The following is a 45,803-nucleotide window of genomic DNA, read 5'->3' as shown; positions in this document are numbered from 1 at the left end:
AGCTGATAGAAACAGAAGCCACTGGAGCACCTCAAAAACACCATCATACACTAAATCAGTAAGTTGGCAGCATCACCAGCTTTACTAATATATTGCAGCTGGACCGCTTACCCTGAATATTCAGGGTAAGCGTGAGAGTTAAAAAAGAATTACAGCGGTTGGGTTTGCGCTTCAACCACGGCCAGCGCCACCATGTTGACGATACGACGTACCGATGCGATCGGCGTTAACACGTGAACCGGTTTCGCCACGCCCATCAGCACCGGACCGACAGTCACACCTTCCGAGCTGGAAACGCGCAGTAAGTTGTAACTAATGCGGGCAGCTTCCATGTTTGGCATTACCAGAATATTGGCAGAACCTTTCAAAGGGCTGTCCGGCATACGGTCGTTGCGAATCGCTTCCACCAGCGCTGCATCGCCGTGCATTTCACCATCAATCATCAGTTCTGGCGCACGTTCCCTGACCAGTTCCAGCGCCTGACGCATTTTGCTCGACGACGGACAGTCAGAAGAACCAAAGTTGGAGTGCGACAACAGAGCAACGCGCGGCTCAATACCAAAACGACGGACAGTTTCTGCCGCCATCAAGGTGATCTCCGCCAGCTCTTCTGCGTCTGGTTCGTCATTGACGTAGGTATCGGCAATAAAGGTGTTACCACTCGGCAGCAGCAGCGCGTTCATTGCACCTGCGGTGTGAACGCCATCGCGATAACCAAAGACATTTTTCACCACGCTAAAATGTTCATGATAATCACCCACCGTACCGCAAATCATTGCATCGGCTTCGCCACGCTGAACCATGATCGCGCCGATCACTGTCGGGTTACTGATCAACGCCCGCTGCGCCTGTTCCTGAGTGACGCCGCGACGCTTCATGATCTGGAAGTATTCGGTCCAGTACTCTTTAAAGCGCGGATCGGATTCGTTATTGACGATCTCAAAATCAACGCCCGCTTTGATCTGCAAGCCCAGTTTCTGAATGCGCATTTCGATCACGTTCGGACGACCGATAAGGATCGGTTTCGCCAGTCCCAGCGTTACCAGTTCCTGAGTGGCATGTAGAACGCGCGCCTCTTCCCCTTCCGGCAGAACTACGCGCTTCGGCGCTTTGCGAGCCTGGGAGAAAATCGGCTTCATAAACAGGTTGGTTTTGTAAACGAACTCAGTCAGCTTGTCGATGTAGACGTCGAAATCAGCAATCGGACGCGTCGCCACGCCCGACTCCATCGCCGCTTTCGCGACCGCAGGAGCGATCTTAACGATCAAGCGCGGATCAAACGGTTTTGGAATGATGTATTCCGGACCAAAGCTCAGATCCTGATCGCCATACGCTGAAGCCACCACTTCGCTCTGTTCCGCATGGGCCAGTTCTGCAATCGCGCGTACCGCCGCCAGTTTCATCTCTTCGTTGATGGCGGTTGCGCCAACGTCCAGCGCGCCACGGAAGATGAACGGGAAGCAAAGGACGTTGTTGACCTGGTTTGGATAGTCAGAACGACCGGTGCAGATGATGGCATCCGGACGCACTTCTTTCGCCAGCGGCGGCAGAATTTCCGGTTCCGGGTTCGCCAGCGCCAGGATCATTGGCGCTCGAGCCATTTTCTTCACCATTTCCTGGGTCAGCACTTTCGGGCCGGAACAGCCGAGGAAAATATCCGCGCCTTCAATCACATCATCGAGGGTACGTTTGCCGTCATCCACTACCGCATATGCGGCTTTGGTTTCCGCCATGTTTGGCTCACGGCCCTGATAGATAACGCCTTTTGAATCGCAAACCACGATGTTATGTTTTTGCAGACCCAGCGCGACCAGCAGGTTCATACAGGCGATTGCTGCAGCACCCGCGCCGGAAACCACCATACGCACGTCAGAGATGTTTTTCTCCACCACGCGCAAGCCGTTGAGGATGGCGGCAGTGCTGATGATTGCCGTGCCGTGCTGATCGTCGTGGAATACCGGAATATTCATCCGCTCGCGCAGTTTCTGTTCAATATAGAAACATTCTGGCGCTTTAATGTCTTCGAGGTTGATTCCGCCGAAGGTCGGTTCGAGCGCAGCGACGACTTCAATAAATTTGTCCGGGTCGAGTTCATCAACTTCAATGTCAAATACATCAATCCCGGCGAATTTCTTAAACAGAACGCCCTTGCCTTCCATCACCGGTTTGCCTGCCAGCGCGCCAATGTTGCCTAACCCCAGCACCGCCGTACCGTTAGAGATCACCGCCACCAGGTTACCGCGCGCGGTATATTTGTAGGCTTTTAACGGGTCTTTTTCGATTTCAAGACAAGGTGCGGCAACGCCTGGTGAGTAGGCCAGCGCCAGATCGCGCTGCGTTGCCAGAGGCTTGGTTGGAGAAACCTGGATTTTCCCTGGAACTGGAAATTCATGGAAATCAAGTGCACTTTGTTTTAACTGGTCATCCATTTGGTTGTTCCTTTCACGTAACGTTCACAAATAAAGTGTGTGGGCAACAGCCCCTGCCCACAACGTGGCGCACATTATTACCTTGCCGGAGTCTACAGACTTTGAGCAAGTCCAAACTCTCACCATTAATATAATGTTTTGGTAATAATCCTATAACACTGATGTTACCTGCTTAATCCAGCAATACCATGCCTGTCTGCTATGCTTTTTTGATGCGTTTAGCGAAATTTCTCAGAAGTGTGAATTAACGCACTCATCTAACACTTTACTTTTCAAGGAGTATTTCCTATGAACGAGTTAGACGGCATCAAACAGTTCACCACTGTCGTGGCAGACAGCGGCGATATTGAGTCCATTCGCCATTATCATCCTCAGGATGCCACCACCAATCCTTCGCTGTTGCTCAAGGCTGCCGGATTATCACAATATGAGCATTTAATAGACGATGCTATCGCCTGGGGTAAAAAAAATGGCAAGACCCAGGAACAACAGGTGGTCGCAGCGTGTGACAAACTGGCGGTCAATTTCGGTGCTGAAATCCTCAAAATCGTACCCGGTCGCGTGTCAACAGAAGTTGATGCACGCCTCTCTTTTGATAAAGAAAAGAGTATTGAGAAGGCGCGCCATCTGGTGGACTTGTATCAGCAACAAGGCGTTGAGAAATCACGCATTCTGATCAAGCTGGCTTCGACCTGGGAAGGAATTCGCGCGGCAGAAGAGTTGGAAAAAGAAGGTATTAACTGCAACCTGACGCTGCTGTTTTCTTTTGCACAGGCCCGGGCCTGTGCGGAAGCAGGCGTTTTTCTGATTTCGCCGTTTGTCGGGCGTATTTATGACTGGTATCAGGCACGCAAGCCGATGGACCCGTATGTGGTGGAAGAAGATCCAGGCGTTAAATCGGTGCGCAATATCTACGACTACTATAAGCAACACCACTATGAAACCATTGTGATGGGCGCGAGCTTCCGTCGCACCGAACAAATCCTCGCCTTAACCGGCTGCGATCGACTAACTATCGCACCGAATTTGCTGAAGGAGCTGCAGGAAAAAGTTTCGCCAGTGGTACGTAAATTAATCCCACCTTCTCAGACGTTCCCACGCCCAGCTCCCATGAGCGAAGCGGAGTTCCGTTGGGAGCACAATCAGGATGCGATGGCGGTAGAAAAACTGTCTGAAGGCATTCGTCTGTTCGCCGTTGATCAACGCAAACTGGAAGATCTTCTTGCCGCCAAACTATAAACCAGCCACGGAGTGTTATATGTCCCGAAAAGACCTTGCCAATGCGATTCGCGCACTCAGTATGGATGCGGTACAAAAAGCCAATTCTGGTCATCCCGGCGCGCCGATGGGCATGGCTGATATTGCCGAAGTGCTGTGGAACGATTTTCTTAAACATAACCCTACCGACCCAACCTGGTATGATCGCGACCGCTTTATTCTTTCCAACGGTCACGCGTCGATGCTGCTCTACAGTTTGCTACATCTGACCGGTTACGACCTGCCGCTGGAAGAGCTGAAGAACTTTCGTCAACTGCATTCGAAAACCCCTGGCCACCCGGAAATCGGCTATACGCCCGGAGTTGAAACCACCACCGGTCCTCTTGGACAAGGTTTGGCGAACGCCGTCGGGCTGGCGATAGCGGAACGTACACTGGCGGCGCAGTTTAACCAGCCGGATCATGAAATTGTCGATCACTTCACCTATGTGTTTATGGGCGACGGCTGCCTGATGGAAGGTATTTCCCACGAAGTCTGTTCGCTGGCGGGCACGCTGGGACTGGGCAAGCTGATTGGTTTTTACGATCACAACGGTATTTCGATTGATGGAGAAACCGAAGGCTGGTTTACCGACGATACGGCAAAACGTTTTGAAGCCTATCACTGGCATGTGATCCATGAAATCGACGGTCACGATCCGCAGGCGGTGAAGGAAGCGATCCTTGAAGCGCAAAGCGTGAAAGATAAGCCGTCGCTGATTATCTGTCGTACGGTGATTGGCTTTGGATCGCCGAATAAAGCAGGTAAGGAAGAGGCGCACGGCGCACCGCTGGGGGAAGAAGAAGTGGCGCTGGCACGGCAAAAACTGGGCTGGCACCATCCGCCATTTGAGATCCCTAAAGAGATTTATCACGCCTGGGATGCCCGCGAAAAAGGCGAAAAAGCGCAGCAGAGCTGGAATGAGAAGTTTGCCGCCTATAAAAAGGCTCATCCGCAACTGGCAGAAGAGTTTATCCGTCGGATGAGCGGTGGTTTACCGAAGGACTGGGAGAAAACGACTCAGAAATATATCAATGAGTTACAGGCAAATCCGGCGAAAATCGCTACCCGTAAGGCTTCGCAAAATACGCTTAACGCTTACGGGCCGATACTACCGGAGCTGCTCGGCGGTTCGGCGGATCTGGCGCCCAGCAACCTGACCATCTGGAAAGGTTCTGTTTCGCTGAAGGAAGATCCGGCGGGCAACTACATTCACTACGGGGTGCGTGAATTTGGCATGACCGCTATCGCCAATGGCATTGCGCACCACGGTGGCTTTGTGCCGTATACCGCGACGTTCCTGATGTTTGTTGAATACGCCCGTAACGCCGCGCGGATGGCGGCACTGATGAAAGCGCGGCAGATTATGGTTTATACCCACGACTCAATTGGCCTAGGCGAAGATGGTCCGACGCACCAGGCTGTTGAGCAACTGGCCAGCCTGCGCTTAACGCCAAATTTCAGCACCTGGCGACCGTGCGATCAGGTGGAAGCGGCGGTAGGCTGGAAGCTGGCGGTTGAGCGCCACAACGGACCGACGGCACTGATTCTCTCCAGGCAGAATCTGGCCCAGGTGGAACGTACGCCGGATCAGGTTAAAGAGATTGCTCGTGGCGGTTATGTGCTGAAAGACAGCGGCGGTAAGCCAGATATTATTTTGATTGCCACCGGTTCAGAGATGGAAATCACCCTGCAAGCGGCAGAGAAATTAGCGGGAGAAGGTCGCAATGTTCGCGTAGTTTCCCTGCCCTCGACCGATATTTTCGACGCCCAGGATGAGGAATATCGGGAGTCGGTGTTGCCTTCTAACGTTGCGGCTCGCGTGGCGGTGGAAGCAGGTATTGCCGATTACTGGTACAAGTATGTTGGTCTGAAAGGGGCAATTGTCGGGATGACGGGTTATGGGGAATCTGCTCCGGCGGATAAGCTGTTCCCGTTCTTTGGCTTTACCGCCGAGAATATTGTGGCAAAAGCGCATAAGGTGCTGGGAGTAAAAGGTGCCTGATGGTGATCGCCGGATGCTGATTGCCGGATGCGACGCTGACGCGTCTTATCCGGCCTACAGCGTCTTATCCGGCCTACATGTCCCGCCATTTTGTTTAACGGGTGATCCACAACGTGGGCCAGGCGTCTGGCCCATGCCAGTTATCGCAGGTGGGCTCTGCGGCGTAACGCACCAGGCGAAAACGCTGACCGTCAAAGCGCCAGCGCGCCTGAATGCCACAATCGCTTAATCCGCGCCCTTTCGCTAAGGTCACCAGTTCACGCGATTTCTCATCAAATGTTGCGTTCATCAGTTCCAGTTCATTCGTCTCCTGCCCGTTGTTGAACGGCAAACGCAACCGAACCGGACGCGAGGCCAGTGGCTTTTTACGCGACACAATCCATGCCAAATCAATGGTGTTATAGGCCCCTGCCTCACAGCTAATCATCATCAGCGCTTTATCATCAGTCAGCGCAGTGACATTCACCTCACGACGTAACGGATCAAGCGAGCAGCGCAGACCATTCATCCGCCAGTTTCCATAATCCAGCAAATCGTTGCGTTCTTCGAGTGAGAGTGGCGTCGGCGTTGGGTTAACCACCGCGACCTCTTTCAGCGCAGGCGCGGGCGGTACGCTGAGCGGCGGTTCGTCCCCTTTCTTTATCCACGCGGTTTCACTGCCAACGCGCTTTTGCTGAGCATCAATAAACAACAACGCCGCTTTTAAGCCACTCAGAGAAATGGTCTGATTGCCGTCGCGTAAGGTGATCGCCTTCCCTTCCTGAATCATCTGCAAAAACGCGGTGATGGTTGCCGTATCATCGGTTACTAGTAACCATGGTGAAATCCGCCACTTGTCACCACTTAACGCCAACGGCTCACCATCTAACAGCAGCCGTGGCGCAATTTCCCCTTCAGACGCATCCGGCGACTTCAACCCGCCGCGCTCAATACGTAAAACGGCATCGGTATGCGCCCCGGCGCTGCGGCTCAGGGTCATCACCAGTCCATTATGATCGCCCGTATTACGCGCCACGCAGAAGTTTTGGTTATTACAGGTGACCTGCCAGTCGGAAAACGCCCGTTGCGCTGGTGCCGCCCACACCAAAGACGTCGGCAACAAAGCGAAAAAAAAGAGAAGGAAAATGCGATAGCGCATGGACGGTACGACCCCAGAAGTTCAAACAAACAGCACAAGTCGTATCTTCGTTGCGCAGGTAGCGCGGCTCAATCGGATTTGTCGGATTGAGCCAACAATAAACAACGAAATATTATTGTTATTTTTCAGTCCATTAAATGTGACGTTTGCAAATAGTTAAGCAATAACACCGTCTTACCGTCACGTATCTCGCCGGTTTTGATCATCTCCAGCGCCTGGCTGAACGACAGCTCGAGCACTTCAATATCTTCATCTTCGACACCGCCACCGGCGTTAGCGCGCTGATTGTCACTGTATTCGGCGATAAAAAAGTGGATTAGCTCAGTCACACCGCCTGGCGACATATACAGTTCAAATAATTTGCGCACTTCACCCACTTCATAGCCCGTCTCTTCAATCGCTTCTTTGCGAATGCACACTTCCGGTTCGTCGTTATCCAGCAGCCCGGCGTAGGTTTCAATCAGCTGCCCGCTTTCATTGCCATTAACCCAAGTAGCGACACGGAACTGACGAATCAGAACCACGGTCTTTTTCTTCGCGTTGTACAGGAGGATCGTCGCACCATTACCGCGATCGTAAACTTCACGTTTATGGCGGATAACTTCGCCATCTTTGCGCGTGAGATCGTAAGTAATGTTGTGCAGGGTGAAATAGTTATCGGAGAGAATTTTGTCTTTAATGAGGGTGATTTGTTGCGTCATACCGACTCCACAGCGCGAAATGAACAATTATCTTACGCTGTGAAGTCGGGTTTGTCTGCGCAGGCTATCAGTGAGATTTGACTGATTTTACCCCCAGCCAGTCAATAATCCCCTGTGCCGCATGACGTCCTTCTGCCATTGCGGTAACCACCAGATCCGCACCACGCACGGCGTCGCCACCGGCGAAGATTTTCGGATTGGTGGTCTGGTAACGGTACTGGCTTTCCACATCCGCGATGATGCGGCCCCATTTGTCTACCGTTACACCGTGCGACTCCAGCCACGGCATCCCGTGCGGATTGAAGCCAAACGCCATAATCACCGCGTCGGCTGGCATGACAAATTCACTGCCTTCCACCGGTACTGGACGCCGACGCCCCTGGGCATCCGGCTCGCCAAGACGCGTACGCAGGAAACGAATCCCGCAAACGTGACCTTGTTCATTCAGCTCAAGCGCCACCGGCTGGACGTTAAATTCGAAGTTGGCCCCCTCTTCGCGGGCGTTCTTCACCTCTTTCTTCGAGCCTGGCATGTTAGCTTCATCACGACGATAAGCGCAGGTGACGTTACTCGCGCCGTGGCGCAGCGCAGTACGCACACAGTCCATCGCGGTGTCGCCGCCGCCCAGTACCACGACGTTAAGTCCGGCGGTATTGATAAACGGCTCTTCCGGTAGCTCTTCGAGCCCCATCACCTGTTTAGTGTTGGCGATGAGGAACGGCAGCGCGTCATAAACGCCCGGCGCATCTTCATTGGGTAAACCCGCTTTCATGGAACGGTAAGTGCCTACGCCAACGAAGACCGCGTCGTATTGTTCCAAAAGCGAATCCAAAGAGACATCTTTACCCACTTCACAATTGAGTTCGAAGTGAATCCCCATCGCGCTGAAGATTTCCCGACGGCGTGCCAGCAGGGATTTATCCAGTTTGAAAGAAGGAATGCCGAAAGTGAGCAAGCCACCGATTTCTGGATGGCGATCATACACCGTCACCGCCACGCCATTGCGGGTCAGAACATCCGCACAGGCCAGCCCTGCCGGACCTGCACCGATAATCGCCACCCGCTTGTCCACTTTGGTGACATGGCTTAAGTCAGGGCGCCAACCTTTCGCCAACGCCTGATCTGAAATGTAGCGTTCAATGTTGCCGATAGTTACCGCACCGTGCTCATCGCGAATAGTACAGGCACCTTCACACAAACGGTCTTGCGGACAAACGCGTCCGGTAATTTCCGGCAGGGTGTTGGTCAGGTGAGAAAGCTCGACGGCGGCGTCGATGTTTCCGGCTTTCACCAGTTCAATCCACTGCGGTATATGGTTATGCAGCGGGCAGGTCCATTCACAAACGCTGTGCTCGCCGCATTTAAGGCAGCGCGAGGCTTCCCGTTGTGCCTGATCGGCACGGAATGGCAGATAAATTTCATCAAAACTGGTTTTGCGCGCTTCAATCGCCAGTTTATCCGGCTCGCCACGCGCGGGCGTTGCCTGCATTTGTTCGACTTTACTCATTACCGGCATTTCTTGTGCAGCGGTACTGGCATGCCACGGTTGATGTTCCTGACGTGCGGTACGCAAGCGGCGGGATTTCGCCATGCCTGAGAGTGCGGCGTCAGTGACCAGCTGCAGCGCGTCCGCCGGGCAATTCTCGACACAGGCAGGACCGTTTTCGCGCCCTGCACAAAGGTCGCATTTATGCGCCGTGGCTTTAACCTTGCCCGCTGCGACGGGTGTCAGGACGATTTGCATCGTACCAAACGGACAGGCCACCACGCAGGATTTACAGCCAATACACTTTTGCTGATTGACCTGAATGCTGTCATCAACGTGGCTGATTGCGCCATTAGGGCAGCTACGGGCGCAGGGCGCATCTTCACAATGGTGACAGGTCACTGCACTACGTTGCTGCTGATGTTTGATAACCGTAATTCGGGGATGAAAATGATGTTGGCTCAGGACATGTTGCTCATCATTGTGAGCCATGACACAAGCGATTTCACAAGCATGACAACCCAGACATTGCTGACTGTTGGCCATAATAAAACGATTCATAACGACCTTCTTTTTTGGTTGTAAAAACCTTATTCTTTATATGAGTGTTGTTATTACCCGACTTACAGGGGAATCGGCAATGTTCATGTGCCCAGAATAAGTAACTATTTCGCTATAAACTGTGGCAGATCAAATAATCCCATCATTGACTAAATTGCGTTTCAGCGAACTGGAACATTAATGATTTTTTGTGGAGAAGACGCGTGTGATTGTTAAACGACCCGTCTCGGCCAGTCTGGCCCGGGCCTTTTTTTACATTGTGCTGCTGTCGATTCTTTCCACGGGTATCGCTCTGCTAACTCTGGCGAGCAGTTTGCGCGACGCTGAGGCTATCAATATTGCCGGATCGCTGCGTATGCAGAGTTACCGCCTGGGCTACGACTTGCAAAGTGGCAGTCCACAACTCAATGCACATCGCCAGTTATTTCAGCAGGCACTGCATTCACCGGTATTAACCAACCTCAACGTCTGGTATGTGCCAGAGGCAGTAAAAACTCGCTATGCGCATCTGAATGCTAACTGGCTGGAGATGAATAATCGTCTCAGCAAGGGCGACTTGCCGTGGTATCAGGCCAATATTAATAACTATGTTAATCAGATAGACCTGTTCGTGCTGGCTTTACAGCACTACGCTGAACGCAAAATGCTGCTGGTGGTGGCGATTTCCCTGGCTGGCGGCATCGGTATTTTCACGCTGGTCTTTTTTACTTTGCGCCGCATACGCCATCAGGTGGTTGCCCCGCTGAATCAGCTGGTTACCGCCAGTCAGCGTATTGAACACGGACAGTTCGACTCGCCACCGCTGGATACCAGCCTGCCGAATGAGCTTGGCCTGCTTGCAAAAACCTTTAACCAGATGTCGAGCGAGCTGCATAAATTGTACCGTTCGCTGGAGGCGTCAGTAGAAGAAAAGACCCGCGATCTCCACGAGGCCAAGCGTCGTCTGGAGGTGTTGTATCAATGTTCGCAGGCGCTGAACACCAGCCAGATTGATGTGCATTGTTTCCGCCATATTTTGCAGATTGTTCGCGACAATGAAGCGGCTGAATATCTGGAGTTAAATGTCGGTGAAAACTGGCGGATTAGCGAAGGGCAACCAAACCCGGAATTGCCGATGCAGATTTTACCGGTGACAATGCAAGAGACGGTTTACGGCGAACTGCACTGGCAAAATAGTCACGTTTCATCATCAGAACCGCTGCTTAACAGCGTTTCGTCGATGCTGGGACGCGGTTTGTACTTTAATCAGGCGCAGAAGCATTTTCAGCAGTTATTGTTGATGGAAGAACGTGCAACCATCGCCCGCGAATTGCACGACTCGCTGGCTCAGGTACTTTCTTACTTACGTATCCAGTTGACGTTACTTAAGCGTTCGATACCGGAAGATAACGCCACCGCACAAAGTATCATGGCCGATTTTTCCCAGGCGTTGAATGATGCTTATCGGCAGTTACGCGAGCTGTTGACTACTTTTCGCCTGACGCTGCAGCAGGCGGATCTCCCCTCCGCGTTGAGGGAAATGCTGGATACGTTACAAAATCAAACCAGCGCCAAACTGACCCTCGACTGCCGTCTGCCAACCCTGGCACTGGATGCGCAAATGCAGGTGCATTTGTTGCAAATTATTCGCGAAGCGGTGCTGAATGCGATGAAGCACGCCAACGCCAGCGAAATCGCCGTCAGTTGCGTCACCGCGCCGGACGGCAATCACACGGTTTATATCCGTGATAACGGGATTGGTATCGGTGAACCGAAAGAACCCGAAGGTCATTATGGTCTGAATATCATGCGCGAACGCGCGGAACGGCTAGGTGGGACGCTGACTTTTTCACAACCTTCCGGCGGCGGTACGTTAGTGAGTATTAGCTTTCGCTCTGCGGAGGGTGAGGAAAGTCAGTTAATGTAATGCCTCCTACTGACCAAAGAATGCTTGCACTTAAGGTTCAGTATAAAAGGGCATGATAATTTACATTAACTCCTTTTTTTCTCCACGATTGGCTCGTACCTTGCCGCTACAGTGAAGCAAGTCAAGCCTACAACGATACGCAGAAACACGAGGTCCTCTTTTAATGGCGAATTTCTTTATTGATCGCCCCATTTTTGCCTGGGTGCTGGCAATCCTGTTGTGTCTGACAGGTACCCTGGCGATTTTTTCATTGCCCGTTGAACAATACCCCGATCTCGCGCCACCGAATGTGCGAGTGACCGCTAACTATCCCGGCGCATCGGCCCAGACGCTGGAAAACACCGTGACCCAGGTTATCGAGCAAAATATGACTGGCCTCGATAATCTCATGTATATGTCATCTCAGAGCAGTGGCACCGGTCAGGCATCTGTCACTTTAAGTTTTAAAGCAGGCACCGATCCGGACGAAGCCGTGCAGCAAGTACAAAACCAGCTGCAATCAGCCATGCGAAAGTTACCGCAGGCGGTGCAAAATCAGGGCGTGACGGTGCGTAAAACCGGCGATACCAACATTCTGACCATTGCCTTCGTCTCTACCGATGGTTCGATGGATAAACAGGATATTGCTGATTATGTTGCCAGTAATATTCAGGACCCGTTAAGCCGCGTGAATGGCGTCGGGGATATCGATGCCTATGGTTCGCAATATTCCATGCGTATCTGGCTGGACCCGGCGAAACTCAACAGTTTCCAGATGACGGCTAAAGATGTCACTGATGCCATTGAGTCACAGAACGCGCAGATTGCGGTTGGGCAACTTGGGGGTACACCTTCCGTCGATAAGCAGGCGCTCAACGCCACCATTAACGCCCAGTCACTGCTGCAAACACCAGAACAGTTCCGCGATATCACCTTGCGGGTGAATCAGGACGGCTCAGAGGTAAGGCTGGGCGATGTCGCCACCGTCGAAATGGGGGCGGAGAAATACGATTATCTTAGCCGCTTCAATGGTAAGCCAGCCTCCGGGCTGGGGGTAAAACTGGCCTCCGGCGCTAACGAAATGGCGACAGCGGAGCTGGTGCTCAATCGTCTCGACGAGCTGGCGCAGTATTTCCCGCATGGACTGGAATACAAGGTGGCGTATGAAACCACCTCGTTTGTTAAAGCCTCCATTGAAGACGTGGTGAAAACGCTGCTGGAAGCTATCGCTCTGGTTTTCCTCGTTATGTATCTGTTCCTGCAAAACTTCCGCGCCACGCTGATACCCACTATCGCCGTGCCGGTGGTGTTGATGGGAACCTTCTCCGTACTTTACGCCTTCGGTTACAGCGTCAACACCTTAACCATGTTCGCGATGGTGCTGGCGATCGGTCTGCTGGTGGATGACGCCATCGTGGTGGTGGAAAACGTCGAACGTATTATGAGTGAGGAAGGACTCACTCCTCGCGAAGCCACACGTAAATCGATGGGGCAGATCCAGGGGGCACTGGTCGGGATTGCGATGGTGCTTTCGGCGGTATTTGTACCAATGGCCTTCTTCGGCGGCACCACCGGTGCCATCTATCGCCAGTTCTCTATTACCATTGTTGCGGCGATGGTGCTGTCAGTACTGGTAGCGATGATCCTCACTCCGGCTCTGTGTGCCACACTACTTAAGCCACTGAAAAAAGGTGAGCATCACGGGCAAAAAGGCTTTTTTGCCTGGTTTAACCAGATGTTTAACCGCAACGCCGAACGCTACGAAAAAGGGGTGGCGAAAATTCTCCACCGCAGCCTGCGCTGGATTGTGATTTATGTCCTGCTGCTTGGCGGCATGGTGTTCCTGTTCCTGCGTTTGCCGACGTCGTTCTTACCGCTGGAAGACCGTGGCATGTTTACTACCTCGGTACAATTGCCCAGCGGTTCAACCCAACAACAGACCCTGAAAGTCGTTGAGCAAATCGAGAAATATTACTTCACCCATGAAAAAGACAACATCATGTCGGTGTTTGCCACTGTTGGTTCTGGCCCTGGGGGTAACGGGCAAAACGTGGCGCGAATGTTTATCCGCCTGAAAGACTGGAGCGAACGCGACAGTAAGACCGGCACCTCATTTGCCATTATCGAGCGTGCAACGAAGGCGTTTAACAAGATTAAAGAAGCTCGCGTTATCGCCAGCAGCCCGCCAGCAATTAGCGGTCTTGGTAGTTCTGCGGGTTTTGATATGGAGTTGCAGGACCACGCTGGAGCAGGTCACGATGCGCTGATGGCAGCACGTAACCAGTTGCTGGCGCTGGCGGCGGAAAACCCGGAGCTAACCCGTGTGCGCCATAACGGCCTCGACGACAGTCCGCAGTTGCAGATTGATATCGACCAGCGTAAAGCTCAGGCGCTGGGCGTTGCTATCGACGATATTAACGACACACTGCAAACCGCCTGGGGTTCGAGCTATGTGAATGACTTTATGGATCGCGGTCGCGTGAAGAAAGTCTATGTGCAGGCAGCTGCGCCGTATCGCATGCTGCCAGATGACATCAATCTCTGGTATGTCCGAAATAAAGATGGCGGCATGGTGCCCTTCTCTGCTTTCGCGACCTCACGCTGGGAGACAGGCTCGCCGCGTCTGGAACGCTATAACGGTTATTCTGCGGTTGAAATTGTTGGGGAAGCCGCACCGGGGGTCAGTACCGGTACGGCGATGGATATTATGGAATCGTTAGTGAAGCAGCTGCCAAACGGCTTTGGTCTGGAGTGGACGGCGATGTCGTATCAGGAGCGGCTTTCCGGCGCGCAGGCTCCGGCGCTGTACGCCATTTCCTTGCTGGTGGTATTCCTGTGTCTGACTGCATTGTATGAAAGCTGGTCGGTACCGTTCTCGGTAATGCTGGTCGTGCCGCTGGGGGTAATCGGCGCGCTGCTGGCAACCTGGATGCGCGGGCTGGAAAACGACGTTTACTTCCAGGTGGGCCTGTTAACGGTCATTGGTTTATCGGCGAAAAACGCCATCCTGATCGTCGAGTTTGCTAACGAGATGAACCAAAAAGGCCACGACCTGTTTGAAGCAACGCTCCACGCCTGCCGTCAGCGTTTACGCCCGATTCTGATGACCTCGCTGGCATTTATCTTCGGCGTATTGCCAATGGCAACCAGCACGGGTGCCGGTTCCGGTGGTCAGCATGCGGTGGGTACTGGCGTAATGGGCGGGATGATTTCAGCTACTATTCTGGCTATTTACTTCGTGCCGCTGTTCTTTGTGCTGGTGCGCCGCCGCTTCCCGCTGAAGCCGCGCCCGGAATAAGCAATAAAAAAGGCGACATGCTAATGTGTCGCCTTTTTCAACTTTTTTCAACTTTCCGATTAAGAACCTGCTCAGCGGGTTCTTGCTGTTTGTACTTTGTCTCAGGAATTACTTACGAAGCATAACTTCGATAAAGTCTTTCCAGTTCCCCAGTTCACGTTCAATCATAACAACCTCTCTTATAATTATGGGTATTCTACGGAAACAATATACCGTGGTGAAGCTAATTTACTCGATTGCTGCGATGACTACCTCCGGGGGACAAACCTTATGTAAATACTATGGTCCTGCGGTGATGATTTGTATGTGATACACAGCAACATTTCGAGATATTCATACGGCATCTAATACTGATTTAATTCTGGTTAAAATACAGACAGATAACAAGATGAATATTCTTAATGTTTACGTTAAAAATGTTTAATATTATTTAATAGTTGTTAATTTGAATACTTCGATAATGTTATATTTCCTGATAATCATTTGCAGGCAAAATGTTTTCACTCTTAAATGAGTATTTATTCTCATAAATCGAAAAAGGATTCATTATGGTTACACTTTACGGTATCAAAAATTGTGACACCATTAAAAAGGCTCGCCGTTGGCTGGAAGCCAATAACATCGACTATCGTTTTCATGATTACCGCGTCGATGGGCTGGACAGCGAATTATTGAACGGTTTTATCAACGAATTAGGCTGGGAAGCGTTACTCAACACCCGTGGTACAACCTGGCGTAAACTGGACGAAACCACCCGCAATAAAATCACCGATGCGGCCTCTGCGGCGGCATTAATGACTGAAATGCCTGCAATTATCAAACGTCCATTGCTCTGCGCGCCCGGTAAGCCTATGCTGCTGGGTTTCAGTGATTCCAGTTATCAGCAATTTTTCCATGAGGTGTAGTCTATGTCGTGCCCGGTTATTGAGCTGACACAACAGCTTATTCGCCGCCCTTCCCTGAGTCCTGATGACGCAGGATGCCAGGCTTTGTTGATTGAACGTTTGCAGGCGATCGGTTTTACCGTTGAACGCATGGATTTTGCCGATACGCAGAATTTTTGGGCATGGCGTGGGCAAGGTGAAACATTGGCCTTTGCCGGGCATACCGACGTGGTGCCGCCTGGCGACGCCGATCGTTGGATCAATCCGCCGTTTGAACCAACCATTCGTGACGGCATGTTATTCGGGCGCGGTGCGGCAGATATGAAAGGCTCGCTGGCGGCGATGGTGGTAGCTGCAGAACGTTTTGTCGCACAACATCCCAACCATACGGGGCGACTGGCATTTCTGATCACCTCTGATGAAGAAGCCAGTGCCCACAACGGTACGGTAAAAGTCGTCGAAGCGTTAATGGCACGTAATGAGCGTCTCGATTACTGCCTGGTCGGCGAACCGTCGAGTATCGAAGTGGTAGGTGATGTGGTGAAAAATGGTCGTCGTGGATCGTTAACCTGCAACCTAACCATTCATGGCGTTCAGGGGCATGTTGCCTACCCACATCTGGCTGACAATCCGGTACATCGCGCAGCACCTTTCCTTAATGAATTAGTGGCTATTGAGTGGGATCAAGGCAATGAATTCTTCCCGGCGACCAGTATGCAGATTGCCAATATTCAGGCGGGAACGGGCAGTAACAACGTTATTCCGGGTGAACTGTTTGTGCAGTTTAACTTCCGCTTCAGCACCGAACTGACTGATGAGATGATCAAAGCGCAGGTGCTTGCCCTGCTTGAAAAACATCAACTGCGCTATACGGTGGATTGGTGGCTTTCCGGGCAGCCATTTTTGACCGCGCGCGGTAAACTGGTGGATGCGGTCGTTAACGCGGTTGAGCACTATAATGAAATTAAACCGCAGCTACTGACCACAGGCGGAACGTCCGACGGGCGCTTTATTGCTCGCATGGGGGCGCAGGTGGTGGAACTCGGGCCGGTCAATGCCACTATTCATAAAATTAATGAATGTGTGAACGCTGCCGACCTGCAGCTACTTGCCCGTATGTATCAACGTATCATGGAACAGCTCGTCGCGTGATGAGTGGTTCTGCAAGAGGAAATAAGCATGGACTGGCTGGCTAAATATTGGTGGATTCTGGTGATTGTCTTTTTGGTAGGCGTCCTGCTGAACGTGATTAAAGATCTCAAGCGCGTCGACCATAAGAAATTTCTCGCCAACAAGCCGGAGCTTCCCCCGCATCGTGATTTCAACGATAAGTGGGACGATGACGACGACTGGCCGAAAAAGGATCAACCGAAGAAGTAAGCTGAGTGGCCGGATAAGGCGTTCACGCCGCATCCGGCCATGATGTCTGATACGGTCTTATCAGCCCTACCCGGCTATTATTACATCATTTCAATCACATCATCATCGCCAGGCTTACCGCCACTTAGCGCTTCGTCGAAATAATGTTTCGGAATGGTATAACGCAAGTGATCCAGGGCAAATTGCATACTGCGATTGTCGATCGCATGGCCTAAATCCTCCACGATATCCAGCGTCACGTCACCACCAGCACTGATTAATGCTTCCTGCGCCGCAACCGCATGCGCCAGATCGATAACCGGATCTTCACCACCATGAATCAAGTGAATTGTCGTGGCTGTAGACGCGGTTTCCGGCAGGCTCGCATAGCGTCCGTTAAAGGCAATGACGCGCGAAGCAAGGCCCGGTTCGGCTTTAATGCTCTCCAGCGCCATAATCGCGCCTTGTGAGAAACCAATTAGCGCCGTGGCGTTAGCCCCTACTCCACTCTGTTTCTGCCAGTAGCGTACCGTTTCAATAAACGTCGGCATGATCGCATCCACACGCGCCTGGCGATTATCTTCCGTAATACCCTGCACCGAAAACCACTGACGCCCCGCCGGATTACCGCTCGGCTCCGCGCCTCCGACACTCACCACCAGCGCATCCGGGAACAACGGTGCAAACCAACTGCCAATCTCCCCCATCGCTACCGGGTTATCACCGACGCCGTGAAAAAGCAGCAATAACTGTTGCGCAGGTTTATCCGGGCTTTGAACAACAAAATGGTCATGTTTCATGGCGAACTCCTTAACTGATGTCATTAATTTTACGCCGCTGACTCACAATGACCATGGGAGAAAATTGAAGGAGTCAGTGAAAAAATTGCCATTGCGTTATGCGATCGCGCAGACGCTCAGTGCGAACATCATTAAGTGCGAACAGCGCCTGCGCGGCCTCTTCCCGCTGACGGACCAGTAACATCTTGCGGCCTGAAAGTTTAAGTGTGGTACATAACTGCGCGTCGCTGACGTTTTTCTGTAAACGCCCACGCAGCGCCGGTAATGCCAGTTCACTGGTTTGTAGCAGACGCAATAAGCAACCTAACGATGTTAATAGCGGACGATGAGCGAAAGCAAAACCGGCCAGCTCAAGCCAGTCGTCGTCAGAAAGCACGATATCGTTTAGTGGATCAACAGGAAGCATTTCGCCATTCCACTGCGCGAGAGCTTGCGCATCGCGACGTAAACGGAAATGCTCACGTTCAGCCAGCTGTTTACCCGCATCACTCATCGGTAACAGCGCCATCGCCGTATAGCAACCGCTGCTGGCTTCACGATGATTACCCATTCGCACCAGCACAAAACCGCAGCGTTGCCAGAAACGCCATAACTCCCCGGTGTAACCAAAACTCACCGAAAGATAGTCGAGGCCAGGCCTATATTGCAAAGCGCTGGCAATGAGCTGTTGCCCAACGCCTTCGCGCTGACGCGCCGGATGAACTGCTATCCGGCTGACCCGCCGTCCACGCAATGTCGCCGCCAGTGGATTGCTGCCGTGCGCCGCCAGCGACTGGGCCACCAGATTACCCCGCGGGCGACGAAAACCTGCCCATACCGCCTGACTGAGTTCTTGAGATAATCCACCCTCATCCACCAGCCACAGCGCTCCGGCAATCTCGTTTTCGCCAGCCGCCTGTAAAAAATGTTGCCCTGGTGCATCCATCATGCGGCGTAAATCCAGTGGCGAAGTCCGGTAGTGCGCACCAGACAATAACTGATAAACCTTTAACGGCGTTTCTGGCTCGATTCGCCATAACGTCTGTTCAAATGCGGAAATGACAATATTGCCTTGTGGTGTATGGGTGAAGTTTTCATCGTCAAAAACCAGTGCATTACTAACCATTTTTTCCAGCGGGCATCCCTGTGCCCAGCGGATCGGCTGTTGCAGTTCAAAACGGTGTAAATGCGGAAAGCGAGCGCAAAATTTCAGCAAAAAACCACGTCCGGTGCCTTCGTAGCCCTGCACCGTAGTGGTTAACAACGTTCGAGGAAAACGCGATACCAGTTGATGCAACAACGGCGCAGGTATGGCTGCGGCTTCGTCGACCACCAGCCAGTCGGCTTGCTCATCGCTGGCTAACAAGGCATCCGGCGCAATAAAGCGAAACTTCTCGCCCGCAAATTGTGCCAGTACATCCGTTGCCGCTTTTGCGGGCGCAGTGACAATCGCACTACCCGCAATACGAGAAATGAGTTGCCCTGCCAGCGCCGATTTACCGCGCCCACGCGCAGCAGTTACCGCTGCCACGCCCGACGGCATGGTCAGTAGCTGCTGTAAGATTTGCTGTTGTTCTGGTTGTGGTGCGCCGGTCGCGGGGTGCCAGTCAGTACGGGGAGTAAAATGCGCCAACGAGAACGGCTGGTTTTGCCGCCAGAGGATAGCGTCGTTATCCGCCGTAAGTACGCGTTTGAAATGCTGGACAAAATGCGGCGTCGCAATAGGGTCAGGGCAATCACTCCAGCGCAGCGAGTCGGCATCAGGTTGGTTTTCCCACTCTTCCCATACAGGGAGTAACAAAACCAGCCAGCTTCCCGCTTTCAACGTTCCGCTAAGTGCGGCAAAGGCAGCGGCATCAAAGCCGTGGCGGGCGTCGAATACCGCATGCCGGAACTCGCGCCCAAGTAAAGTTTGTAGTGCCGAGGGAGAACAGTGGTTTTCAGCATCTGGCTGCGGCGAAATCCACAGCCAGTCGCCAGGTAAGGCATCACGTAACTTAAGCGCATGATCAAAACACCAACCCTCTTCCCCGCTCAACACCAGCAAGCGGCGGATCCCTTCACGTTTCATTTGCGCTGTTAATGTGTGAAGCGCAGTCAGTTCAGCCATCCCTGCCCCGGAAGTTAAATGCTTTTACCAAAAGTATTGCATTGTGCCGGATCGCCGCTGTCGAAACCACGTTTAAACCAGCTGTAGCGTTGCTGAGAAGTGCCATGAGTGAAACTGTCTGGTACTACTCGCCCCTGACTTTGCTGTTGTAAACGGTCATCGCCGATGGCCTGCGCCGCGTTCAGCGCCTCTTCCAGATCGCCGGTTTCCAGAACGCCTTGCTGCTGCATACTATGCCCCCAGACACCGGCAAAACAGTCGGCCTGGAGTTCCATACGCACAGATAAGCGGTTCACTTCCGCCTGCGTCGCGTTTTGTTGCAGTTGACGAACTTTCGGCTCGATGCCTAACAGTTTCTGCACATGATGACCGACTTCATGGGCGATAACGTACCCCTGGGCAAAATCGCCATCCGCGCCAAGTTTGTCTTTCATGTCATCATAGAAGGAGAGATCGATATAAACCGTGCCATCCGCCGGGCAATAGAACGGCCCCATTATGGACTGGCCCGCCCCGCATCCGGTACGCGTCATTCCACGGTACATGACCAGCTTCGGTTGCTGATAGGTCTTACCCATCTTCTCGAACTGTTGTCCCCAGGTGTCTTCCGTGGTTGCCAGAATCACCGAGGTGAATTTTGCGGCTTCGTCTTCATTTGGGCTAATTGACCGCGTTGATTGCAGTTGAGAAACCGGCTGCCCGGTCATCAACCCGGTTAAATCAACGCCATAGTAGCCTGCAACCAGCACGACTATCAGTAAAATCAGCCCGCCTTTACCGCTCGGCAGACGGAAACCGGGACCGCCCATTGACGGACCGCCGGAGCTATTGCGCCTGTCTTCAACATTGTCACTTTCACGTCGCCCTTGCCAACGCATAGATACCTCAACAATATATTCATTATAGAAATGATCGTAGGTGGTTCAGAGGAAGATTACCACAGGAAAACGGGATGAAATGGCGGAGGAATGAGCGTTCAATGCACATCTTACGAGAATGGTTGTCTTGCCGTGCTAGCAGCACGGCAAGATGATGAACAGAAAAATCAGTCCAGCTGTACACCCAGGCGGCGGGCGACGGCTTCATAGGCCTCGATCAGGCCACCGAGGCTCTGGCGGAAACGGTCTTTGTCCATTTTCTCCAGCGTTTCTTTGTCCCACAGGCGGCTACCGTCCGGGGAGAACTCATCACCCAGTACCACTTCGCCTTTGTACAGACCAAATTCCAGCTTGAAGTCGACCAGAATCAGACCAGCATCATCGAACAGTTTTTTCAGCACGTCGTTCGCTTTGTAGGTCAGCTCTTTCATACGCGCCAGGTTCTCTTTGCTCACCCAGCCAAAGGTTTCGCAGTAAGATTCGTTGACCATCGGATCGTGCATGGCGTCGTTTTTCAGGAACAGATCGAACAGCGGCGGGTTCAGCTCAATACCTTCTTCGATTCCAAGACGTTTCACCAGAGAGCCCGCAGCACGGTTACGCACGACACACTCAACCGGTACCATATCCAGCTTTTTCACCAGACATTCGGTATCAGAGAGCAGACGCTCCATTTGAGTCGGGATACCCGCTTCAGCCAGTTTGCTCATAATGAAGTAGTTGAACTTGTTGTTCACCATACCTTTGCGATCAAACTGCTCAATGCGCGCGCCATCCCCTGCTGACGTATCATTGCGGAATTCGAGCACCAACAGGTCCGGGTTTTCCGTGCTGTATACGGTTTTCGCTTTACCACGATACAACTCAGCTTGCTTTTGCATCTTTATCACTCCTGGGTGTGAATTAACGTTTTAAAATCTTTTGCTGTCTGGTGTGCCGGATGTTTTGTCGGATGCGGCGTGAACGCCTTATCCGAACTACGTCCGACAAACAAATTTCGTGCGAATTACCGCTAAAATCGCGTTTTCCTGCCGACGCACACGTTTGCGTATCATATCAGAAAAAAGGGCCGGATGATTCCAGCCCTGTATTTTTACTTGCTAAACGCAGCCTGGAAGACAGCTACCAGCGCGTCGTTCTGACTCTGAGTCAGAGTATGACCTTTCGGATCGATGAACTGTAGGCTGCTGCGGTTATCTAAATCACCAACCTGCAGTTTATAGTCACCGGATGCCAGGCCTGGATCGCTCGCGCCCAGTTCCTGCCAGTCGCTGTCAGACAGCGGCTTATAAGTTACGGCCATGTTGCCCTGCGAACGGGTGCTGTCGGTCACTTTCATGCCCACTTTTTCCAGCGCCGCTGGCAGACGTTGCCAAACCACATTGAACGGCCCGCGTACGACCAGCATTGGTAAACCGGTGTCATCAGCTGCACTTTGTACGTCCATAGTGGTGGAGGCACGATTTTGCGCAGCGTTCGCGGCGTCAGTGGCAGATTTATCCAGACCAGCGGAAATAACGTTCATCATCTCCGTGCTGTAACGCTGCATGGAAGCCGCGTCTGCAACCGGTTTGCCCGCCTGTTCCAGGTTCAGCAGTTTAACCGTAACCGCCTGCTGATAACCCTGCGGCTTAACAGAGATTTGATAACGACCACGATACTGCTCGTCTTCGTCCAGACGGTTCCATTGTACCCAATCGGTGGTCAGTGTCTGACCAGCATCATCACGTTGGGTAATGGTGTAGTTTTTCGCCTGCAGCACGCTAACCACCTGCGGCCACAGAGTATTGCCACGACCATTTTCCACCAGCAATGAAGCGGTATCGCCCGTGAACTGGGTACGCGCGCCAGAAACCAGTGCCAGCGGCTGGGCTGGTGGACGAATGTCCAGCGCCTTACCGACAGCACCACTACCGTTGGTCACCGGGATTGCATAATCACCGGAGGTCACCGGCAAAATCATTCCAGCCGGGGCATGAAGCTCCGCAAGCGGTGCCGCTTCCAGGTAGGCTTCATCACCACTGACCTGACGCTTATAGCGTGAGTCAGAACTACAGGCAGCGAGTAATAAAACAAGCGAAACACCCGCAACCTTTGCCAGGCGCGACTTTTGAACAGAGTAAGCCATCAAATCTCCCTAAACTTTACAGCAAACCGGCATGCTTAAGCGCCGCTCTGACCGTCTCACGACCACTGTCGGTGATTGGTGTCATTGGCAGGCGCAGCGTATCGGTCGCCACAAGACCCAGTTCCTTACATGCCCATTTCACCGGGATTGGATTGGGTTCGACAAATAGTTTGTTGTGTAATGGCATCAGACGCTGATTAATAACGCGTGCCTCGGCAAAATGCCCTTCTGCTGCCAGTTTGCACATCTGGGCCATATCACGCGCTGCGACGTTAGCCGTAACGGAAATAACCCCATGACCGCCTAATTGCATGAAGTCCAGCGCGCTCGCATCATCGCCGCTCAGCAGAACAAAATCATCTGAAACCAGCTCTTTGATCTGGTTTACACGCGTTAAGTTCCCTGTTGCCTCTTTGATTCCGATAATATTTTTTACTTTCGCCAGACGGCCCACCGTTTCCGGGAGCAGATCGCAGCCAGTACGGGACGGCACATTATACAGAATTTGCGGCAGGTCAGTATGCTCAGCGATGGCTTTGAAATGCTGATACAAACCTTCTTGCGACGGACGATTGTAGTAAGGGGTTACCGTCAGGCAGCCGACGATACCACTGTCATTGAAGCGCTGCGTCAGGCTAATGGCTTCCGCAGTAGCGTTAGCACCGGTCCCGGCAATCACCGGAATGCGCCCGTCAGCCAGCTCCAGCGTCATCATCACCACATCAGCATGTTCGTCATGATTTAAGGTAGCGGACTCGCCAGTGGTGCCAACAGAAACGATCGCCGAAGTACCGCTGGCGACATGATAATCAATCAGTTTTTTCAAGCTAGCCCGACAGACATTACCTTTTTCATCCATCGGAGTAACAATCGCGACAATACTTCCCGTGAACATGGGCCATCCTCTGTGCAAACAAGTGTCTCAATGGTACGTTTGGTATGGCATTAAAAGCAAGCAGACAGAACCGTTCTGATTGTTGTATGCATGTTTTTTTTATGCTTTCCTTAAGAACAACTCACCCCTTAAAGGAATAACCAGTTTGACACTGTCATCGCAACATTATCTGGTGATCACTGCGTTGGGTGCCGATCGCCCTGGAATTGTGAACACCATCACCCGTCATGTCAGTAGTTGCGGCTGTAATATTGAAGACAGTCGCCTGGCGATGCTGGGAGAAGAGTTCACGTTTATCATGCTGCTTTCCGGTTCATGGAATGCCATTACTCTGATTGAATCAACGTTACCGTTGAAAGGTGCCGAACTGGATCTTTTAATCGTGATGAAGCGCACGACGGCGCGTCCGCGTCCGCCAATGCCAGCATCTGTCTGGGTTCAGGTCGATGTTGCAGACTCCCCGCATTTAATTGAACGCTTCACAGCACTTTTCGACGCGCATCATATGAACATTGCGGAGCTGGTGTCGCGCACACAACCTGCTGAAAATGAACGGGCTGCGCAGTTGCATATTCAGATTACTGCCCACAGCCCCGCATCTGCGGACGCAGCAAATATTGAGCAAGCGTTCAAAGCCCTATGTACAGAACTCAATGCACAAGGCAGTATTAACGTCGTCAATTATTCCCAACATGATGAACAGGATGGAGTTAAGTAATGAATCCACTGAAAGCCGGTGATATCGCACCGAAATTTAGCTTGCCGGATCAAGACGGAGAACAAGTTAATTTGACCGACTTCCAGGGACAGCGTGTTCTGGTTTATTTCTACCCGAAAGCCATGACCCCCGGCTGTACCGTACAGGCCTGCGGCTTACGCGATAACATGGATGAGTTGAAAAAAGCGGGCGTTGATGTGCTGGGTATCAGCACCGATAAACCCGAAAAACTCTCCCGTTTTGCGGAAAAAGAGCTGCTTAACTTTACGCTCCTGTCTGATGAGGACCACCAGGTGTGCGAGCAATTCGGCGTCTGGGGGGAAAAGTCCTTCATGGGCAAAACCTACGATGGTATTCATCGCATCAGCTTCCTGATTGACGCTGATGGCAAAATCGAACATGTCTTTGACGATTTCAAAACCAGCAATCACCACGACGTTGTGCTGAACTGGCTGAAAGAACACGCCTGATTACTTTGCTCCATTCCGTGCTGGCTGCGCTTGCGGTCAGCACACCTCACTTATCGTGATCAAGATCACATTCTCGCTTTCCCCTGCGACACGGGTGTCGAATCCATTTTTTGCTGAACGTTAATGACCATCATTTTTGTACCGTTCAGAATCCAGTTAATTCATAAATTATTGAATATATTAAATTAATCAGACTGGCATCCTTTATGCAATATGAAATGCAATGTTTCATATCATTTTCAAGGAGCCGACATGAACCGCTTTGTGGTGGCCGAACCACTGTGGTGTACAGGATGTAATACCTGTCTCGCTGCCTGTTCGGACGTGCATAAAACGCAAGGTTTACAGCAACACCCGCGCCTGGCCCTGGCGAAGACGTCAACACTCACTGCCCCTGTCGTGTGTCATCACTGTGAGGAAGCCCCTTGCCTGCAGGTCTGCCCGGTCAATGCCATCTCCCAGAGGGATGATGCGATCCAACTCAACGAAAGCCTCTGTATTGGCTGCAAGCTTTGCGCCGTGGTCTGCCCATTTGGCGCAATCAGCGCTTCAGGAAGCCGTCCGGTGAATGCCCCTGCGCAATATGTTTTTCAGGCTGAAGGCTCACTCAAAGACGGCGAAGAAAACGCGCCAACCCAACATGCTTTGCTGCGCTGGGAACCGGGTGTCCAGACCGTCGCGGTGAAATGCGACCTGTGTGATTTCTTGCCACAAGGTCCGGCCTGCGTTCGCGCTTGCCCGAATCAGGCGTTACGGCTGATCACCGACGATAGCCTGCAACGTCAGATGAAAGAAAAACAGCGCCTTGCCGCAAGCTGGTTTGCCAATGGCGGGGAGGATCCCCTTTCCCTCACTCAGGAGCAACGCTAATGGATGCCCTGCAATTATTAACCTGGTCGCTGATCCTCTATCTGTTTGCCAGTCTGGCTTCGCTGTTTTTACTCGGTCTGGACAGACTGGCTATTAAGCTTTCCGGCATCACATCGCTGGTGGGCGGCGTGATTGGCATTATCAGCGGAATTACGCAATTACATGCAGGCGTAACTTTAGTCGCCCGTTTTGCCACCCCTTTTGACTTTGCCGATTTAACCCTGCGAATGGATAGCCTCTCGGCATTTATGGTGCTGGTTATCTCCTTGCTGGTGGTGGTTTGTTCGCTCTATTCATTGACTTATATGCGCGAATACGAGGGCAAAGGCGCGGCGGCGATGGGCTTCTTTATGAATATTTTCATCGCATCGATGGTTGCCCTGCTGGTGATGGACAACGCTTTTTGGTTCATCGTGCTGTTTGAAATGATGTCACTGTCTTCCTGGTTTCTGGTCATTGCCAGGCAGGATAAAAGGTCGATCAACGCTGGCATGCTCTACTTTTTTATCGCCCACGCCGGATCGGTGCTGATAATGATCGCCTTCTTGCTGATGGGGCGCGAAAGCGGCAGCCTCGATTTTGCCAGTTTCCGCACGCTTTCACTTTCTCCGGGGCTGGCGTCGGCGGTGTTCCTGCTGGCCTTTTTCGGTTTTGGCGCGAAAGCCGGGATGATGCCGTTGCACAGCTGGTTGCCGCGCGCTCACCCTGCCGCACCATCGCACGCTTCGGCGTTGATGTCTGGCGTAATGGTCAAAATCGGTATTTTCGGCATCCTGAAAGTGGCGATGGATCTGCTGGCGCAAACGGGTTTGCCGCTGTGGTGGGGCATTCTGGTGATGGCGATCGGCGCAATCTCCGCGCTCCTGGGCGTGCTGTATGCGCTGGCGGAACAGGATATCAAACGGCTGCTGGCCTGGAGTACCGTCGAAAACGTCGGCATTATTTTGCTGGCAGTCGGTGTGGCGATGGTCGGTCTGTCACTGCACGACCCGCTGCTCACCGTGGTTGGACTGCTCGGCGCACTGTTTCATCTGCTCAACCATGCGCTGTTCAAAGGGCTGCTATTTCTCGGCGCGGGCGCGATTATTTCGCGTTTGCATACCCACGACATGGAAAAAATGGGGGCACTGGCGAAACGGATGCCGTGGACAGCCGCAGCATGCCTGATTGGTTGCCTCGCGATATCAGCCATTCCTCCGCTGAATGGTTTTATCAGCGAATGGTACACCTGGCAGTCGCTGTTCTCACTAAGTCGTGTGGAAGCCGTAGCGCTACAACTTGCGGGTCCTATTGCTATGGTAATGCTGGCAGTCACTGGTGGGCTGGCAGTAATGTGCTTCGTCAAAATGTACGGTATTACTTTCTGTGGTGCGCCGCGCAGTACACACGCTGAAGAGGCACAGGAAGTGCCAAATACGATGATCGTCGCCATGCTACTGCTCGCGGCACTCTGCGTATTAATTGCGCTTAGTGCCAGTTGGCTGGCACCGAAGATAATGCATATTGCCCATGCGTTTACCAATACCCCTCCCGTCACTGTCGCCAGCGGAATAGCACTTGTACCCGGCACGTTTCATACACAGGTCACCCCCTCATTACTGTTGCTGTTACTACTGGCGATGCCTTTGCTGCCTGGCCTTTACTGGCTGTGGTGTCGTTCGCGCCGCGCAGCGTTTCGTCGCACAGGAGATGCCTGGGCATGCGGCTACGGCTGGGAAAATGCGATGGCCCCGTCAGGCAATGGCGTGATGCAGCCGCTGCGTGTGGTCTTTTCTGCGCTATTTCGTCTACGACAACAGCTCGACCCTACGCTGAGGCTAAATAAAGGCCTTGCGCACGTCACCGCCAGGGCTCAGAGCACAGAACCCTTCTGGGATGAGCGGGTGATCCGCCCCATCGTGAGCGCCACCCAACGGCTGGCCAAAGAAATACAGCATCTGCAAAGCGGCGACTTTCGTCTCTATTGCCTGTATGTGGTTGCCGCACTGGTTGTGCTGCTAATCGCTATTGCCGTCTAAGGAAATCACCATGAGACAAACTCTTTGCGACGGATATCTGGTCATTCTTGCGTTAGCACAGGCCGTGATTCTGCTGATGCTAACCCCACTTTTTACGGGTATTTCCCGGCAGATACGCGCGCGAATGCACTCCCGCCGCGGACCGGGGATCTGGCAGGATTATCGCGATATCCACAAACTGTTTAAACGCCAGGAAGTTGCGCCGACATCTTCAGGTCTGATGTTCCGCCTGATGCCGTGGGTATTAATCAGCAGCATGCTGGTGCTGGCGATGGCCCTACCACTATTTATTACCGTTTCCCCTTTTGCGGGCGGCGGCGATCTGATCACCCTTATCTATCTTCTTGCCCTGTTTCGTTTTTTCTTTGCTCTTTCAGGGCTGGATACCGGAAGCCCGTTTGCGGGAGTCGGTGCCAGTCGCGAGTTGACGCTCGGCATTCTGGTCGAACCCATGCTCATTCTCTCACTGCTGGTATTGGCGCTGATAGCGGATTCCACGCATATCGAGATGATCAGCAATACGCTGGCGATGGGCTGGAACTCGCCGCTAACCACCGTACTGGCGTTACTGGCCTGTGGTTTTGCCTGCTTCATTGAGATGGGAAAAATTCCCTTTGATGTTGCTGAAGCAGAACAGGAATTACAGGAAGGCCCGCTGACAGAATATTCCGGTGCCGGGCTGGCGCTGGCGAAATGGGGGCTGGGGCTGAAACAGGTCGTGATGGCAGCACTGTTTGTGGCCCTGTTTCTGCCCTTTGAGCGCGCGCAAGAACTTTCTCTCGCCTGCCTGCTGACTTCACTTGTCGTTACGCTGCTCAAGGTTTTGCTGATTTTTGTACTGGCCTCAATCGCAGAAAACACGCTGGCACGCGGGCGTTTTTTACTCATTCACCATGTGACCTGGCTTGGCTTCAGCCTTGCTGCGCTTGCATGGGTCTTCTGGTTAACCGGTCTGTAAGGAGCACTGACGGAATATGGAAAATCTTGCTCTGACGACGTTAATGCTGCCTTTTATCGGCGCACTGGTCGTTTCGTTTTCGCCACAACGTCGGGCCGCCGAATGGGGGGTTTTGTTCGCCGCGCTGACCACGCTGTGCATGTTGTCGCTGATCTCCGCGTTTTATCAGGCCGATAAAGTTGCCGTCACGTTGACGTTGGTCAACGTGGGGGATGTGGCATTGTTTGGCCTGGTCATTGATCGCGTGAGTACGCTGATTCTGTTTGTGGTGGTGTTTCTCGGTTTGCTGGTCACGATCTACTCCACGGGTTATCTGACGGATAAAAATCGCGAACACCCGCATAACGGCACGAATCGTTATTACGCATTTTTGCTGTTGTTTATCGGCGCGATGGCGGGACTGGTACTCTCCTCGACGCTGCTCGGTCAGTTGTTGTTTTTTGAAATTACGGGCGGCTGCTCCTGGGCGTTGATCAGTTATTACCAGAGCGATAAAGCACAGCGTTCAGCACTAAAAGCGTTACTTATCACTCATATCGGCTCGTTGGGGTTGTATCTTGCCGCCGCCACGCTGTTTTTGCAGACCGAAACGTTTGCGCTTAGCGCGATGAGCGAGTTACACGGCGACGCACGTTATCTGGTTTATGGCGGCATCCTGTTTTCCGCGTGGGGGAAATCGGCCCAGCTACCGATGCAAGCGTGGCTACCGGACGCAATGGAAGCGCCAACACCGATCAGCGCCTATCTCCACGCCGCATCGATGGTGAAAGTGGGCGTTTACATTTTTGCCCGCGCCATTATCGACGGCGGCAATATCCCGCATGTGATTGGCGGCGTTGGCATGGTCATGGCGCTGGTCACCATTCTTTATGGCTTCCTGATGTATTTGCCACAGCAGGATATGAAGCGGTTGCTGGCCTGGTCGACCATCACTCAACTTGGCTGGATGTTCTTCGGCTTGTCGCTCTCCATCTTCGGCTCGCGGCTGGCGCTGGAGGGCAGCATCGCCTACATCGTCAACCACGCGTTCGCTAAAAGCCTGTTTTTCCTTGTAGCAGGTGCGCTGAGTTACAGCTGCGGCACGCGCTTGTTGCCGCGTCTGCGTGGCGTATTGCACACCCTGCCGTTGCCAGGCGTGGGTTTCTGCGTGGCAGCGCTGGCGATTACCGGCGTACCGCCGTTCAACGGCTTCTTCAGTAAATTCCCGCTGTTTGCTGCCGGTTTTGCGTTGTCAGTGGAGTACTGGATCCTGCTGCCCGCCATGATTCTGCTGATGATTGAATCGGTCGCCAGTTTCGCCTGGTTTATTCGCTGGTTTGGTCGCGTCGTCCCCGGCAAACCGAGCGAGGCCGTCGCCGATGCCGCACCGCTGCCAGGGTCAATGCGCCTGGTGCTGATTGTACTGATTGTGATGTCGCTGATTTCCAGCGTAATCGCCGCGACCTGGTTGCAGTAAGGAGATGATGAATGACCGGTTCTATGATCGTAAATAATCTGGCGGGACTGATGATGCTGACATCGCTGTTTGTGATTAGCGTCAAAAGCTATCGCCTGTCATGCGGATTTTACGCCTGCCAGTCGCTGGTGCTGGTGTCTATTTTCGCCACTCTCTCGTGCCTGTTCACCGCAGAGCAACTGCTGATCTGGTCCGCCAGCGCCTTTATCACCAAAGTGCTGCTGGTACCGTTAATCATGACTTACGCTGCACGAAATATTCCCCAGAACATCCCGGAAAAAGCGTTATTCGGTCCGGCAATGATGGCACTGCTCGCGGCGTTAATTGTCCTGCTTTGCGCATTTGTCGTTCAGCCCGTGAAGCTACCGATGGCTACCGGACTGAAACCGGCGCTGGCGGTGGCGTTAGGTCATTTTCTGCTTGGCCTGCTGTGCATTGTTAGCCAGCGCAATATCCTGCGGCAAATTTTTGGTTACTGCCTGATGGAAAACGGCTCCCATCTGGTGCTGGCGCTTCTAGCCTGGCGTGCACCGGAACTGGTGGAAATTGGTATCGCTACCGACGCCATCTTCGCCGTCATTGTGATGGTGTTACTGGCAAGAAAAATATGGCGTACCCACGGCACGCTGGACGTGAACAACTTGACCGCGCTGAAGGGATAATGAGATGAGTTATTCTGTGATGTTCGCTTTACTCCTGCTCACGCCGCTGCTTTTTTCGCTGCTCTGTTTTGCCTGCCGGAAACGGGGGCACTCTGCGACTCGCACGGTGACAGTATTACATTGCTTAGGGATCACACTGCTGCTGATTCTGGCACTCTGGGTGGTCCAAACTGCCGCTGATGCAGGAGAAATATTCGCTGCGGGACTGTGGCTTCATATTGATGGTCTGGGCGGTTTGTTCCTCGCCATTCTTGGTGTGATTGGCTTTCTCACCGGTGTTTACTCGATTGGCTACATGCGTCATGAAGTGGCACACGGCGAGCTTTCACCCGTTACGCTGTGCGATTACTACGGTTTCTTCCATCTGTTTTTGTTCACCATGCTGCTGGTTGTTACCAGCAATAACCTGATTGTGATGTGGGCGGCGATCGAAGCCACCACCTTAAGCTCGGCGTTTCTGGTAGGCATTTACGGTCAGCGTTCATCGCTGGAAGCAGCATGGAAGTACATCATTATTTGTACTGTTGGTGTCGCTTTTGGTCTGTTCGGTACCGTGCTGGTATACGCCAACGCCGCCAGCGTTATGCCGCAGGCAGAAATGGCGATATTCTGGAGCGAGGTTCTTAAGCAATCGTCCTTGCTTGACCCAACATTAATGCTGTTGGCCTTTGTGTTTGTGCTAATTGGCTTTGGCACTAAAACCGGGCTATTCCCCATGCACGCCTGGCTGCCAGATGCTCACAGTGAAGCGCCGAGTCCGGTCAGCGCCCTGCTCTCCGCCGTATTGCTGAACTGCGCGCTGTTGGTGCTTATTCGCTATTACATCATTATTTGCCAGGCCATCGGCAGCGATTTCCCCAACCGGTTATTGCTCATCTTCGGCATGTTGTCGGTTGCCGTGGCGGCATTTTTCATTCTGGTACAGCGGGACATTAAGCGTCTGCTGGCGTACTCCAGCGTGGAGAACATGGGACTGGTCGCGGTGGCGTTAGGCATTGGCGGGCCGCTGGGAATTTTTGCCGCGCTGCTGCACACCTTAAACCACAGTCTGGCAAAAACGCTGCTGTTCTGCGGTTCCGGCAATGTACTGCTCAAGTACGGCACACGCGATCTCAACGTCGTCTGTGGGATGCTCAAAATCATGCCATTTACCGCCGTGCTGTTTGGCGGCGGTGCGCTGGCGCTGGCAGGGATGCCGCCCTTCAACATTTTTCTTAGCGAATTTATGACCGTTACCGCCGGACTGGCACGTAATCATCTGCTGATTATCGTCCTGCTGTTATTGCTGTTAACGCTGGTGCTGGCGGGCCTGGTACGGATGGCTGCGCGGGTGTTAATGGCGAAACCGCCGCAGGCCGTTAACCGGGGTGATCTCGGCTGGTTGACCACCTCGCCAATGGTGATTCTGCTGGTCATGATGCTGGCGATGGGAACGCATATTCCACAACCTGTCATCAGGATCCTGGCGGGCGCTTCCACTATAGTCCTCTCAGGGACGCACGACCTGCCTGCACAACGTAGCACCTGGCATGATTTTTTGCCTTCAGGCACCGCATCTGTTTCGGAGAAACACAGTGAACGTTAATTCATCGTCAAATCGTGGCGAAGCGATTCTCGCCGCCCTGAAAACGCAGTTCCCCGGCGCGGTGCTGGATGAAGAGCGACAAACGCCTGAACAGGTCACCATTACGGTGAAAATCAATCTGCTGCCTGACGTTGTACAGTATCTTTATTATCAACATGATGGCTGGCTTCCGGTCCTGTTTGGCAACGACGAGCGGACACTTAACGGTCATTACGCGGTTTATTATGCCCTTTCTATGGAAGGGGCCGAAAAATGCTGGATCGTGGTGAAGGCACTGGTCGATGCCGACAGTCGGGAGTTTCCGTCAGTCACACCGCGCGTCCCTGCCGCGGTCTGGGGCGAGCGAGAAATTCGCGATATGTACGGGCTGATTCCGGTTGGCCTGCCGGATCAGCGTCGCCTGGTGTTGCCCGATGACTGGCCGGAAGATATGCATCCGCTGCGCAAAGATGCGATGGATTATCGACTGCGCCCTGAACCGACGACTGATTCCGAAACGTATCCGTTTATCAATAAGGGCAACAGCGATGCGCGGGTGATCCCTGTCGGCCCGCTGCATATCACCTCCGATGAACCGGGTCACTTCCGCTTGTTTGTGGATGGCGAGCAAATTGTCGATGCTGATTACCGCCTGTTTTATGTCCATCGCGGCATGGAGAAACTGGCAGAAACGCGGATGGGCTACAACGAAGTGACCTTCTTATCGGACCGCGTGTGTGGGATTTGCGGTTTTGCCCACAGTGTGGCCTATACCAACTCGGTTGAAAATGCACTGAGGATTGAGGTGCCGCAACGAGCGCATACCATTCGCTCGATTCTGCTGGAAGTCGAACGGTTACACAGTCATTTGCTCAACCTTGGCCTCTCCTGCCATTTTGTTGGTTTTGATACCGGCTTTATGCAATTTTTCCGCGTGCGGGAAAAGTCGATGACAATGGCGGAATTGCTGACCGGGTCGCGTAAAACCTACGGTCTGAATCTGATTGGTGGTGTTCGCCGCGATATTCTCAAAGAGCAACGTCTGCAAACGCTGAAACTGGTGCGCGAGATGCGCGCCGACGTGTCGGAGCTGGTAGAAATGCTGCTTGCCACGCCGAATATGGAACAACGCACTCAGGGCATTGGCATTCTCGACCGACAAATCGCCCGTGATTATAGCCCTGTAGGGCCGCTGATCCGCGGCAGTGGTTTTGCCCGTGATTTGCGCTTTGATCACCCCTACGCCGACTACGGCAATATTCCAAAAACACTGTTTACCTTCACCGGCGGCGATGTTTTCTCCCGCGTGATGGTCCGTGTCAAAGAGACGTTTGATTCGCTGGCAATGCTGGAATTTGCTCTCGACAACATGCCGGATACCCCACTGCTGACCGAAGGCTTTAGCTATAAACCTCACGCATTCGCGCTCGGCTTTGTTGAAGCGCCACGCGGTGAAGACGTGCACTGGAGCATGCTCGGTGATAACCAAAAATTGTTCCGCTGGCGCTGTCGTGCCGCCACCTACGCCAACTGGCCGGTGCTGCGTTACATGCTACGCGGCAATACCGTTTCTGACGCACCGCTGATTATCGGTAGCCTTGATCCCTGCTACTCCTGTACCGACCGTGTGACGCTGGTTGATGTGCGCAAGCGCCAGTCAAAAACCGTGCCGTATAAAGAGATCGAACGCTACGGCATTGATCGTAACCGTTCGCCGCTGAAGTAAGGACAGAAGATGCTGAAGTTACTGAAAACTATTATGCGCGCCGGAACCGCGACGGTGAAATATCCCTTCGCGCCACTGGAGGTCAGCCCAGGCTTTCGCGGGAAACCGGACCTGATGCCCAGCCAATGTATTGCCTGCGGTGCCTGCGCCTGTGCTTGTCCGGCAAATGCGCTGACTATCCAGACCGACGACCAGCAAAATTCGCGCACCTGGCAGCTCTATCTGGGGCGTTGTATTTACTGCGGACGTTGTGAAGAAGTGTGCCCGACCAGAGCCATCCAGCTTACCAATAACTTTGAACTGACCGTCACCAATAAAGCCGATCTCTATACCCGCGCGACGTTCCATCTACAACGTTGCAGCCGTTGCGAACGCCCGTTTGCCCCGCAAAAAACCGTCGCACTGGCTGCTGAATTGTTGGCACAGCAACAAAATGCGCCACAAAACCGCGAAATGTTGCGGGCGCAAGCGAGCGTCTGCCCGGAGTGCAAACAACGCGCGACGCTGATCAACGACGATACAGATGTACCGCTGGTGGCTAAGGAGCAGCTATGAGTCCAGTGCTTACACAACATGTCAGCCAGCCCATCACGCTAGACGAGCAAACGCAAAAGATGAAGCGGCATTTGCTACAGGATATCCGTCGCTCAGCCTACGTTTATCGCGTCGATTGCGGCGGCTGCAACGCCTGTGAAATCGAAATTTTTGCCGCCATCACACCAGTATTCGACGCAGAACGTTTTGGCATTAAGGTTGTTTCATCACCGCGTCACGCCGATATTTTGTTATTTACTGGCGCAGTCACCCGGGCGATGCGTATGCCTGCACTTCGGGCGTATGAGTCTGCCCCCGATCATAAAATCTGTGTTTCCTACGGCGCGTGCGGTGTCGGCGGCGGTATTTTCCACGATCTCTACAGCGTCTGGGGCGGCAGCGACACCATTGTCCCCATTGATGTTTGGATCCCCGGCTGCCCGCCAACACCGGCCGCCACCATTCACGGTTTCGCCGTGGCGCTCGGTTTGCTGCAACAGAAGATTCACGCGGTGGATTATCGCGATCCCACCGGGGTGACTATGCAACCGCTGTGGCCGCAGATCCCGCCATCACAGCGTATCGCCGTTGAGCGAGAAGCGCGGCGGCTGGCGGGCTATCGTCAGGGGCGAGAAATTTGCGATCGTCTCCTGCGCCATTTAAGCGATGATCCTACAGGAAATCGGGTTAACACCTGGTTGCGCGAAGCCGACGATCCGCGTCTCAATAGTATCGTTCAGCAACTCTTTCGCGTACTCCGGGGGTTACATGACTGAAGAGTGCGGGGAAATTGTTTTCTGGACGCTGCGAAAAAAGTTTGTCGCCAGTAGCGACGAGATGCCGGAACACAGCTCTCAGGTAATGTATTACTCACTGGCTATCGGTCATCACGTTGGCGTGATTGATTGTCTGAATGTCGCCTTCCGCTGCCCACTGACGGAATACGAAGATTGGCTTGCACTGGTCGAAGAGGAGCAAGCCCGACGTAAGATGCTGGGGGTGATGACTTTTGGTGAGATTGTTATTGACACCAGCCACACCGCCCTGTTGACCCGGGCATTCGCGCCACTGGCGGATGACGCGACGTCTGTGTGGCAGGCGCGTAGCATTCAATTCATTCATCTGTTGGATGAAATTGTGCAGGAACCGGCCATCTATCTGATGGCCAGAAAAATTGCGTGAGAAGGATTTCTCATTAATAAGGACTGTTGATGGCTATGTCAGACGAGGCGATGTTTGCCCCGCCACAAGGAATAACAATTGAAGCGGTAAACGGAATGCTCGCGGAGCGGTTAGCACAGAAACACGGCAAGGCGTCTTTATTACGCGCCTTCATCCCGCTGCCGCCGCCGTTCAGCCCGGTACAACTTATTGAACTGCATGTTCTCAAAAGCAACTTCTATTACCGCTACCATGATGATGGCAGCGATGTGACGGCAACAGTAGAGTATCAGGGCGAGATGGTCGATTATTCGCGTCACGCCGTCCTTCTCGGCAGTAGAGGAATGGCGGAGCTACGCTTTATACGTACCCACGGCAGCCGTTTTACTCCCCAGGATTGCACACTGTTTAACTGGCTGGCACGCATTATCACCCCGGTTCTGCAATCATGGCTCAATGATGAAGAACAACAGGTGGCGCTGCGTTTGCTGAAGAAAGATTGCGATCATCATCGGGTACTGGTGGATATCACTAATGCAGTGCTGTCACATCTTGATCTCGACGATCTGATCGCTGACGTCGCTCGTGAGATCCATCATTTTTTCGGTCTGGCTTCAGTCAGTATGGTACTGGGCGATCATCGAAAGAACGAGAAGTTCAGCCTGTGGTGCAGCGATCTTTCTGCCTCACATTGTGCGTGTCTGCCACGCAATATGCCTGGCGACAGTGTATTGCTGACACAAACGCTACAAACCCGACAACCGACCTTGACGCACCGTGCAGACGATCTGTTTCTCTGGCAACGCGACCCGTTATTACACTTACTTGCATCTAACGGCTGCGAATCTGCGCTCCTTATACCGCTTACCTTTGGCAACCATACACCGGGTGCATTGTTGCTGGCGCATACCTCTTCCACTCTCTTTAGTGAGGAAAACTGCCAGCTACTACAACACATAGCCGATCGCATCGCTATTGCCGTTGGCAATGCCGATGCCTGGCGTAGCATGACCGATTTGCAGGAAAGTTTGCAGCAAGAAAACCACCAGCTTAGCGAGCAGCTCCTTTCGAATCTGGGCGTCGGTGACATTATCTATCAAAGCCAGGCAATGGAAGACCTGCTCCAGCAGGTAGATATTGTGGCGAGGAGCGACAGTACGGTGTTGATTTGCGGTGAAACCGGAACTGGCAAAGAGGTGATCGCCAGAGCGATCCATCAACTTAGCCCGCGACGCGACAAGCCGCTGGTCAAAATCAACTGCGCTGCCATCCCCGCCAGTCTTCTGGAAAGTGAGTTATTCGGTCATGACAAAGGGGCGTTTACTGGTGCGATTAATACCCATCGTGGTCGTTTTGAAATTGCCGATGGCGGCACGTTGTTTCTCGATGAAATTGGCGATCTGCCGTTAGAACTTCAGCCTAAACTGCTGCGCGTATTGCAGGAGCGGGAGATTGAGCGTCTCGGCGGGAGTAGAACGATCCCGGTGAATGTCAGAGTCATTGCCGCCACCAACCGTGATTTGTGGCAAATGGTTGAAGATCGCCAGTTTCGCAGCGATCTCTTTTATCGCCTGAATGTCTTCCCACTGGAATTGCCGCCGCTACGCGACCGTCCGGAAGATATCCCTCTTTTAGCAAAACATTTCACGCAAAAAATGGCGCGCCATATGAATCGCGCAATTGACGCCATCCCGACCGAGGCACTACGCCAGTTGATGTCGTGGGATTGGCCGGGCAACGTGCGCGAGCTGGAAAACGTGATTGAGCGGGCGGTACTGCTGACTCGCGGTAACAGTCTGAATTTACATCTAAATGTCCGACAAAGCCGTTTACTGCCGACGCTAAATGAAGATTCAGCGCTTCGCAGTTCAATGGCGCAGTTGCTGCACCCGACGACGCCAGAGAATGACGAAGAAGAACGTCAGCGCATTGTTCAGGTATTGCGAGAAACCAATGGCATTGTTGCCGGGCCCCGTGGCGCGGCGACACGATTAGGGATGAAGCGCACCACGCTGCTGTCACGAATGCAGCGTCTGGGGATCTCGGTTCGCGAGGTGTTGTAATCTGCTTTTGCAGGAGTATGCATGAGAAATAAACTCTCTTTCGACTTGCAGTTGAGCGCCAGAAAAGCGGCAATCGCTGAACGGATTGCCGCCCATAAAATTGCCCGCAGTAAAGTGTCGGTCTTTTTAATGGCGATGTCCGCTGGCGTGTTTATGGCGATTGGATTTACTTTTTACCTTTCCGTTATCGCCGATGCCCCGTCTTCACAGGCATTAACCCATCTGGTGGGCGGCCTTTGCTTTACACTCGGCTTTATTTTGCTGGCGGTTTGCGGCACCAGCCTGTTCACCTCGTCGGTAATGACGGTGATGGCAAAAAGTCGGGGCGTTATTAGTTGGCGAACTTGGCTGATTAACGCACTTCTGGTGGCCTGCGGTAATCTGGCAGGTATTGCCTGTTTCAGTTTGTTAATCTGGTTTTCCGGGCTGGTGATGAGTGAAAACGCGATGTGGGGAGTCGCGGTTTTACACTGCGCCGAGGGCAAAATGCATCATACATTTACTGAATCTGTCAGCCTCGGCATTATGTGCAATCTGATGGTTTGCCTGGCGCTGTGGATGAGTTATTGCGGGCGTTCGTTATGCGACAAAATCGTCGCCATGATTTTGCCCATCACCCTGTTTGTCGCCAGTGGCTTTGAGCACTGTATCGCCAATTTGTTTGTGATTCCGTTCGCCATTGCCATTCGCCATTTCGCCCCTACCTCCTTCTGGCAACTGGCGCACAGTAGCGCAGACAATTTTCCGGCACTGACGGTAAGCCATTTTATTACCGCCAATCTGCTCCCGGTGATGCTGGGTAATATTATCGGCGGTGCAGTGCTGGTGAGTATGTGTTATCGGGCTATTTATTTACGTCAGGAATCCTGAAAAATCAGCCCGGCGAAACAGTTCGTCGGGCTGAAGATTATTCTTGCGCTATTTGCCCATCGGGCCAGGCGTGGATCACGGCTTTGATCAGCGTCGCCAGTGGAATGGCGAAGAATACGCCCCAGAATCCCCACAAACCACCGAAGATCACCACCGATAAAATAATCACCAGCGGATGCAGGTTAACCGCTTCGGAGAACAACACCGGTACTAACAGGTTGCCGTCCAGCGCCTGAATAATCAGATACACTGCGAAGCAGCTCCAGAATTCCGTGCCTGCACCAAACTGGAATAGCGCCACGCCAACCACCGGAATGGTCACCACAAATGCGCCAATGTACGGAATAAGTACCGAGAAGCCGACCAGCACCGCCAGCAGCAGCGAATAGTTCAGCCCAAAGAGCAAGAACCCCAGCCAGGTGGCGATCCCCACCACGATCATCTCCAGCACTTTGCCGCGGATATAGTTGGTGATTTGTTGATTCATCTCCTTCCACACCTGTCCTGCCAGTCCACGGTTACGCGGCAGCACCCGGCGAACGGCATTCAGCATCTGCTCTTTGTCTTTCAGCAGGAAGAAGACCATCAATGGCACCAGCACCAGATAGACAGCTATGGTCAGCAAACCGACCAGCGAGGCGAGGGAAATTTTCACCACCGAATCGCCCATGGTCAGCATCCGACTGCGCATATTTTCGGCCATTGCATCAATAATGCCCGCATCCATTAACGCCGGATAGCGGCGCGGCAACGTGGCGGCAAAGTCAGAAAGCTTATTGAGCATCCCCGGCATATCGCGGATTAAGTAGATGCCCTGTTGCCAGGCGATAGGCAGTACCACGAACGCCATCAGTAGCAATATACCGACAAAAACCACCAATACAATCGACGTCGCCCAGCGGCGGGAGCAGCCAATAGATTGCAGGCGCACGGTTGGCCATTCCAGCAAATAGGCCAGCACAATAGCCACCAGCAACGGAGCAAGCAGGCCACTAAAGAAAAAGATAATGCCAAATCCGGCAACTAAAATAACCAGCAAGGCAATCGCTTCCGGGTCGCTAAAACGGCGGCGATACCATTGCATCAACATTTCGAGCATAAAGACCTTCCCTGAACCTCAAGAGCGGGATTGCGATCCGCAATTGTATCGAAATGTCACAAAAAAGACTTCGCTTTTTATGACGGATTCAGGAAACTGAAAAGTCATTTGAGTGGGCTAATCTTCGCCGTTACACTCAAAGGCGGCGCGGTGGGAACGATATTTCACAGTATCGGTCAAATGACTATCTTCAGAAATACAGGATAGAGGTTATGTTCAGGCAGTTGAAAAAAAACCTGGTTGCAACCCTCATTGCTGCTATGACCATTGGTCAGGTAGCCCCGGCGTTTGCCGACAGCGCAGACACCTTGCCGGATATGGGAACCTCCGCAGGAAGCACGCTTTCCATTGGTCAGGAAATGCAGATGGGCGACTATTATGTCCGCCAGTTACGCGGCAGCGCGCCGTTAATTAATGACCCGCTGTTAACGCAATATATTAATTCGCTGGGGATGCGTCTGGTTTCGCATGCCAATTCGGTTAAGACACCGTTTCATTTCTTTCTGATCAACAACGACGAAATTAACGCCTTTGCTTTCTTTGGCGGCAACGTGGTGCTGCACTCTGCCCTGTTCCGTTATTCCGATAACGAAAGTCAACTGGCTTCAGTTATGGCGCACGAAATCTCCCACGTCACCCAACGTCACCTGGCGCGAGCGATGGAAGATCAGCAGCGCAGCGCGCCGCTGACCTGGGTCGGCGCGTTAGGTTCTATTTTACTGGCGATGGCCAGTCCGCAGGCGGGGATGGCGGCGCTGACCGGTACACTGGCGGGAACGCGCCAGGGGATGATCAGTTTCACCCAGCAAAATGAACAGGAAGCGGACCGCATTGGTATTCAGGTGCTGCAACGCTCAGGATTCGATCCGCAGGCGATGCCGACCTTCCTCGAAAAATTACTCGATCAGGCGCGTTACTCCTCCCGTCCGCCGGAAATTTTATTGACTCACCCGTTGCCGGAAAGTCGTCTGGCAGATGCCCGCAACCGTGCTAATCAGATGCGCCCGATGGTGGTGCAGTCGTCGGAAGATTTCTATCTGGCGAAAGCGCGCACACTGGGGATGTATAATTCCGGACGTAACCAGCTCACCAGTGATTTGCTGGATGAATGGGCGAAAGGAAACGTTCGTCAGCAACGAGCGGCGCAATATGGTCGTGCTTTACAGGCGATGGAAGCCAATAAATACGACGAGGCGCGAAAAACGCTGCAACCGTTACTGGCGGCAGAACCTGGCAACGCATGGTATCTCGATCTGGCTACCGATATCGATCTTGGGCAAAACAAAGCCAATGAGGCGATCAATCGCCTGAAAAATGCCCGTGATTTGCGCACCAATCCGGTGTTGCAGCTCAACCTGGCAAACGCTTATCTGCATGGCGGTCAACCACAAGAAGCGGCCAATATTCTCAATCGCTACACTTTTAACAATAAAGATGACAGCAACGGCTGGGATTTACTGGCACAGGCGGAAGCCGCGCTAAATAACCGCGATCAGGAACTGGCTGCGCGAGCAGAAGGTTATGCGCTCGCCGGGCGACTCGATCAGGCCATTTCGCTGTTGAGTAGCGCCAGTTCGCAGGTGAAATTAGGCAGCCTGCAACAAGCGCGTTACGATGCGCGCATCGACCAGTTGCGCCAGCTGCAGGAACGCTTTAAGCCTTATACCAAGATGTAATTCGCATTAAAGGAAGAACAATGACCAAACAGGTAAAAATCTACCATAACCCACGCTGTTCAAAGAGCCGGGAAACGCTGAACCTGCTGAAAGAAAACGGCGTGGAGCCAGAAGTGGTGCTCTACCTTGAGACACCCGCCGATGCGGCAACGCTGCGCGATTTGCTGAAAATGCTGGGGATGAATAGCGCCCGTGAATTGATGCGCCAGAAAGAGGATCTTTATAAAGAACTGAACCTGGCTGACAGTTCGCTTAGCGAAGAGGCGCTGATTCAGGCAATGGTGGATAATCCGAAGCTAATGGAGCGCCCGATTGTGGTCGCGAATGGCAAAGCGCGGATTGGTCGTCCACCGGAGCAGGTACTGGAAATCGTGGGTTAAGATGTGCTCCATCGCTAGTTGAAGCACATTGCCGGATGCGACGCTTGCCACGTCTTATCCGGCCTACGAATATTATGGATTAACTTCGCGTAGTTCGGATAAGGCGTTCGCGCCGCATCCGACAATAAACACCTTATCTACAACTTCAGAATTTCTTTCACAAACGGAATGGTCAGCTTACGTTGCGCGGTAATCGACGCACGATCCAACTGATCCAACGTCATAAATAGCGTGCGCATTTCTCTGTCGAGCCGCTTCAGCAAGAAACGCCCAACATCTTCCGGCAGTTCAAAACCACGCAAACGCGCGCGTAACTGTAGCGCCTGCAACTTATCTTCATCAGAAAGTGGCTGCAATTTGTAGATCTGCCCCCAGTCGAGTCGCGACGCGAGATCCGGTAATCCCAGATTCAACTGCCGCGGTGGACGATCGCCGGTGATCAACAACCGTGTTTTGCCCGATTCCAGAATTCGATTGTAGAGATCGAAAATCGCCATCTCCCACAACTCATCGCCTGCAATACACTCAATGTTGTCGATACAGACCAGCGACAAATGCTCCATACCGTCGAGCACTTCCGGAACAAACCAGGTGCGTTTATCCAGCGGGACATAGCCCACCGCATCGCCACGCTGCGACAATTCCGCGCAAGCCGCGTGCAGCAGATGGCTGCGCCCCGCGCCTTCGCGTGCCCAGAGATAGATGTAACCGCTATGTTCCTGACGCAGCACGTTTTGCAGCGCGGCCAGTAAAGAGGAGTTATCCCCCGGCCAGAAACTTGCAAAGGTTTCGTCGTCAGGAAGATAAAGTGGCAAAGAGAGCTGTGCCGGTGTGTTCAGAGATACCTCAACCAGGATTTCACAAAATCGCGAGAAGTTTACCACAGAATCCCATGATGTTTGAACCGGGCAGCAACACTGCCCGGTCGGTACATTATTTGTCTGTTATATCCGCGTCTTCTGCGTCCAGCACCACTTCTTCAGGGCGCAGCACACTGATCAGTTTGAAAATCAAACTTAAGCCGATACCGACGATGGTCGCCAGCGCCATACCTTTCAACTCCGCCGCGCCGATGTTTACCTTCGCGCCACTGACGCCGATGATCAAAATCACGGAAGTCAGGATCAGGTTCTGTGCTTTGTTGTAATCCACTTTCGATTCGATCAAAACACGAATACCGGAAGCACCGATGACACCATAAAGCAGCAGCGAAACGCCGCCCATTACCGGCAATGGGATCATCTGGATAGCGGCAGCCAGTTTACCGACGCAGGAAAGCAGGATAGCGAAAATCGCCGCCCCGCCGATAACCCAGGTACTGTAAACACGGGTGATCGCCATCACGCCAATGTTTTCTCCGTAAGTGGTATTTGGCGTAGAGCCAAAGAAGCCGGAGATCACGGTCGACAGGCCGTTAGCAAACATCGAACGGTGCAGACCTGGATCGCGCAGCAGATCTTTTTTGACGATATTAGCCGTTACTACCAGGTGCCCTACGTGTTCGGCAATAACCACTAACGCCGCTGGCAGAATAGTCAGAATGGCAAACCACTCGAAGCGCGGCGTATAGAGGGTTGGCAGCGCAAACCAGTGAGCATTAATAATCGGCGTGGTATCGACAATTCCCATTGCGAAAGAGAGCGCGTACCCCACCAGCACGCCAATTAAAATCGGGATAATTGCCATGAAACCACGGAACAGCACGGAACCTAAAACCGTGACCGCCAGGGTGGTAATAGAGATGATGATGGTTTTGGAGTCTGGCGTTTGCCCTTCAGCCGGGAGCAAACCCGCCATACCGGCAGCTACGCCCGCCAGCTCCAGACCGATGACGGCAACGATTGCGCCCATTGCCGCAGGTGGAAACAGCACGTCCAGCCAGCCGGTCCCCGCTTTCTTCACGATAAAAGAAACAAGGCAGAACAGCACGCCGCACATAATAAAGCCGCCCAGCGCGACTTCATACCCCAACGGCAACAGTAGCAATACCGGTGAAATAAAGGCAAAGCTGGAACCAAGATAAGCCGGAATTTTCCCTTTACAGATGAAGAGATACAGCAGCGTTCCAATACCGTTAAATAACAGTACAGTCGCCGGGTTAATATGAAATAAGACGGGCACCAGGACGGTTGCACCAAACATGGCGAACAAATGTTGCAAACTAAGCGGGATTGTCTGTAAAAGTGGCGGTCTTTCACTCACCCCGATAGCACGGCGCGTCATAGTATTATCCTCTGTATTATGTGTTATAGGCGCTTTACTCAAAAAAAAGCCGACTCTTAAAGTCGGCTTTAATTATTTTTATTCTTTATTTCGTACCAAAGATTTTGTCACCGGCATCGCCGAGGCCCGGAATAATGTATCCGTGCTCGTTCAGTCCCTGATCAATCGATGCGGTATACAGTTCGACGTCCGGGTGCGCTTTTTCCAGCGCAGCGATACCTTCTGGCGCAGCTACCAGCACCAGAACTTTGATGCTGCTGCAGCCCGCTTTTTTCAGCAGGTCGATGGTCGCGATAACGGAACCACCGGTTGCCAGCATTGGGTCAACGATCAGCGCCATACGCTCATCGATGTTAGAAACCAGTTTCTGGAAGTACGGTACCGGCTCCAGCGTTTCTTCATTACGGTACATACCGACAACGCTGATGCGCGCGCTCGGAACGTTTTCCAGCACACCGTCCATCATCCCCAGACCCGCACGCAGAATTGGCACAACGGTAATTTTCTTACCTTTGATCTGGTCGATTTCTACCGGGCCGTTCCAGCCTTCGATAGTTACTTTTTCCGTTTCGAGGTCGGCGGTCGCTTCGTAAGTCAGCAGGCTACCCACTTCGGAAGCGAGTTCGCGAAAGCGCTTGGTGCTGATATCTTGCTCACGCATCAGTCCCAGCTTGTGTTTGACGAGTGGGTGTTTGACTTCCACGATCTTCATACTCTTTCTCCTTTGAGGGGCAGCCACAAAAAAAATCGACGGATTATACCTCCTTTCTTCAAGGCGGCAATATTATTTTCGTTGACTTTAGTCAAAATGATAACGGTTTGAGATAAAGTTATTTTATATTCAAATGGTTATGAAAGAAGATTATTCCATCCGAAAACTAACCTTTGCCCTGGCACAAGTCTTCTTTCGCCGCGCGCCTGGGGAAAAGACGTGCAAAAAGGTTGTGTAAAGCAGTCTCGCAAACGTTTGCTTTCCCTGTTAGAATTGCGCCGAATTTTATTTTTCTACCGCAAGTAACGCGTGGGGACCCAAGCAGTGACCGATAAAACCTCTCTTAGCTACAAAGATGCCGGTGTTGATATTGACGCGGGTAATGCTCTGGTTGGAAGAATCAAAGGCGTAGTGAAGAAAACGCGTCGTCCGGAAGTGATGGGCGGTCTGGGCGGCTTCGGTGCGCTGTGTGCATTGCCGCAAAAATATCGTGAACCCGTGCTGGTTTCCGGCACTGACGGCGTAGGTACCAAGCTGCGTCTGGCAATGGACTTAAAACGTCACGACACCATTGGTATTGATCTGGTCGCCATGTGCGTTAATGACCTGGTGGTGCAAGGTGCGGAACCGCTGTTTTTCCTCGACTATTACGCAACCGGAAAACTGGATGTTGATACCGCTTCAGCGGTGATCAGCGGCATCGCGGAAGGTTGTCTGCAATCGGGCTGTTCTCTGGTGGGTGGCGAAACAGCAGAAATGCCGGGGATGTATCACGGTGAGGATTACGATGTCGCGGGTTTCTGCGTGGGCGTGGTAGAAAAATCAGAAATCATCGACGGCTCTAAAGTCA

General features: G+C 52.7%; 39 protein-coding genes (1 of these 39 cut by a window edge). 24 read left to right on the top strand and 15 right to left on the bottom strand.

Going from position 1 to position 45,803, the window contains the following annotated elements:
* Window positions 1–149: 149 nt before the first annotated feature.
* Window positions 150–2,429, bottom strand: coding sequence for an NADP-dependent oxaloacetate-decarboxylating malate dehydrogenase (gene maeB / locus OQV04_RS00695; protein WP_000342643.1), 2,280 nt, complete (start codon window positions 2,427–2,429; stop codon window positions 150–152).
* A 288-nt stretch (window positions 2,430–2,717) separates the two neighbouring features.
* Here maeB and tal point away from each other — a divergent pair, with 288 nt between their 5' ends.
* Both tal and tkt read left to right on the top strand, forming a co-directional pair.
* Complete coding sequence (gene tal / locus OQV04_RS00690; RefSeq protein WP_001003709.1) at window positions 2,718–3,668, top strand: transaldolase; 951 nt, start codon at window positions 2,718–2,720, stop codon at window positions 3,666–3,668.
* 19 nt (window positions 3,669–3,687) lie between these two features.
* Window positions 3,688–5,691, top strand: coding sequence for a transketolase (gene tkt, locus OQV04_RS00685; RefSeq protein WP_032281406.1), 2,004 nt, complete (start codon window positions 3,688–3,690; stop codon window positions 5,689–5,691).
* Window positions 5,692–5,785: 94 nt separating this feature from the next.
* Here the strand turns inward: tkt and OQV04_RS00680 are convergent, their stop codons facing one another.
* The 3 genes from OQV04_RS00680 to aegA form a co-directional block, all read right to left on the bottom strand.
* A complete protein-coding gene (locus tag OQV04_RS00680; RefSeq protein ID WP_001270524.1) occupies window positions 5,786–6,829 on the bottom strand; it encodes a DUF1176 domain-containing protein in 1,044 nt (347 codons plus the stop codon).
* Window positions 6,830–6,954: 125 nt separating this feature from the next.
* Entirely contained in the window at window positions 6,955–7,530 is a 576-nt protein-coding gene (gene nudK, locus OQV04_RS00675; RefSeq protein ID WP_274446512.1) for a GDP-mannose pyrophosphatase NudK, read from the bottom strand.
* Between the two features lie 67 nt (window positions 7,531–7,597).
* On the bottom strand, window positions 7,598–9,577 hold the full coding sequence (gene aegA / locus OQV04_RS00670; protein WP_032281408.1) for a formate-dependent uric acid utilization protein AegA: 1,980 nt from the start codon (window positions 9,575–9,577) through the stop codon (window positions 7,598–7,600).
* 205 nt (window positions 9,578–9,782) lie between these two features.
* Here aegA and narQ point away from each other — a divergent pair, with 205 nt between their 5' ends.
* Both narQ and acrD read left to right on the top strand, forming a co-directional pair.
* Complete coding sequence (narQ, locus tag OQV04_RS00665; RefSeq protein ID WP_001307936.1) at window positions 9,783–11,483, top strand: nitrate/nitrite two-component system sensor histidine kinase NarQ; 1,701 nt, start codon at window positions 9,783–9,785, stop codon at window positions 11,481–11,483.
* A 163-nt stretch (window positions 11,484–11,646) separates the two neighbouring features.
* Window positions 11,647–14,760 (top strand): multidrug efflux RND transporter permease AcrD, encoded by a 3,114-nt coding sequence (gene acrD / locus OQV04_RS00660; RefSeq protein WP_332641587.1) that lies wholly within the window; start codon window positions 11,647–11,649, stop codon window positions 14,758–14,760.
* 108 nt (window positions 14,761–14,868) lie between these two features.
* On the opposite strand, the gene ypfM is transcribed toward acrD, so the two are convergent.
* Complete coding sequence (ypfM, locus tag OQV04_RS00655; RefSeq protein ID WP_001386977.1) at window positions 14,869–14,928, bottom strand: protein YpfM; 60 nt, start codon at window positions 14,926–14,928, stop codon at window positions 14,869–14,871.
* A 380-nt stretch (window positions 14,929–15,308) separates the two neighbouring features.
* Between ypfM and OQV04_RS00650 the strand changes: the two genes are divergently transcribed.
* Genes OQV04_RS00650 through OQV04_RS00640 form a run of 3 tightly spaced genes read left to right on the top strand, consistent with a single transcriptional unit; the run spans window position 15,309 to window position 17,024 of the window.
* Window positions 15,309–15,665 carry an ArsC family reductase gene (locus tag OQV04_RS00650; RefSeq protein WP_000258247.1) on the top strand — a complete coding sequence of 119 codons (357 nt, stop codon included), beginning with the start codon at window positions 15,309–15,311 and terminating at the stop codon, window positions 15,663–15,665.
* 3 nt (window positions 15,666–15,668) lie between these two features.
* Entirely contained in the window at window positions 15,669–16,796 is a 1,128-nt protein-coding gene (gene dapE, locus OQV04_RS00645) for a succinyl-diaminopimelate desuccinylase (RefSeq protein WP_001277801.1), read from the top strand.
* Window positions 16,797–16,823: 27 nt separating this feature from the next.
* On the top strand, window positions 16,824–17,024 hold the full coding sequence (locus tag OQV04_RS00640) for a YpfN family protein (RefSeq protein ID WP_000383836.1): 201 nt from the start codon (window positions 16,824–16,826) through the stop codon (window positions 17,022–17,024).
* Window positions 17,025–17,104: 80 nt separating this feature from the next.
* Here the strand turns inward: OQV04_RS00640 and ypfH are convergent, their stop codons facing one another.
* The 6 genes from ypfH to dapA form a co-directional block, all read right to left on the bottom strand.
* Window positions 17,105–17,803, bottom strand: a complete 699-nt coding sequence (gene ypfH, locus OQV04_RS00635; RefSeq protein ID WP_000679812.1) for an esterase — start codon at window positions 17,801–17,803, stop codon at window positions 17,105–17,107.
* Window positions 17,804–17,876: 73 nt separating this feature from the next.
* Window positions 17,877–19,892 carry a tRNA cytosine(34) acetyltransferase TmcA gene (gene tmcA / locus OQV04_RS00630; protein ID WP_032281409.1) on the bottom strand — a complete coding sequence of 672 codons (2,016 nt, stop codon included), beginning with the start codon at window positions 19,890–19,892 and terminating at the stop codon, window positions 17,877–17,879.
* 14 nt (window positions 19,893–19,906) lie between these two features.
* Entirely contained in the window at window positions 19,907–20,770 is an 864-nt protein-coding gene (gene ypfJ / locus OQV04_RS00625) for a KPN_02809 family neutral zinc metallopeptidase (RefSeq protein WP_032281410.1), read from the bottom strand.
* 167 nt (window positions 20,771–20,937) lie between these two features.
* Window positions 20,938–21,651 carry a phosphoribosylaminoimidazolesuccinocarboxamide synthase gene (gene purC, locus OQV04_RS00620; RefSeq protein WP_001295467.1) on the bottom strand — a complete coding sequence of 238 codons (714 nt, stop codon included), beginning with the start codon at window positions 21,649–21,651 and terminating at the stop codon, window positions 20,938–20,940.
* Between the two features lie 212 nt (window positions 21,652–21,863).
* A complete protein-coding gene (bamC, locus tag OQV04_RS00615) occupies window positions 21,864–22,898 on the bottom strand; it encodes an outer membrane protein assembly factor BamC (protein WP_001297320.1) in 1,035 nt (344 codons plus the stop codon).
* Between the two features lie 16 nt (window positions 22,899–22,914).
* Window positions 22,915–23,793, bottom strand: a complete 879-nt coding sequence (gene dapA / locus OQV04_RS00610; protein WP_001295469.1) for a 4-hydroxy-tetrahydrodipicolinate synthase — start codon at window positions 23,791–23,793, stop codon at window positions 22,915–22,917.
* A 145-nt stretch (window positions 23,794–23,938) separates the two neighbouring features.
* Between dapA and OQV04_RS00605 the strand changes: the two genes are divergently transcribed.
* The 14 genes from OQV04_RS00605 to focB all read left to right on the top strand — a co-directional run bounded on the left by OQV04_RS00605 (window position 23,939) and on the right by focB (window position 38,863).
* Complete coding sequence (locus tag OQV04_RS00605; protein WP_000176187.1) at window positions 23,939–24,511, top strand: glycine cleavage system transcriptional repressor; 573 nt, start codon at window positions 23,939–23,941, stop codon at window positions 24,509–24,511.
* Entirely contained in the window at window positions 24,511–24,981 is a 471-nt protein-coding gene (bcp, locus tag OQV04_RS00600) for a thioredoxin-dependent thiol peroxidase (RefSeq protein ID WP_001068682.1), read from the top strand. Before OQV04_RS00605 ends, bcp begins: the two co-directional genes overlap by 1 nt.
* Before the next feature lie 252 nt (window positions 24,982–25,233).
* Window positions 25,234–25,851 (top strand): hydrogenase 4 subunit HyfA, encoded by a 618-nt coding sequence (gene hyfA / locus OQV04_RS00595; RefSeq protein ID WP_001400729.1) that lies wholly within the window; start codon window positions 25,234–25,236, stop codon window positions 25,849–25,851.
* Window positions 25,851–27,869, top strand: coding sequence for a hydrogenase 4 subunit B (gene hyfB, locus OQV04_RS00590; protein ID WP_032281413.1), 2,019 nt, complete (start codon window positions 25,851–25,853; stop codon window positions 27,867–27,869). The genes hyfA and hyfB overlap by 1 nt, the downstream gene beginning before the upstream one ends.
* Window positions 27,870–27,879: 10 nt before the next feature.
* Window positions 27,880–28,827, top strand: a complete 948-nt coding sequence (gene hyfC, locus OQV04_RS00585) for a hydrogenase 4 subunit HyfC (protein WP_032281414.1) — start codon at window positions 27,880–27,882, stop codon at window positions 28,825–28,827.
* A gap of 16 nt (window positions 28,828–28,843) precedes the next feature.
* The gene (gene hyfD, locus OQV04_RS00580) at window positions 28,844–30,283 is read left to right on the top strand and encodes a hydrogenase 4 subunit HyfD (RefSeq protein WP_032288254.1); all 1,440 of its coding nucleotides are present in this window, start codon (window positions 28,844–28,846) and stop codon (window positions 30,281–30,283) included.
* Window positions 30,284–30,294: 11 nt separating this feature from the next.
* Entirely contained in the window at window positions 30,295–30,945 is a 651-nt protein-coding gene (gene hyfE / locus OQV04_RS00575) for a hydrogenase 4 membrane subunit (RefSeq protein ID WP_000147999.1), read from the top strand.
* 4 nt (window positions 30,946–30,949) lie between these two features.
* Window positions 30,950–32,530, top strand: coding sequence for a hydrogenase 4 subunit F (gene hyfF / locus OQV04_RS00570; protein ID WP_024248386.1), 1,581 nt, complete (start codon window positions 30,950–30,952; stop codon window positions 32,528–32,530).
* Window positions 32,520–34,235: a hydrogenase 4 catalytic subunit HyfG gene (gene hyfG / locus OQV04_RS00565; RefSeq protein ID WP_021557074.1), complete on the top strand. Its 1,716-nt coding sequence runs from the start codon at window positions 32,520–32,522 to the stop codon at window positions 34,233–34,235. The genes hyfF and hyfG overlap by 11 nt, the downstream gene beginning before the upstream one ends.
* Before the next feature lie 9 nt (window positions 34,236–34,244).
* A complete protein-coding gene (hyfH, locus tag OQV04_RS00560) occupies window positions 34,245–34,790 on the top strand; it encodes a hydrogenase 4 subunit H (RefSeq protein WP_000916058.1) in 546 nt (181 codons plus the stop codon).
* Entirely contained in the window at window positions 34,787–35,545 is a 759-nt protein-coding gene (hyfI, locus tag OQV04_RS00555) for a hydrogenase 4 catalytic subunit HyfI (RefSeq protein ID WP_032281418.1), read from the top strand. Before hyfH ends, hyfI begins: the two co-directional genes overlap by 4 nt.
* Entirely contained in the window at window positions 35,538–35,951 is a 414-nt protein-coding gene (hyfJ, locus tag OQV04_RS00550) for a hydrogenase 4 assembly chaperone HyfJ (RefSeq protein WP_032281419.1), read from the top strand. Before hyfI ends, hyfJ begins: the two co-directional genes overlap by 8 nt.
* Before the next feature lie 29 nt (window positions 35,952–35,980).
* A complete protein-coding gene (gene hyfR / locus OQV04_RS00545) occupies window positions 35,981–37,993 on the top strand; it encodes a DNA-binding transcriptional regulator HyfR (protein WP_101969491.1) in 2,013 nt (670 codons plus the stop codon).
* 21 nt (window positions 37,994–38,014) lie between these two features.
* Entirely contained in the window at window positions 38,015–38,863 is an 849-nt protein-coding gene (gene focB / locus OQV04_RS00540; RefSeq protein WP_021557077.1) for a formate transporter FocB, read from the top strand.
* Window positions 38,864–38,900: 37 nt separating this feature from the next.
* Here focB and OQV04_RS00535 read toward each other — a convergent pair whose 3' ends face one another.
* The gene (locus tag OQV04_RS00535) at window positions 38,901–39,962 is read right to left on the bottom strand and encodes an AI-2E family transporter (protein WP_000892044.1); all 1,062 of its coding nucleotides are present in this window, start codon (window positions 39,960–39,962) and stop codon (window positions 38,901–38,903) included.
* Window positions 39,963–40,174: 212 nt separating this feature from the next.
* On the opposite strand from OQV04_RS00535, the gene bepA reads away from it, so the two are divergent.
* Both bepA and arsC read left to right on the top strand, forming a co-directional pair.
* Window positions 40,175–41,638 (top strand): beta-barrel assembly-enhancing protease, encoded by a 1,464-nt coding sequence (gene bepA / locus OQV04_RS00530; protein ID WP_032281421.1) that lies wholly within the window; start codon window positions 40,175–40,177, stop codon window positions 41,636–41,638.
* 20 nt (window positions 41,639–41,658) lie between these two features.
* Window positions 41,659–42,018 (top strand): arsenate reductase (glutaredoxin), encoded by a 360-nt coding sequence (arsC, locus tag OQV04_RS00525; RefSeq protein ID WP_000166449.1) that lies wholly within the window; start codon window positions 41,659–41,661, stop codon window positions 42,016–42,018.
* Window positions 42,019–42,155: 137 nt separating this feature from the next.
* On the opposite strand, the gene OQV04_RS00520 is transcribed toward arsC, so the two are convergent.
* From OQV04_RS00520 to upp, 3 genes are all read right to left on the bottom strand, one after another.
* Window positions 42,156–42,857, bottom strand: coding sequence for a DnaA inactivator Hda (locus tag OQV04_RS00520; protein WP_001307333.1), 702 nt, complete (start codon window positions 42,855–42,857; stop codon window positions 42,156–42,158).
* Between the two features lie 94 nt (window positions 42,858–42,951).
* Window positions 42,952–44,241 (bottom strand): uracil permease, encoded by a 1,290-nt coding sequence (gene uraA, locus OQV04_RS00515; RefSeq protein WP_032281422.1) that lies wholly within the window; start codon window positions 44,239–44,241, stop codon window positions 42,952–42,954.
* Between the two features lie 85 nt (window positions 44,242–44,326).
* The gene (upp, locus tag OQV04_RS00510; RefSeq protein ID WP_001295473.1) at window positions 44,327–44,953 is read right to left on the bottom strand and encodes a uracil phosphoribosyltransferase; all 627 of its coding nucleotides are present in this window, start codon (window positions 44,951–44,953) and stop codon (window positions 44,327–44,329) included.
* A 324-nt stretch (window positions 44,954–45,277) separates the two neighbouring features.
* Here upp and purM point away from each other — a divergent pair, with 324 nt between their 5' ends.
* A protein-coding gene (gene purM, locus OQV04_RS00505) for a phosphoribosylformylglycinamidine cyclo-ligase (RefSeq protein ID WP_001295474.1) crosses the window boundary here: on the top strand, window positions 45,278–45,803 show its 5' portion. It continues 512 nt past the right edge of the window; the window shows 526 of its 1,038 coding nt (coding positions 1–526); the start codon lies at window positions 45,278–45,280; the stop codon falls past the right edge of the window.

It is taken from the genome of Escherichia sp. Lx600-2 (assembly GCF_036662595.1).
Lineage (GTDB): Bacteria > Pseudomonadota > Gammaproteobacteria > Enterobacterales > Enterobacteriaceae > Escherichia > Escherichia coli.
The sequence above is the reverse complement of the archived record's forward strand: the minus strand, read 5'-3'. Positions and strand labels throughout refer to the sequence as shown.

Excerpts from the sequence above, each read along its gene's own strand:
- ypfH (WP_000679812.1), bottom strand. The coding sequence starts at position 17,803 with ATGAAACATGACCATTTTGTTGTTCAAAGCCCGGATAAACCTGCGCAA.
- hyfD (WP_032288254.1), top strand. The coding sequence starts at position 28,844 with ATGGAAAATCTTGCTCTGACGACGTTAATGCTGCCTTTTATCGGCGCA.
- OQV04_RS00535 (WP_000892044.1), bottom strand. The coding sequence starts at position 39,962 with ATGCTCGAAATGTTGATGCAATGGTATCGCCGCCGTTTTAGCGACCCG.
- OQV04_RS00650 (WP_000258247.1), top strand. The coding sequence starts at position 15,309 with ATGGTTACACTTTACGGTATCAAAAATTGTGACACCATTAAAAAGGCT.
- tal (WP_001003709.1), top strand. The coding sequence starts at position 2,718 with ATGAACGAGTTAGACGGCATCAAACAGTTCACCACTGTCGTGGCAGAC.
- OQV04_RS00680 (WP_001270524.1), bottom strand. The coding sequence starts at position 6,829 with ATGCGCTATCGCATTTTCCTTCTCTTTTTTTTCGCTTTGTTGCCGACG.
- purC (WP_001295467.1), bottom strand. The coding sequence starts at position 21,651 with ATGCAAAAGCAAGCTGAGTTGTATCGTGGTAAAGCGAAAACCGTATAC.
- uraA (WP_032281422.1), bottom strand. The coding sequence starts at position 44,241 with ATGACGCGCCGTGCTATCGGGGTGAGTGAAAGACCGCCACTTTTACAG.
- hyfI (WP_032281418.1), top strand. The coding sequence starts at position 34,787 with ATGAGTCCAGTGCTTACACAACATGTCAGCCAGCCCATCACGCTAGAC.
- dapA (WP_001295469.1), bottom strand. The coding sequence starts at position 23,793 with ATGTTCACGGGAAGTATTGTCGCGATTGTTACTCCGATGGATGAAAAA.
- arsC (WP_000166449.1), top strand. The coding sequence starts at position 41,659 with ATGACCAAACAGGTAAAAATCTACCATAACCCACGCTGTTCAAAGAGC.
- tmcA (WP_032281409.1), bottom strand. The coding sequence starts at position 19,892 with ATGGCTGAACTGACTGCGCTTCACACATTAACAGCGCAAATGAAACGT.
- hyfJ (WP_032281419.1), top strand. The coding sequence starts at position 35,538 with ATGACTGAAGAGTGCGGGGAAATTGTTTTCTGGACGCTGCGAAAAAAG.
- ypfJ (WP_032281410.1), bottom strand. The coding sequence starts at position 20,770 with ATGCGTTGGCAAGGGCGACGTGAAAGTGACAATGTTGAAGACAGGCGC.
- hyfC (WP_032281414.1), top strand. The coding sequence starts at position 27,880 with ATGAGACAAACTCTTTGCGACGGATATCTGGTCATTCTTGCGTTAGCA.
- aegA (WP_032281408.1), bottom strand. The coding sequence starts at position 9,577 with ATGAATCGTTTTATTATGGCCAACAGTCAGCAATGTCTGGGTTGTCAT.
- bcp (WP_001068682.1), top strand. The coding sequence starts at position 24,511 with ATGAATCCACTGAAAGCCGGTGATATCGCACCGAAATTTAGCTTGCCG.
- hyfR (WP_101969491.1), top strand. The coding sequence starts at position 35,981 with ATGGCTATGTCAGACGAGGCGATGTTTGCCCCGCCACAAGGAATAACA.
- focB (WP_021557077.1), top strand. The coding sequence starts at position 38,015 with ATGAGAAATAAACTCTCTTTCGACTTGCAGTTGAGCGCCAGAAAAGCG.
- hyfF (WP_024248386.1), top strand. The coding sequence starts at position 30,950 with ATGAGTTATTCTGTGATGTTCGCTTTACTCCTGCTCACGCCGCTGCTT.
- maeB (WP_000342643.1), bottom strand. The coding sequence starts at position 2,429 with ATGGATGACCAGTTAAAACAAAGTGCACTTGATTTCCATGAATTTCCA.
- dapE (WP_001277801.1), top strand. The coding sequence starts at position 15,669 with ATGTCGTGCCCGGTTATTGAGCTGACACAACAGCTTATTCGCCGCCCT.
- nudK (WP_274446512.1), bottom strand. The coding sequence starts at position 7,530 with ATGACGCAACAAATCACCCTCATTAAAGACAAAATTCTCTCCGATAAC.
- hyfE (WP_000147999.1), top strand. The coding sequence starts at position 30,295 with ATGACCGGTTCTATGATCGTAAATAATCTGGCGGGACTGATGATGCTG.
- acrD (WP_332641587.1), top strand. The coding sequence starts at position 11,647 with ATGGCGAATTTCTTTATTGATCGCCCCATTTTTGCCTGGGTGCTGGCA.
- OQV04_RS00640 (WP_000383836.1), top strand. The coding sequence starts at position 16,824 with ATGGACTGGCTGGCTAAATATTGGTGGATTCTGGTGATTGTCTTTTTG.
- hyfH (WP_000916058.1), top strand. The coding sequence starts at position 34,245 with ATGCTGAAGTTACTGAAAACTATTATGCGCGCCGGAACCGCGACGGTG.
- bepA (WP_032281421.1), top strand. The coding sequence starts at position 40,175 with ATGTTCAGGCAGTTGAAAAAAAACCTGGTTGCAACCCTCATTGCTGCT.
- bamC (WP_001297320.1), bottom strand. The coding sequence starts at position 22,898 with ATGGCTTACTCTGTTCAAAAGTCGCGCCTGGCAAAGGTTGCGGGTGTT.
- tkt (WP_032281406.1), top strand. The coding sequence starts at position 3,688 with ATGTCCCGAAAAGACCTTGCCAATGCGATTCGCGCACTCAGTATGGAT.
- upp (WP_001295473.1), bottom strand. The coding sequence starts at position 44,953 with ATGAAGATCGTGGAAGTCAAACACCCACTCGTCAAACACAAGCTGGGA.
- hyfA (WP_001400729.1), top strand. The coding sequence starts at position 25,234 with ATGAACCGCTTTGTGGTGGCCGAACCACTGTGGTGTACAGGATGTAAT.
- hyfB (WP_032281413.1), top strand. The coding sequence starts at position 25,851 with ATGGATGCCCTGCAATTATTAACCTGGTCGCTGATCCTCTATCTGTTT.